Raw genomic sequence first — 54,797 nt, forward strand, 5'->3', positions numbered from 1 at the left:
GAGTTGGTCTTTCAGCCAGCGGGTGCGGGCAGGGTAGACGCATTGAGCGTGTGTTTCACCGGCACTGGCCGGGGCGTACAAGGCTTGTACAGTCGCCGCCAGTTCATGGTCTGGATGCTCATTGCCGTCAGCGGCGAGGAAGAACTTGCGGTCACTGACATAGCTGCGCCAGCCGCCGAGCTTGGCGGTTTCGTAATGGCCCAGGGATATCCAGAAAGGGTCGTTGGCCAGTTGCTGCAAACGTTGTGGTTCGATGTGAGGCGCGGCGGATAGCGGGGCGCAGACACACAGCGCCAGCCAGGCAAGGCGTTTGAGCATAGAAGGCAACTTAAACAGGGAAAAATAAAGACCCAACGAGGTGGATGCCGTTTGCCTGTAGGAGCTGGCTTGCCAGCGATGGTTTCAAAGGCGCTGTGTTTATCCAGTAAACACGCGTGATCGTTAACGACCATCGCTGGCAAGCCAGCTCCTACAGTCAGCGACATTACCCAAAGAGGGGAAGGTCCAAAAAACAAAACCCGCTTCCCGAAAGAAGCGGGGCGGGTCGAGCTTAAGCCTGAGTCGCGTACTTGGCCAGACGCGGGTCGGCTTTGAGCACGGCCAGGGTATTGGTATGCACGTCTTCTGCGGTCACGTCAGCCTTGCTGAAGATCTGCTGGAAGTGCTCGTGAGTGACGGCGGCGAAGTGCGCACGGTCTTCCGGCGCTACGCCCAGTACCACGGCATAGGTGGTCAGCGCTTCGCCCTGACCCTTGGCCATGTCTTCGGACAGCTCGTTCATCATGCCATTCATGGCAAACCAGGATTTGCCGCCATAGGTCAGCGACGCATTGGTTGCGCAACCGTTGGTGCCGGAGGTCATGCCGAAGGTTGCGTTGCCGGAGGTGCCGTTGGTGGTGGATGCCAGGAAGTGAGCTGGAGTACCACGCTGGCCTTCGAACAGCATGTTGCCCCAACCGCAATCCGGACCGCCAGGCGCTTGCGCCATGGCATTGATGGATACAGCGGTGAAGAGAGTACCAAGAAGAATCCGTTTCATAGCTTTGTTCTCTTTGTGTGCGTACCAATAGACAAGGGAGTCTGGCCCCGGCTCTGCATGCAAACTGCCTGCGCGACGATCATGCTGCGTTGAAAGCAGGCTCGGAATGCTCATGTAGGCCCCTACACTCCGCTTCCTCGCCTGCTTTCGCCTTGCCTGATCGCCGCTCGGCGAGTTTTCCTGCAGACCCTTCCGCTGCCAGTGGGCCGGTCATTAGTCCAGCCGCGCAGTTTGGAGTTTAGGCACGATCACAGGGTTCCGTGATTTTTTGCAAAACATTCATGGAAAACGGCCGCGCAAGCCCGGCCCGCCTGGGGTTGGCCGGTTGACGGTGATCAGGCCTGCGGCGCTCCTTGCCAGTCGGGCATGGGCGGCGCCAGAATGCTGCCATCTGCCCCGCCTGATTGTTAAGGAAGCCCGATGCCTGATCCTGTTGCTGCCAGCTTGCGTCTAGCGCCCGAAGCGCTGACCCGTCCGTTTTCCGCTGAACAGTTCAGCTTCTCTACCACCAATGATCTGGAGCCCTTTCGCGGTGTGCTTGGCCAGGAACGTGCGGTCGAAGCCTTGCAGTTCGGTGTGGCCATGCCACGCCCCGGTTACAACGTATTCGTCATGGGCGAGCCCGGTACTGGCCGGTTCTCGTTCGTCAAACGCTACCTCAAGGCCGAAGGCAAGCGCCTGCAGACCCCGGCGGACTGGGTCTACGTCAACAACTTCGATGAACCGCGCGAACCACGTGCCCTGGAGTTGCCGTCGGGCACTGCCGGTAACTTCATTGGTGATATCAATGGTTTGATCGACAACCTGCTGGCGACATTTCCGGCAGTATTCGAGCATCCGTCCTACCAGCAAAAGAAAAGCAGTATTGACCGCGCCTTCAACCAGCGCTACGACAAGGCCCTGGACGTCATCGAGCGTCTGGCGCTGGAAAAGGAAGTTGCGCTGTACCGCGACGCCAGCAACATCGCCTTCACCCCGATGAGCGACGGCAAGGCGTTGGACGAAGCTGAGTTCGCCCAGTTGCCGGAAGCCGAGCGCGAGCGCTTTCACGAGGATATTTCGGCACTGGAGGAGCGCCTGAACGAAGAGCTCGCCAGCCTGCCGCAATGGAAACGCGAGTCGAGCAACCAGCTGCGTCATCTGAACGAAGAAACCATTACCCTGGCCTTGCAGCCATTGTTGTCGCCATTGTCGGAGAAGTACGCCGAGAACGCGGCGGTATGCGGTTATCTGCAGGCGATGCAGGTGTACTTGCTCAAGTCCGTGGTCGAGCAGCTGGTAGACGATAGCAAGACCGACGCTGTCGCCCGCAAGTTGCTGGAAGAACAATACGCGCCGAGCCTGGTGGTCGGTCACTCGGCCAGCGGCGGTGCGCCGGTGGTGTTCGAGCCGCACCCGACCTACGAAAACCTTTTTGGCCGGATCGAATACAGCACCGATCAGGGTGCGCTTTACACCACCTACCGCCAACTGCGGCCGGGTGCCTTGCACCGGGCCAATGGCGGTTTCCTGATCCTTGAAGCGGACAAAATGCTCAGCGAGCCGTTCGTGTGGGATGCACTGAAACGCGCCCTGCAATCACGCAAACTGAAAATGGAATCACCGCTGGGTGAACTGGGCCGCCTGGCCACCGTGACCCTGACTCCGCAACACATTCCGTTGCAGGTCAAAGTCGTCATCATCGGTGCCCGTCAGCTGTATTACACGCTGCAAGACCTCGATCCGGACTTCCAGGAGATGTTCCGCGTCCTGGTGGATTTCGACGAAGACATCCCGATGGTCGACGAGAGCCTGGAGCAGTTCGCCCAGTTGCTCAAAACCCGTACTTCCGAAGAAGGCATGGCACCGCTGACCGCCGATGCGGTGGCGCGTCTGGCGACTTACAGTGCCCGTCTGGCCGAGCACCAGGGGCGCCTGTCGGCGCGAATCGGTGACTTGTTCCAACTGGTCAGCGAGGCGGACTTCATCCGCCATCTGGCCGGCGATGAAAGGACCGACTCCGGGCACATCGAACGCGCGCTCAAGGCCAAGGCTACCCGCACCGGTCGTGTGTCAGCGCGGATTCTCGATGACATGCTGGCCGGGATCATCCTGATCGACACCGCGGGCGCGGCGGTCGGCAAGTGCAATGGCTTGACGGTGCTGGAGGTCGGCGACTCGGCCTTTGGTATACCGGCGCGGATTTCCGCCACGGTGTACCCGGGCGGCAGCGGCATCGTCGACATCGAGCGCGAGGTCAACCTCGGGCAGCCGATCCACTCCAAAGGCGTGATGATCCTTACCGGCTATCTGGGCAGCCGTTACGCCCAGGAGTTTCCGCTGGCGATTTCCGCGAGCATCGCCCTGGAGCAATCCTACGGTTATGTCGATGGCGACAGCGCTTCTTTGGGTGAGGCTTGCACCCTGATCTCGGCCTTGTCGAAAACCCCGCTCAAGCAGTGCTTTGCCATCACCGGTTCGATCAACCAGTTCGGCGAAGTGCAGGCGGTCGGCGGAGTCAACGAGAAGATCGAGGGCTTCTTCCGTTTGTGCGAAGCCCGCGGGTTGACCGGCGAGCAGGGGGCAATCATTCCTCACGCCAACGTCGCCACCCTGATGCTCGATGAGAAGGTGCTGGCGGCGGTGCGTGCGGGTCAGTTCCATGTCTACGCGGTCCGTCAGGCCGATGAAGCCTTGAGTTTGCTGGTCGGCGAGCCGGCCGGCGAGCCGGACGAGAATGGCGAATTCCCTGAAGGCAGCGTGAACGCGCGGGTCGTGGAGCGCCTGCGGGTTATCGCGGAAATGATCAGCGAAGATGATCTCAAGGAAGCCGAGAAGGAGTTGGCGCAAGAGGCTTTGGCGGAAACCAAGCCGGCCTGATGCAGTAACCCATGTGGGAGCGAGCAAGCCCGCTCCCACATTTGTTTGTGTGAACCCTGGAAAAGCGTCGTCGAACTGACGTCAATATTCACACTATGACCATTCGGCGCCTTTCGGTCTTGCCTCGGCCTGCAAGGCAGACTTTTCTTCTATTCTCTGCTCAAGGATATCGACGTAATCACAGGATCGAAACAGCCTTCCCATGGGGGCTGAATACCGGATCTACCGAGGGTCGCCGCCATGTCGCGCAACCTCTGCCTCACCCGTCAATGCCTGGGCCTTGTGACCCGTATCGAATGTGCCATCCGTCCATTGGCGGGAGATACGGGCATGTGGACTTTGCTGTTCGCCGCCGGAATGGCCGGTGAACAACCTTCGGCCATCAAGGCCCAAGGCCCGTTTCACGGTCCGTTCGTCGCTGAATCAATCCTCGACACCATCGTTGAAAGCCTGACCCTGCACGGCTACGAGTTGGCCGACGATCCGCAAATCTGGTGCCTGCACCTGCAAGCCCAACTGCGGGAAATCAACGGTGGTCGCTGCCGGAACATGGGCGGCTTCGAGTTTCACCCCGAGCACTGAGTGGCACTATTGATCAAGGCGCGTCATGTCGGCCTTGTCGAGTTTGACTTCGAAACCATATTGCACGGTGGTGAGGTCAGTGCGCTGATAGGTTTCCAGGCGCGTAGGCTGCCCGTAGAAGTAATGCACGGCAAACTGCGCCGGCCCCTGTGCGCTCGCGCCATGACTGACCGATAGAATCTCCTTCAAGTAACTACCGCTGTCGTCCTTGGCGAAAAAGCGCCAGTCCTGGGCGGGAAATACCTTCAGGTCCACTACCAGTGCATTGTCTTTGAGCGCGAGGCCCTTGGGCAGTTGACGGGCTTCGACGGTTTGCTTGTCGACCGTGGCCAGGAACATCGGCATCGAGCCCACCGCATAGGCCGGGGTTTGTGGAAACAGATTCAGATCGTAAGTGATGGTGCCGCGCAGGGGATCGATCTGGTACGCCTCTGACGGCAGTTCGATCGGCTCGTCGCGATTGCCACGAGTGTCTTCGGTAAAGAAGCTCACCGGACTTTCACCGGGGTTGAACGATGTACCGAGCAGCTCATCGTTGAAGGTACGCAGGTGAGTGAATTCGATTCGCGCAGCGCTGGGGTCGTCGACCGACTGACTGATGCTGACGTTCTTTTTCAGTTGTTCCTCACTCAGCGTTGCCCCTTTCAGCCAGCCCGCCGCCTGGTCGTCATAGACCACCACGGACAGGTTCAAGGGCTGGATGGACTTGTCCGTGGTATAGGCATCGAAGCGCCGGATCGGCAGGTCGAGTTCCTTTCGGGTGACCGTGACGGCGGAAAAATCCAGCATGCTGACTTCGAGAGTTTCGATCGTCCCGTTGAAGTACACCTTCGAATAATGTCGAGCCTGCTGTTTCTCAAAGTTGCGTTGTTCTTCATCGAGCTGTTTTTCCAGGGACTCGCTCCAGCTCTTTTGCTGCTGCATCTTGGCCAGTTGCTGTTGATAGAAGGCAATTTGTACTGAGGTTTCGTTGATTGAACCGGCGCGCGCGATGAATTGCCCGGTGCTGTCCCTGGCCTGGACGATCAGCGGGTTGAGCGGTGTTTCACTGACTTCGGAGGCCAGCGGCGTGCTGTTGTTGTATTCGATTTCCGCGTAGTTGTTCGTCAATGTGAGGAGGGTGACGCTCAGGTTGTCATTGGTGCGGGTCTGGCCTACGTCCTTTTTCGTCAGGTCGAAGCTGTAGAGGCGCCGTGGCGCGATGACTTCGACTTTGCCTTGCAGGCTCACCGGTTGCGGTTGCTGCTTTCTGTCGATGTCGAGGCCTTCGATGAAGGGGTAGGCCACGGTCAGGTCATCGGGGTTGGTCAGGTTGGAGCTCGATGGGCTGAGCTGAATGCCGGGGTCGGTTTCCGACCATTCCGGCTGGAATGGAATCACTCGTTTGTTGCTTAGCGTGACCGACTGCCATTCCAGGCCATGGGGAAACAAAAACGCGGCAGGAACGCTGAACGTGAAGGGGAACACTGGCTGCAGATCGGTCAGATAGTCGGAACCGGAGTCCTTTTGCAACACGAACAACCCGTTGATGTAGGTGTCGACCAGGGCCTGCGGGCTCGGGTAGTGCTTGAGCATGACGAGGGCGTCTTCGCCGTATTCGGTTTCCACCGGCTTGCTGTCGAGCTTGAGTTGCGCGCGTTCGAGCAGCAGCAGTGAGCCGCCCAGCTCCGACACGGCATCCTTGAGCTTCGGATCCTGGATGGCGTCCAGCGACTTTTCGAACTGCGCGGTTTTTTCTTCGAGGCTGACCTGGCGTTTTTCTTCGCTGGGTGAGCAGCCGCTCAGCAGCAGCGCCAGGCAAATTCCGGCACTCGTCAAAGGCAATTGCACATCCATTTCCAGTCTTCCTGTCCGACATCACTGAGCAGTCAATGATTTGGACACTAGCAGAAAAACTTTGATACACAGGCGCAGGTGGCGGATTTCTCGACGGTTTCTGGCTGCTTCTGGGTATGGACGGGGGGCTGGTATACTCGCCGCCATTTCCAGTCCAACGTGTGAGATTCAATGGAACGCTTTATCGAAAATACAATGTACGCCTCGCGCTGGCTGCTGGCGCCGATCTATTTCGGCCTGTCCCTCGGACTGCTGGCGCTGGCACTGAAATTCTTCCAGGAAGTCTTCCACGTCATCCCGAACGTGTTTTCGATGGCCGAATCGGACTTGATCCTGGTACTGCTGTCGCTGATCGACATGGCCCTGGTGGGCGGTTTGCTGGTGATGGTGATGATTTCCGGCTACGAAAACTTCGTCTCGCAACTGGACATCGACGACAGCAAGGAAAAACTCAACTGGCTGGGCACCATGGACTCTTCGTCGCTGAAGATGAAGGTGGCCGCATCGATCGTGGCGATCTCGTCCATTCACCTGCTGCGCATCTTCATGGACGCCAAGAACGTCGATCCCGAGCATTTGCAGTGGTATGTGATCATCCACATGACCTTCGTGGTCTCCGCATTTGCCATGGGTTACCTGGATAAAGTCACCAAGCACTGATTTCAACTTCCATTGTGGGAGCGTGGCTTGCCCGCGATGGCATCACTGCGGTTCATCGTTAGACCGAGGTGATGCCATCGCGGGCAAGCCACGCTCCCACAGGGTTGCAAAACAGACGGGTGGCGTCGTTTGTGGCTTGTGCTTTGATGCGCCGAGGCCTATCCCTGTAAGTATGTTGGTTCGCCACTGCGTGAGGTGCGCTCATGACCCTGAATGAGTTGAATGCGTATGCCGTCGCCGGGAAGGTCGATGAGCTGAACCTGATCTCGATGGAGGGGGGCATCTACCTGCTGGAGGCGCGGATGCATGGCGCGGCGTATCCATTGAGCGATACCCACGGACACATGATGAGCCTGCGTTCGGTGGAGCATGCCCGTGATGTGCTGCGCTCCTTTCCCAAGTTGCACTTCAACCTTGTGCACACGGTCGTGCACGACGAAATGTGCGGTCTGGTTGCCGATGTTGAGGAAAACCTGAAGGTGCCGATCGCCTGAGGTCCCTCATCAAAGGCATGACATCTGTGCTAGTCTGCTGGCCCTTTTGGTTCCGGGCGCTCCGGGACGCGCTGTGCACGCATGGCAAGTTCCCGAGCCGTCCGCACAGCGGAGCAGTGTCATGTCCGAAGTAAATCTGTCCACCGACGAAACCCGCGTCAGCTACGGTATTGGCCGTCAGCTGGGCGACCAACTGCGCGACAACCCGCCACCGGGCGTAAGCCTGGACGCGATCCTGGCTGGTCTGACCGACGCATTCGCCGGCAAGCCAAGCCGTGTGGGTCAGGAAGAAATGTCCGCCAGCTTCAAAGTCATCCGCGAAATCATGCAGGCCGAAGCTGCAGCCAAGGCTGAAGCGGCTGCTGGCGAAGGCCTGGCCTTCCTGGCTGAAAACGCCAAGCGTGAAGGCATCACCACTCTGGCTTCCGGCCTGCAGTTCGAAGTCCTGACCGCTGGCGAAGGCGCCAAGCCATCCCGTGAAGACTCCGTGCGTACTCATTACCATGGCACCCTGATCGACGGCACAGTGTTCGACAGCTCCTACGAGCGCGGCCAGCCTGCGGAATTCCCGGTTGGCGGCGTGATCGCTGGCTGGACCGAAGCCCTGCAACTGATGAACGCCGGTAGCAAATGGCGCCTGTACGTGCCGAGCGAGCTGGCATACGGCGCTCAAGGCGTTGGCAGCATTCCGCCGCACAGCGTACTGGTATTCGACGTCGAACTGCTCGACGTTCTGTAAGACCCGCTGATTACCTGTACCTGTAGGAGCGAGCTTGCTCGCGATGGGCGTTAACGATAACGCGGCCATCCTGAATGAACGCGGTGTGTTTGAGTTCTTCGCGAGCAAGCTCGCTCCTACAAAATTTTGCAGCGTTTTTCATATTTCGATCTTGTGGTGCAGTTCACTGTGCGGGCGCAACGCCCGGGCATAGCAGAACAGAAACAGATTGCGCACCAGTTCCTTGAGCACCACCGGCTCGCTGGAACTCAGGCCATTGAGGTCAAGATCACCTTGGTCCTGCAGTTCGCTCAAGGCTTCTTCTTCAAGCACTGCACAGACTTCCCCGGTTTCCCGATGCAGGATCCTGAGGTAAGGGTGTGGGCGGTCCAGCCAGGCATCGATCAGATAAGTCATGGTTCTCATCTCCATTGAAGGTTTGATGAGAATAATTCTTATTCATCAAATAGCAAGAGCCTATTGGCGGTTTGCGCTTTTTTCCGGGTAAAGATTGCGTCAGGTCAAACCGATGGGCGTTTGGCTATTGCGAGGATTTATTGGGTGAAGCGGGGAGGGCATCCCGCGCCAAGCGCGGGATGGATAACAGCAGGCTCAGACTTTTCTGACGAACTCGGACTTGAGTTTCATCGGGCCGATGCCGTCGATCTTGCAGTCGATGTCGTGATCGCCATCGCACAGGCGGATGTTCTTGACCTTGGTGCCAACCTTGACCACCAAAGACGTACCCTTGACCTTGAGGTCCTTGATCACGGTGATGGTGTCGCCGTCTTGCAGGACGTTGCCGACCGAATCCTTTTTCACTGTGTCATCGGACACAGCTTCGGCTTCACCGCTGGCGGACCATTCGTGGGCGCACTCGGGGCAGATCAGCTGGGCGCCGTCTTCATAGGTGTATTCGGAATTGCATTTTGGGCAGGGTGGCAACGTGCTCACTAAGGCTCCTTGGATTCAGGATCGCTAAAAAGCGCACATTATATAGGGTTTTAGACGGGGAGGGGTGCAGCGCAGTAAAACCTGTGGGGAACAAACCTGTGGGAGCGAGCTTGCTCGCGATGGCGTCCTTTCAGTCAACAACAATGTTGAATGTAAGTGCCTAATCGCGAGCAAGCTCGCTCCCACAGGGGGCTTGCAGTGTTGTCAGTGCGTACGCGCGACCGCGAACTCGCTCAGTTCAACCAGTGCATCGCGGTACTCGCTGGCAGGCAGCGCTTCGAGACACTTGATTGCGCGTGCCACATAGTCGCGTGCCAGTTGCGCGGTGTACTCCAGCGAGCCCGAGGCTTCCACGGCTTCGCGGATGCTTTCCAGGTCTTCGATTCCGCCTTTCTGGATCGCCTTGCGCACCAGGGCGGCCTGTTCCGGCGTACCTTCGCGCATGGTGTAGATCAGTGGCAAGGTCGGCTTGCCTTCGGCCAGATCGTCACCGACGTTCTTGCCCAGGGTTTCGGCGTCGCCTTTGTAGTCGAGCAGGTCGTCGACCAGTTGGAAGGCCACGCCCAGGTGATCACCGAATGTACGCAGGGCTTCGGCCTGTTCCGGCGTGGCCTGGCACAGGGCGGCGGCGCTGTGGGTCGAGGCTTCGAAGAGCATCGCGGTCTTGCCGCGGATGACTTCCATGTAGGTTTCTTCGGTGGTGCTGGCGTCCCGCACCTTCGACAGCTGCAATACTTCGCCTTCGGCGATGATGCGCGTGGCTTGCGAAAGGATCTTCATCACCGGCATCGAGCCAAGTTCGACCATCATTTCGAATGAGCGCGAATACAGGAAGTCACCGACCAGTACGCTTGGTGCGTTGCCCCACATGGCGTTGGCGGTCGAGCGGCCACGGCGCATGCCGGACATGTCGACCACATCGTCATGCAGCAGGGTGGCGGTGTGCAGGAACTCGATGGTCGCGGCCAGCAGACGCAGTTCGTCGCCCTCCCGGCCAAGAGCCTTGCCACACAGCAACACCAATAAAGGGCGCAGGCGTTTGCCGCCGGCCGAGGTAATGTAATCGCCGATTTTCGATACCAGCGGCACTCGGGAAGTCAGCTGCTTCTTGATGATGCCGTCGACGGCGCTAAAATCGTCCGCCACCGCGCGGTAGAAAGCTTGGGGTTGCATCAGCGACAGTCGCTCCAGAAGGGTTGCGCGGCATGCTAGGACCCACGCTTGCAGGTGTCAAGGCGCGATGGACGGCCTCTTGCAAGGCTAGCGTGGCTTGCGTACAATCGCGCACCCTGAACTTCCTGGGCAGCACCTGCCTTACGCAATTGCAAGCGGGCCTCCAGCCCCACGCAGCCATGCCAGCCAATACCTCTTCTTATAAAGAGCTGGGTGAGCAGGATTATCGGAGAAATACCATGTCTTATGCAGTAATCGTTACTGGCGGCAAGCAGTACAAAGTCGCCCCAGGTGAATACCTGAAGATCGAAAAACTGGAAATCGCTACCGGCGAATCCGTTACCTTTGATCGCGTTCTGTTGGTTGCCAACGGTGACGACGTGAATATCGGCGCTCCAGTTGTTGCTGGTGCTACCGTTGTGGCTGAAGTGATCTCCCAAGGTCGTCACGATAAAGTCCGCATCATCAAGTTCCGTCGCCGTAAGCACCACATGAAGCGTATGGGCCACCGCCAGTGGTACACCGAGATCAAAATCACCGGTATTCAGGCTTAATTACAGCCTAATTCCTCACTAGGAGAATTGAACTCATGGCACACAAAAAAGCTGGTGGTAGTACCCGTAACGGTCGCGACTCAGAAGCCAAACGCCTTGGCGTGAAGATGTATGGCGGCCAGGCTATCAAAGCAGGCAACATCATCGTGCGTCAGCGCGGCACCCAATTCCACGCTGGCTACGGCGTTGGCATGGGTAAAGATCACACCCTCTTCGCTAAAGTCGAAGGCGTGATCAAGTTCGAAGTAAAAGGCGCCTTCGGTCGTCGTTACGTGAGCGTAGTCGCAGCTTAATTGCGCGATCGCTGGAAAAGCCCTGTCTCGCGACGGGGCTTTTTCGTTTGTGGGGTGAGTCTCTTGCAAAGCTGTTTGTATGGGCTGTCGGCGTACGATGTAGGTATCGTGGTTCAGGGTCGCTGCGCTCATTTTTGCAAGAGTCTTATGTCTTGATTGTTTTTCGGCTCGTCCGTATGGCGAGAGGCGTTTGTTATGAAGTTTGTTGATGAAGTATCGATTCGCGTAAAGGCTGGTGATGGCGGCAATGGCGCCATGAGTTTCCGTCGGGAAAAATTTATCGAGAACGGTGGCCCGAACGGCGGTGATGGCGGCGACGGCGGTTCCATCTACATGATGGCCGACGAAAACCTCAACACCCTGGTGGACTACCGTTACACCCGGCACTTCGATGCCGAGCGTGGCTCCAACGGCGGCAGCACCGACTGCACCGGCAAGAAGGGTGAAGACCTGATCCTGCGCGTTCCGGTCGGCACCACGGTGATCGACTCCGCGACTCAGGAAGTCATCGGTGACCTGACCAAGGCCGGTCAGAAGTTGATGGTGGTGCAGGGCGGCTGGCACGGTCTGGGCAACACCCGTTTCAAATCCAGTACCAACCGTGCGCCGCGCCAGACCACTCCGGGCAAGCCGGGCGAGCAGCGCGACCTGAAGCTGGAAATGAAAGTACTGGCTGACGTAGGTCTGCTGGGTTTGCCGAACGCCGGTAAAAGTACCTTTATCCGTTCGGTTTCGGCTGCCAAGCCGAAAGTTGCCGACTACCCGTTCACCACGCTGGTGCCGAACCTGGGTGTGGTCAGCGTCGATCGCTGGAAGAGCTTCGTCATTGCCGATATTCCGGGTTTGATCGAAGGCGCTTCCGAAGGTGCTGGTCTGGGCATTCGCTTCCTCAAGCACTTGGCGCGTACGCGTCTGCTGCTGCACCTCGTGGACATGGCGCCGCTGGATGATGCCAGCGCACCGGATGCCGCTGAAGTGATCGTCAACGAGCTGATCAAGTTCAGCCCGTCCCTGGCGGAGCGTGATCGCTGGTTGGTCCTGAACAAGTGCGACCAGATCCTTGATGAAGAGCATGATGCTCGCGTCAAGGAAATCGTTGATCGCCTGGAATGGACTGGTCCGGTCTACGTGATCTCGGCCATCTCCAAGCTCGGTACCGAGCGTCTGTGCCACGACATCATGCGTTACATGGAAGATCGTGCCGATCGCCTGGCCAATGACCCGGCCTACAAGGAAGAGCTGGCCGATCTCGATCAGCGCATCGAAGACGAAGCTCGCGCGCAACTGCAGGCGCTGGATGACAAGCGTGCCCTGCGTCGCAGCGGCGTGAAGTCGGTCCATGACATCGGCGACGATGATTGGGACGAAGAAGATGTGGATGACGAAGACGGTCCGGAAATCATTTACGTGCGTGACTGATTCGTTGCGATAAACTTAAGCGCCGCTCAATCGAGCGGCGTTTTGGTATCTGGAAATCGATTGTTGGTCACGAGTAACCACGAATAACGTCACGGGCAGCGCTGGGTCGCGCTGCCCTCAAGCTAAGGTTGAAGATGATGCGGAGCAAGGTGACAGGTGCGCAGCGTTGGGTCGTGAAGATCGGCAGCGCTTTGCTGACGGCGGACGGCAAAGGCCTGGATCGCGCGGCAATGGGTGTCTGGGTTGAGCAGATGGTGGCCTTGCATGAGGCGGGTGTCGAGCTGGTGCTGGTGTCCTCCGGGGCGGTGGCGGCCGGCATGAGCCGTTTGGGCTGGACCTCGCGACCCAGTGCGATGCACGAACTTCAGGCCGCCGCCGCAATCGGCCAGATGGGGTTGGTGCAGGCCTGGGAGTCGAGCTTCGCCAAGCATGGCCGGCATACCGCGCAGATTCTCCTGACTCACGACGACTTGTCCGACCGCAAGCGCTACCTGAACGCCCGCAGCACCTTGCGTGCGCTGGTCGAACTGAAGGTTATCCCGGTGATCAACGAGAATGACACCGTGGTCACCGACGAAATCCGTTTTGGCGACAATGACACCCTGGCGGCGCTGGTGGCGAACCTGGTCGAGGCGGACTTGCTGGTGATCCTGACGGATCGCGACGGCATGTTCGATGCTGATCCGCGCAACAATCCGGATGCCCAGCTGATTTACGAGGCGCGCGCCGATGATCCGGCGCTCGACGCGGTGGCGGGTGGCACCGGTGGTGCGCTGGGGCGTGGTGGTATGCAGACCAAATTGCGTGCTGCGCGTCTGGCGGCCCGTTCCGGTGCTCACACCATCATCGTTGGCGGGCGGCTTGAGCGTGTGCTGGATCGCCTCAAGGCGGGCGAGCGCATCGGCACCCTGCTGTCGCCGGAGCGCGGCATGTTGGCGGCGCGCAAGCAGTGGCTGGCCGGTCATCTGCAAACCCGTGGCACCCTGGTGCTGGATGCGGGTGCGGTGGCTGCGTTGTCTCAGGGCAACAAGAGCTTGCTGCCGGTTGGGGTCAAATTGGTGCAGGGCAGCTTCCGTCGCGGCGAGATGGTGGTTTGCGTGGCGCCGGACGGTCGCGAGATTGCCCGTGGCCTGGCCAACTACAGTGCGCTGGAGGCGCAAAAAATCATCGGTCAGTCGTCTGAGGCGATTGTCGGTCTGTTGGGTTACATGGCGGAACCGGAGTTGGTTCACCGCGATAACCTGATCCTGGTCTGAAGGAATACCTGAATGCGCGTGGCAAAAGGATTGTTGGGATTGCTGTTGGCGATGCCGCTGCTGGCGTCGGCCGAAGAGATCGGTCAGGTGTCGACGGTGTTCAAGTTCGTCGGGCCGAATGACCGGATCGTGGTCGAGGCCTTTGATGATCCCAAGGTCGACGGCGTGACCTGCTATCTGTCGCGCGCCAAGACCGGCGGGGTGAAGGGTGGTCTTGGTTTGGCCGAGGACCGTGCCGAAGCGTCTATCGCTTGCCGGCAGGTCGGACCGATCAGCTTCAAGGGCGAGCTCAAGGATGGCGACGAGGTGTTCAAGGAGCGCACGTCCCTGGTGTTCAAGACCATGCAGGTGGTGCGCTTCCTCGACAAAAAGCGCAATACGCTGGTGTATCTGGTGTACAGCGATCGCCTGATCGAGGGTAGTCCGCAGAATGCGGTGACGGCGATTCCGATTTTGCCGTGGACGAACGCTCAGTAATTTCACGCAAGTCAAACTGTGGGAGCGAGCCTGCTCGCGATGACGGATTAACATTCAGCATCTACATTGGCTGGATATCCGCTATCGCTAGCAGGCCCGCTCCCACATTTTTTTGTGTCGCGTTCATCAAATCGCAGGCAATAAAAAACCGACCCTGAGGTCGGTTTTTTAATGAACGAGTCGCTTAGGCAGCAGCGGCAACGTTCAGGGCCTTCACGTGGCCATTCAGGCGGCTCTTATGACGAGCGGCCTTGTTCTTGTGGATGATGCCTTTATCGGCCATACGGTCGATAACTGGCACAGCCAGAACGTAAGCAGCTTGAGCTTTGGCAGCGTCTTTTGCGTCGATGGCCTTAACTACATTCTTGATGTAGGTACGAACCATGGAACGCAGGCTGGCGTTGTGGCTGCGACGCTTCTCAGCCTGTTTTGCACGTTTTTTGGCGGAAGGTGAGTTGGCCACCGTCGAGCTCCTCGAAAGACTTTTTAGGAAATAGCAAACAAAATAGGCCGCGAATCATGCCGATGAGTTGAGGTCTTGTCAAGGGCGGTTGAGACGTTCCGCTAAGTGGTAGGTGCTACACCTCTGGATATTTCTTTCCAGCGTGCGACCTGTAAACTCGCGAGCTTTGGCTCTGTGCTGTTGCGGCGCGGAGTATCGCATAAGTGGGCGCTTAGTTCGCCTGCTGTTTATCGACAGGCACAAACTCTTTCAATGAATCTGCTCAAATCGTTGGCCACCGTCAGCTCTATCACGATGCTTTCCCGGGTTTTGGGATTTGTTCGTGACACCCTAATTGCACGTGCATTCGGCGCGGGAATGGCGACCGACGCCTTCTTCATCGCCTTCAAACTGCCCAATCTGTTGCGGCGGATTTTCGCCGAAGGGGCGTTTTCCCAGGCATTCGTACCGATTCTTGCCGAATATAAAAGTCAGAAAGGGGATGAGGCGACGCGAACCTTCATTGCCTATGTTTCCGGCCTGCTGACGCTGGTGCTGGCACTCGTCACGGCATTGGGCATGATTGCCGCCCCGTGGGTCATCTGGGTGACCGCGCCGGGTTTCATCGATACGCCCGAGAAGTTCGAGCTGACCACGAGTCTGTTGCGTGTGACCTTTCCTTACATATTGCTGATTTCCCTGTCGTCGCTGGCGGGTGCGATCCTCAACACCTGGAACCGTTTTTCGGTCCCGGCATTCGTGCCGACGCTGCTCAACGTCAGCATGATTATTTTTGCGTTGTTCCTGACACCGTACTTCGATCCTCCCGTAATGGCGCTCGGTTGGGCGGTGCTGGTGGGTGGACTGGCACAGTTGCTCTATCAACTGCCGCACCTGAAAAAGATCGGCATGCTGGTGTTGCCGCGCCTGAACCTGCGCGACAGCGGCGTCTGGCGGGTGATGAAACAGATGTTGCCGGCGATTCTCGGGGTATCGGTGAGCCAGATCTCGCTGATCATCAATACGATTTTCGCTTCGTTCCTGGTCGCAGGTTCCGTGTCCTGGATGTACTACGCCGACCGTTTGATGGAGTTGCCATCCGGCGTGTTGGGCGTGGCGCTGGGGACGATTCTGCTGCCGACTCTGGCCAAGACTTACGCCAGCAAGGATCGCCACGAATACTCGCGCATCCTCGATTGGGGCCTGCGTCTATGCTTCGTGCTGGTATTGCCTTGCGCCTTCGCGCTGGGGATTCTGGCCGAGCCGTTGACGGTTTCGCTGTTCCAGTACGGCCAGTTTGATGCCCATGATGCGGCCATGACTCAGCGCGCGTTGATCGCCTATTCCGTCGGTTTGCTCGGAATTATCGTTATCAAAGTGCTCGCGCCGGGCTTTTATGCGCAACAAAACATTCGCACGCCGGTAAAAATCGCAATTTTCACGTTGGTCGTCACTCAGTTGTTCAACCTGTTGCTGATCGGTCCGCTGGCTCACGCGGGCCTGGCGCTCGCCATCAGCGCCGGCGCCTGCCTCAATGCAGGGCTGCTCTTCTATCAGCTGCGTAAACAGCAGATGTACCAGCCGCAACCGGGCTGGGCAAAGTTCGGCTTCAAGCTGGTGGTTGCGGTAGCGGTGATGTCTGGCGTGTTGCTGGCAGGGATGCATTTCATGCCGGCCTGGGGCGAGGGGCAGATGCTTGAGCGTTTCCTGCGTCTGGGTGCCTTGGTAGTTGCCGGTGTGGTGGCTTATTTCGGCATGTTAGTGTTGATGGGCTTCCGTTTGCGCGACTTCAATCGCAAGGCGCTGGGCTGAGGTTCTGGCCTTGATAAACACGGGCGAGCCGGCGGTTTTGTCGGCTCGATCACTTTGGGTTACGGTGTTGCCTGTCGTCGGCCGCCGGGTGTGGTTATAATCGACCACTTTATGAGCAAGAAGCGCGTTATGCAGCTGGTTCGAGGCCTCCACAATCTGCGCCCCCGGCATCGGGGCTGTGTCGCCACTATTGGCAACTTTGACGGTGTACACCGCGGCCACCAGGCTATCCTGGCGCGCCTGCGTGAGCGTGCGCTCGAGTTGGGCGTGCCCAGTTGCGTGGTGATTTTCGAGCCGCAACCGCGAGAGTTCTTCGCTCCGGACACCGCGCCGGCCCGTCTGGCCCGCCTGCGGGACAAGCTGCAATTGCTGGCTGCCGAAGGCGTCGACCGTGTTCTGTGCCTGGCTTTCAACCAGCGCCTGAGCAAGCTCAGTGCCAGTGAGTTCGTCGATACCATTCTGGTCGATGGTCTTGGCGTCCAGCACCTGGAGGTCGGGGATGACTTCCGTTTCGGCTGTGACCGCGCGGGAGATTTCGATTTCCTGCAGCAGGCCGGCATCGTTCAGGGTTTTACCGTCGAGGCGGCGCAAACCGTTGAGCTGGACGGTATTCGCGTCAGCAGCACTCAGGTCCGCAATGCCCTGGCCGCAGCTGATTTTGCCTTGGCCGAGCGACTGCTGGGTCGGCCGTTCCAGATTACCGGGCGGGTACTCCACGGCCAGAAGCTGGCTCGCCAGTTGGGTACGCCCACGGCCAACATACAACTCAAGCGCCGTCGCGTTCCGCTTTCCGGGGTTTACCTGGTCAACGTCGACATCGACGGCAAGACCTGGCCAGGCGTCGCCAACATCGGCGTGCGGCCAACGGTACAAGGTGATGGCAAGGCCCACCTCGAAATACATCTTTTAGATTTTGCCGGCGATCTGTATGACCGGCGTTTAACGGTGGTTTTCCACCACAAGCTGCGTGAAGAGCAGCGTTTCGCCTCTCTGGAGGCGTTGAAAACGGCGATCAACGCGGATGTCGCCGCCGCCCGTGCACTAGCCGCACCTAGCGCCCATCGCTAATGAAGAGCCTTAAATGACCGACTATAAAGCCACGCTAAACCTTCCGGACACCGCCTTCCCAATGAAGGCCGGCCTGCCACAGCGCGAACCGCAGATCCTGCAGCGCTGGGACAGTATTGGCCTGTACGGAAAGTTGCGCGAGATTGGCAAGGATCGTCCGAAGTTCGTATTGCACGACGGCCCTCCGTACGCCAACGGCTCGATTCACATCGGTCATGCGCTGAACAAGATTCTCAAGGACATGATCATCCGCTCGAAGACCCTGTCGGGCTTCGACGCGCCTTATGTTCCGGGCTGGGACTGCCACGGCCTGCCGATCGAGCACAAGGTCGAAGTGACCCACGGCAAGAACCTGGGCGCGGACAAGACCCGCGAACTGTGCCGGGCCTACGCCACCGAACAGATCGAAGGGCAGAAGTCCGAGTTCATCCGCCTGGGTGTGCTGGGTGACTTCGCCAACCCGTACAAGACCATGGACTTCAAGAACGAGGCCGGTGAAATCCGTGCCTTGGCCGAAATCGTCAAGGGCGGTTTCGTGTTCAAGGGCTTGAAGCCTGTGAACTGGTGCTTCGACTGTGGTTCGGCCCTGGCCGAAGCGGAAGTCGAGTACGAAAACAAGAAATCCTCGACCATCGACGTGGCCTTCCCGATTGCCGATGAAGCCAAGCTGGCTGCCGCTTTCGGTCTGCCGTCGCTGGGCAAGCCTGCCTCGATCGTGATCTGGACCACCACCCCGTGGACCATCCCGGCCAACCAGGCGCTGAACGTTCACCCGGAATTCAACTACGCCCTGGTCGACGTCGGCGACAAACTGCTGGTGCTGGCTGAAGAGCTGGTCGAGTCGTGCCTGGCGCGCTACTCGCTGGAAGGCTCGGTCGTTGCGACCACCACCGGTAAAGCGCTGGAACTGATCAACTTCCGTCACCCGTTCTACGACCGTCTGTCGCCGGTATACCTGGCCGACTACGTTGAACTGGGCGCCGGCACCGGTGTGGTTCACTCATCTCCGGCCTACGGCGTGGACGACTTCGTGACCTGCAAGAAGTACGGCATGGTCAACGATGACATCCTCAATCCGGTCCAAAGCAACGGCGTTTACGTTCCGTCGCTGGAATTCTTCGGCGGCCAGTTCATCTGGAAGGCCAACCCGGCCATCGTCGACAAACTGACCGAAGTCGGTGCGTTGCTGCACACCACCGTCATCGAACACAGCTACATGCACTGCTGGCGCCACAAGACCCCGCTGATCTATCGCGCTACCGCGCAGTGGTTCATCGGCATGGACAAGCAGCCGACCACCGGTGACACCCTGCGTCAGCGCTCGCTCAAGGCCATCGAAGAGACCCAGTTCGTCCCGGCCTGGGGCCAGGCGCGCCTGCACTCGATGATCGCCAACCGTCCGGACTGGTGCATTTCCCGTCAGCGCAACTGGGGCGTGCCGATCCCGTTCTTCCTGAACAAGGAAAGCGGCGAGCTGCACCCACGTACCGTCGAGCTGATGGAAGTCGTGGCCAAGCGCGTTGAAGTCGAAGGCATCGAGGCCTGGTTCAAGCTGGACGCCGCCGAACTGCTGGGCGATGAAGCGCCGCAGTACGACAAGATCAGCGACACCCTGGACGTCTGGTTCGACTCGGGTACTACGCACTGGCACGTTCTGCGCGGTTCGCACCCGATGGGCCATGAAACCGGCCCGCGCGCCGACCTGTACCTGGAAGGTTCGGACCAACACCGTGGCTGGTTCCACTCGTCGCTGCTGACCGGTTGCGCCATCGACAACCACGCACCGTATCGCGAACTGCTGACTCACGGCTTCACGGTCGACGAGTCCGGCCGCAAGATGTCCAAGTCCCTGGGCAACGTGATCGCGCCACAGAAAGTCAACGACACCCTGGGCGCCGACATCATGCGTCTGTGGGTCGCTTCGACCGACTATTCGGGTGAAATGGCGGTTTCCGAGCAGATCCTGCAACGCAGTGCGGACGCCTACCGGCGTATCCGTAACACCGCGCGTTTCCTGCTTTCGAACCTGACCGGCTTCAACCCGGCCACCGACCTGCTGCCGGCCGAAGAAATGCTGGCTCTGGACCGTTGGGCCGTGGACCGTACCCTGCTGTTGCAACGCGAACTGCAAGAGCACTACGGCGAATACCGCTTCTGGAACGTGTACTCGAAGATCCACAACTTCTGCGTGCAGGAACTGGGCGGCTTCTACCTCGATATCATCAAGGACCGTCAGTACACCACTGGCGCCGACAGCAAGGCCCGTCGTTCCTGCCAGACTGCGCTATTCCACATCTCCGAGGCGCTGGTGCGCTGGATCGCGCCGATCCTGGCGTTCACCGCCGACGAACTGTGGCAGTACCTGCCGGGCGAGCGTAACGAGTCTGTCATGCTCAACACCTGGTACGAAGGCCTGAGCGAACTGCCGGAAGGCATCGAGCTGGATCGCGCTTACTGGGACCGGATCATGGCGGTCAAGGTCGCGGTCAACAAGGAAATGGAAATTCAGCGTGCAGCCAAGGCTGTCGGTGGCAACCTGCAGGCCGAGGTGACGCTGTTCGCCGAAGACGCGCTTACCGCCGACCTGGCCAAGTTGAGCAACGAACTGCGCTTTGTACTGATCACTTCGACCGCCAGTGTTGCGCCATTGGTGCAAGCACCGGCCGATGCCGTGGTCACTGAGGTCAGCGGCCTGAAGCTGAAAATCGTCAAGTCGGGCCACGCCAAGTGCGCTCGTTGCTGGCACTGCCGTGAAGACGTCGGTGTGAACCCGGAGCATCCGGAAATCTGCGGCCGTTGCGTCGACAACATCAGCGGCGCTGGCGAGGTTCGTCACTATGCCTAATGCCGTTGGCCGTTTCGGACGGCTGAGCTGGCTCTGGTTGAGTTTGCTGGTCCTGGTCATCGACCAGGCCAGCAAGTTCTACTTCGAAGGCAAGCTCCAGATGTACCAGCAGATTGTAATCATCCCCGATTACTTCAGCTGGACCCTGGCCTACAACACGGGTGCGGCGTTCAGCTTCCTGGCTGACAGCTCCGGCTGGCAGCGCTGGCTGTTCGCGTTGATCGCTGTCGTGGTCAGTGCGGTGCTGGTGGTGTGGCTCAAGCGTCTGGGGCGCAACGAGACCTGGCTGGCGGTTGCGCTGGCACTGGTGCTCGGCGGCGCGCTGGGCAATCTGTATGACCGCATTGCCCTGGGCCATGTGATCGATTTCATTCTGGTGCATTGGCAGAATCGCTGGTATTTCCCGGCGTTCAACTTTGCCGACAGCGCAATCACGGTTGGTGCTGTCATGCTGGCACTGGATATGTTCAAAAGTAAAAAGACCGGAGAAACCGTTCATGACTGAACAGGTATTGGCTGAGCAACGCATCGGCCAGAACACGGAAGTCACCTTGCATTTCGCATTGCGCCTGGAGAACGGCGACACGGTGGACAGCACCTTCGATAAAGCCCCGGCGACCTTCAAGGTCGGTGACGGCAACCTGTTGCCAGGTTTCGAAGCGGCGCTGTTCGGTTTCAAGGCCGGTGACAAGCGCACGCTGAGCATCGAGCCGGAAAACGCTTTCGGCCAGCCCAACCCGCAAAACCTGCAGATCATCCCGCGTTCACAGTTCCAGGACATGGAGCTGTCGCCAGGTTTGCTGGTGATCTTCAACGATGCGGCCAATACTGAATTGCCGGGCGTGGTCAAAGAGTTCGATGACGCGCAAGTGACCATCGACTTCAACCACCCGCTGGCGGGCAAGACGTTGACCTTTGACGTAGAGATCATCTCCGTCAAAGCGCTGTAAGGCATTACGGGGCAGCTTCTGTTGCCACCGGACCCTGTGGGAGCGAGCTTGCTCGCGATGAGTACCTGACATTCAATATTGATATTGACTGACACTCCGCCATCGCGAGCAAGCTCGCTCCCACAGTTTGTTTTTCATTGTTTTCGCGCGCAAGACACGAGGCACAGCATGCAAATCAAACTCGCCAACCCCCGTGGCTTCTGCGCCGGTGTGGACCGGGCGATCGAAATCGTCAACCGCGCCCTGGAAGTCTTCGGGCCGCCGATCTATGTACGCCACGAAGTGGTCCACAACAAATTTGTCGTCGAAGACCTGCGCTCCCGTGGTGCGATCTTCGTCGAAGAGCTGGATCAGGTACCGGACGACGTCATCGTGATCTTCAGTGCCCACGGCGTTTCCCAGGCCGTGCGCAGCGAAGCGGCTGGCCGTGGGTTGAAAGTGTTCGACGCCACGTGCCCGCTGGTGACCAAAGTCCACATCGAAGTGGCGCGCTACAGCCGTGACGGCCGAGAGTGCATTCTCATCGGCCACGCCGGTCACCCGGAAGTCGAAGGCACCATGGGCCAGTACGATGCTGGCAATGGCGGCGCGATCTACTTGGTCGAAGACGAGAAGGATGTCGCGGCTTTGCAGGTGAAAAACCCTGAAGCGCTCGCCTTCGTGACCCAGACCACATTGTCGATGGACGATACCAGTCGCGTTATCGACGCTCTGCGTGCGCGCTTCCCGGCCATCGGTGGACCGCGCAAGGACGACATTTGCTACGCCACGCAAAACCGTCAGGACGCGGTCAAGCAACTGGCCGACGAGTGTGATGTGGTGCTGGTGGTCGGCAGTCCGAACAGCTCGAACTCCAATCGCTTGCGCGAATTGGCAGAGCGCATGTCCACTCCGGCCTACCTGATCGACGGTGCCGAAGACCTGCAAAAGAGCTGGTTCGACGGCGTCGAGCGTATCGGCATCACCGCTGGCGCATCCGCCCCGGAAGTCCTGGTGCGCGGCGTGATCCAGCAGTTGCAGGCCTGGGGTGCCACCGGTGCCGATGAATTGGCAGGTCGCGAGGAGAACATCACGTTCTCTATGCCTAAAGAACTGCGCGTTCGTTCGTTGCTCTGAATTGATTCCTTTTTTCGCATAACGGCTGCCCAACCTTGTCGTTGCGCAGGCTGACGCGACCGGTCCGTGCCAACACCACTTGATGTTGGCTTACCGGTTCGCGAACGGCGCAAATGTATAACGTCCCTCCAAACAGTGACTCGCCCTGACCTCTGAATCGTATGGAGCTTTCGACCCGATCGTTCCCCACAATCGACACGCGTGCGCCGCTCTGGCGTTCGGCCAGCAGTGGATTGTCGCTGTCCATCTCCCCGTTGCCGCTGATATCCAGAATCATCCGCCAGCCTTGGCTCCAGTCGCCATTGATGCCGTGAATCACCACGGCCTGGTTGCGGACGATGGCTTCGCTCCGGGCGGTGCGAATACTGCTGAAAAGGGCCTGCGCCGCTTGCTGTCTTTGGTTCGACTCGATCAGCGTTGCGAACGCCGGGCTGACCAAATGCAGAACAATTCCTGTAATTGCCAGTCCCATGAGCAGTTCGATCAGGCTGAAGCCTAGTTGCCGCATGACATCTCCCTCCGTGGTGTGCTGTAGCCCGCGCAATCCCTGCACGAGAAATGGCAACGCAAACGCACCGCATCGCTCGAATGTTGTGCTGCGCAAGAGCAGGTATAGCCGAAGGAAGCAGAAGGCCCCGATGGATCATCCTACAAAAGGTTTCACGCTGATCGAGTTGCTGGTCGCGATCGCGATCCTTCTGATTCTATTGACTCTGGCTGTCCCGGAGTTTACCCGCTCGATGCAAACAACGAGGGCGGATACTGAAATCGCTGACCTGCGACGAGCCCTGAATTTTGCCCGGCTCGAAGCCATCGATCGGGGCAATGCCACACGGGTGCGACCGACGGCCGGTGGGGTTGCCTGGAGTGGGGAACTGACGGTTTACGACGGTACTGGCGCTTTGGCCAATGTATTGCGGGTTGTTCCGGCGATGAGCGGCGGTGCAACTCTGGCGCTAACCTCTGACGTCACTGCCATCGATTTCAACAGCATGGGCGGATTGTCATCACCGTCCTCAGAGGTGGTGATCAGCTATGGGCGGGGAGCACAAAGCAGGACGCTGACGGTGTGTTTGAACGGACGAATTCTATTGGGTGGAAGTTGCGGATGAGGGCAGGGAAGCAAGGCGCGCAGGAGGGCATGACGCTGGTCGAAGTCCTGGTGGCGTTAGTCATTCTGGGAGTGGGCCTGCTGGGGGCGGCGGCGGTTCAGCTCAATGCGCTGAAGTACACGGACAGTGCGCGCATGACCAGTCAGGCCAGTTTTATCGCCTACGACCTGATGGACCGAATTCGCGCCAACGCCGCAGCGGATTACACCATTGCGCCGCCGGCCTCGGGCAATCCGGACGTTACCCGGGATCAGGACCTGTTTGATTTCAACGCCAACATCGTCAGTTCACTCGGAGCCTCCGCGACGGGCAGTGTGACCGTCAACCGGCAGGTGTACACCATCACTATTACCTGGGACGACTCACGGGCCGCGAATACTGCCGATTCGCGACGCAGCTTCATCCTGAGCAGCCGCGCGGCCATTGATCCGATGGTGATCCCGTGAGACGCCGCAGCAAGGGTTTTAGCCTGGTCGAGTTGCTGATCGCCATGGCGTTGAGCCTGATCGTGGTGCTGGGCGTGGTGCAGGTTTTCATCGCGGCCAAGAACACCTATCTCAGCCAGAATGCGGCCGCGAACATGCAGGAGGACGCACGTTTCGTTTTGAGCAAAATGATTCAGGAGATTCGCATGGTCGGGATGTTCGGTTGCCTGGAAAGGATCACTGATTCCAGCAAGAAAGGTGATTTCCATGCCAATCGTGTAACGCCGATCCGTTGGGACAATGGCAGTCGCAGTTTGACGCTGGTTACGGCGGATGTCGGCAGCAACGGCGACAAGCCGGACTGGACCGTGCTTTCCGATTGTAGAACCAATTCGACGGCCTACAGTGAAGGTCGGACACCAGTGGCAGGGCAACTGGCATTTCCGATCCGGCGGCTGATTTACAGCTTCAACAACAACCAACTGCTCATGAAGGGCGGGGCCGCAGCAGGCCAGGTATTGGTGGATAACGTCGGCGCTTTCGACGTGAGCTTCGGCCTGGCCAGCACGGCCACTGATCTGGCTGCTTCGCGCTACAGCAGCAACCCGCCGAACCCCGCGCTGATTCGTAGCGTTCGCCTGAGCCTGACCCTCACCGATCCGAACCACCGCGTGAGCGATCAAACCTTCAACGTGGTTGCCGCTCTGCGCAACCGCTTGCCATGAGAGGGTGCCAATGAATCGGTCTCCCATGACGTGTTACACCCAGCGCGGCATGGCCCTATTGGTCAGCCTGGTGTTCTTGCTCTTGCTGACGTTGATTGGCCTTTCATCGATGCAAAGCGCCACCCTGCAGGAAAAAATGGCCGGTAGTGTCGCCTTGCGCAACCAGTCGTTTCAGCGTGCCGAAGCCGCATTGCGGGTGGGCGAGAGTACAGTGCAACGGGACAGTTATGCGCTACCTGTTTGTAGCGGCACCGTTCAATGTGCGCCACCGTCCGAGTCTTCGACTATTACCGCTGCCGGTTTCAACGCTTCTTCCGGAGTGACCTGGATTACATCGGGCAACGGCTTTTATGGTGTGCAAAATATTGGTGACAGCCAAGATGCGGTGAATGTGCCAATCAATACCCGGGCGATGTTGTATCGGGTAACGGCGGTCGGCATCGCGGGGCATTCGCGCAGTGTGGTGGAGAGCATCTATGCGAAGTACTGAGCGACCTGTCAGGTTATGGCCACAACTGTTTGGTGCCGTCGTCGCGCTTAACCTGTCGGTGTCGGCGCACGCTGCCATATCAGCGGATTCGCCAGCGCTGAACCGGCCCACCTGTCTGGCCAATGGCAACTGGTACGGTTTTTACCATGGCAATCAGGGGTTGAAGGCCGTCTGCCTGAAGCTGCCCGCTGCGATCAGCGTTAAGATGCTCGACAGCAACGCCGATGGAGTGGTCGACAACAGCGACACGTTATCCGATGGCGTGATCTTTATCGGGGAGCATTCGACCCAGGACGCCAGCGACAATGGCGGGGTCGTGAACGATTCCACTGGCGACGGTACTGCGGGGATGGAAAAATCCGGCGGCAGCCGTCGCATCATGTGGCGACAAATACAGTGAGTGAGAATTGAGGCATGCGTAGTTCCAACCGCGGTTTTACCCTGATCGAAATCATGATCGTGATTGCGATCATCGGTATTGTCATGACCATTGCTGCCCCGAGTTTCACCGAATACCTGAACAAGGGCCGTCGCGCAGAAGTAGCCGGTCTGCTCTCGGAGCAGGCGCAGCTCCTGGAGCGCTTCTACTCGCAGAAAAATGCCTACACCGATGCGACGGGCCTCAGTACCGGCAATGATTACTACAGCATCACACCGACCCTGACCGACCAGACTTTTCTGCTGACGGCGGTGCGCAAGGCTGACTCGAGCATGGCCACTGACAAGTGCGGTGATCTGACCATCACCAACACCGGTGTGCTCGGTATGGTCAACGCGAAATCCGGCCTGACCAGCAAAGACTGCTGGGGGCGCTGAGTTTCTATTTCGGGTGCCTTTTGTACCCTCTGTCTATTTAACGATTGGATCAGAACATGACCAGGCAACAGCAAGTGGTGATTGTCGGCGGTGGGGTGATTGGATTGCTGACGGCCTTCAATCTCGCCTCCGAAGTGCAAAGCGTTGTGCTGCTGGATCGCTCGAGCGTCGGCCAGGAATCGTCCTGGGCCGGCGGCGGCATCGTTTCGCCGCTTTACCCGTGGCGATACAGCCCGGCGGTCACCGCGTTGGCTCACTGGTCCCAGGACTTTTATCCACAGCTGGGCGAGCGCTTGTTTGCCGCCACTGGCGTTGATCCTGAAGTGCACACCACCGGTCTGTACTGGCTGGATCTGGATGACGAGGCTGAAGCGCTGGCTTGGGCTGTCCGGGAAAATCGCCCGCTTAGCGCGGTGGATATTTCGGCAGCACACGACGCCGTGCCGGTGCTGGGCAGCGGTTTTTCCCGGGCGATCTACATGGCCGACGTCGCCAACGTGCGTAATCCGCGTCTGGTGAAGTCACTCAAGGCTGCGTTGCTGGCGCTGCCGAACGTGACGATCCATGAGCAGTGCGAAGTCAGCGGGTTTGTTCGTGAGGGCAATAAAGTGGTCGGCGTGCAGACCTCCACAGGTACTGTTCCGGGCGATCAAGTCGTCCTGACGGCGGGGGCCTGGAGCGGTGATTTGCTCAAGCTTCTTGATCTGACGCTGCCGGTCGAGCCGGTGAAAGGGCAGATGATTCTCTACAAGTGTGCGGCGGATTTCCTGCCGAGCATGGTCCTGGCCAAGGGCCGTTATGCGATTCCCCGGCGCGACGGGCACATACTGATCGGCAGTACGCTGGAGCATGAAGGCTTTGACAAGACGCCGACCGGGTCGGCACTGGAAAGCCTGAAGGCGTCCGCGGTGGAATTGATCCCGGCGCTGGCCGATGCCGAAGTGGTGGGGCATTGGGCCGGATTGCGCCCGGGATCACCCGAGGGCATTCCCTACATCGGCCCGGTGCCGGGTTTTGATGGGCTCTGGCTCAACTGCGGGCATTACCGAAACGGGCTGGTGCTGGCGCCAGCGTCATGCCAGCTGTTTGCCGATGTAATGCTGGGCCGTGCGCCGATTATCGATCCGGCGCCTTATGCGCCTGCCGGGCGGCTCTGACTGCTGGATCGCAGTCGTTTATACGGTCGCTATCGCGAGCAAGCTCGCTCCTGCAATGGTTCTGAGGTGTTCGCAGTTGTTGTGTTCACCAATGACCCTGTGGGAGCGGCTTGCTCGCGATAAGGGCCTCAATCCAATCCAAACTTCTTGAGCCTATAGCGCATCGACCTGAATGACAGGTTCAACCGCTGAGCCGCCGCCGTGCGGTTCCAGCGGGTTTCCTCCAGGGCCTGGAGCAGTAGTTGGCGTTCGATGTTTTCCAGGTAGGCTTCCAGATTGTCGATCCGGGTCAGGTCCGGCACGCCACCCTCAGCCCCACAGTTGCCTTCAGCCAGGCGCAGGTCGCCGGCTTCGATCTGTTTGTTCTCACATAAGGTGTGCGCCCGTTCGAGCATGTTTTCCAGTTCCCGCACATTGCCCGGGAAGCGATAGCTCTTCAGCGCATCGAGGGCTAGGGGGTGGAGTCTCGCCGCAGGTTGACCGGTATCGGCGGCCAGGCGCTTGAGAATGTGGCTGGCTAGCATTTCGATGTCATCACGGCGCTCGCGCAAGGGCGGCACCCGGAGTTCGATCACGTTCAAACGGTAGTAAAGATCATGACGAAATCGTCCGGCGGCGACTTCGGTACCAAGGTCCTTGTGCGTGGCGCAGAGAATGCGCACATCCACCGCCACTTCCTGCTGCCCGCCAACGCAGCGTACGGATTTCTCCTGAATCGCGCGCAGCAATTTGACTTGCATGGACAGCGGCAGGTCGGCGACTTCGTCGAGCAGCAGGGTGCCGCCGTGAGCTGTCTGGAACAGGCCGGGCTTGTCTTCGATGGCGCCGCTGAAACTGCCTTTGCGATGGCCGAAAAACTCGCTCTCCAACAGTTCCGAGGGAATTGCCGCGCAGTTGATCGCAATGAACGGCTGATTGGCGCGAGGGCTTTGATCGTGGATCAGTCGCGCGACCAACTCCTTGCCGCTGCCGGACTCGCCGCTGATGTATACCGTCGCATGGCTGCCGGCCAGTTTGGTGATGTGTTTGCGCAGGTTGCGCATGGGCAATGAGTCGCCCAGCAAGCGACGATCGATGCCGACCCCGCGGGCAGGAACCAGCAGGGCGTTGGTGACCAGCTCACGCAGACGCATAAGGTCCACCGGTTTGGTCAGGAAGTCGAATGCCCCGGCCTTGAGCGCATTGATCGCGTTTTCGAGACTGTCATAGGCGGTGATCATCGCCACCTGGACCCGGGGGTGGCGTTGCTGGATGTGCTGCACCAGCTCCAGGCCGGTACCGTCCGGCAACTGCATGTCGGTCAGGCATAGATCGAAGGTTTCGCGTTTCAGCAAGGACTGCGCTTCGCCGACGTTGCGGGCGTTGAACGTCTCCAGCTTCATCCTTCCCAGGGTGATTTCCAGGAGTTCGCGAATGTCCGGTTCGTCATCGACAATCAAGACTTTTTGTCGTGGTCTGGTGTTCAACGTGGGTTCCGTCCGAGAGCAAAGGTCATGCAAAAGCAGCCGCTTTCCTGGCGTGCCTTGAAGTCTAGGCGGGACAGAATGCTTTCGCCCGGCTGGCCGGGCAGATAAAGCCCCAGGCCCTTGATATGGCGGGCTGGGGCTTCATTTTCGAGTATTTCCAGTGATTTCAGCTCGAGCCGTAGCGGCGACATTTGCTCGCGGCGCTGCAGGTGCAGGACGTTTTCGATTACCCGGTTCATTCGCAGAGAGAGGTCTTGAATAATCTGTGTCAGACGTCGATCTGCGCCTTTCAGTTCCTTGGGTGCGCGCGATAGTCCTTAATCGGCCACTAGGTGACGTGTCAGCGGCCGCTGGAATCCTTGTCTTGCTCGAGGTGAGCCTGGCTGCAATACCAACGTTGGTCGAGGCTCAGCGCGCGGTCGCGGGGCAGGTGGACGCCACAATGGGCGCAACGGACCATGGGCGCCGCGTCCCGCTCGGCAGGGGGCCTGGGGGTGGAAGCCTGACCCTTGAACTTGCGCCAGAACCACACTGCAGCGGCAATCAGGGCAATCCAGAACAATAAACGAAGCATGGTGAGCTGCTTTTTGATTGATGAAGCGGCAGTTTAGCCAAGGACCTGACAGGCGCACAGTGTAATAAAGCGCTGAAATAAAAAAGGGAGACTCGAAAGTCTCCCTTTTTGCACAACCCGGGGTGTCAGTCGAACACGCCGAAGGTCATGTAGCTGAACCACGAGCGGTCACTGTTGTTGCCTTCCGCTTCGTGATTTTCTTCTTCGATCGCGTCGCCATTGTCGTCTTTAGGCTTGAGCTCGCTCGGGATGGCGTCCTTGGCGTCCTGGAACTGCCTCTGTACGTCCTGGTTGGCGCGGGTTTCGCCTGGTGGCAGCGGCGGACGGGACTCGATCAGGCCCAAGGTCGCCTTGCTCAGCCACGAACGGTTGTCCGCTTCGGCGACGGTCGGTACGAACTGGCCGTCCACCAGCGTCGGGTGGTTCGGGTAGTTGAGCTTCAGGGTTTCCAGGCTGGTGGCAGCCAGTTCGTCCAGGTGCAGGCGCTGATAGGCCTCGGTCATCACCGCCAGGCCGTCGCCGACCGAAGGGGTTTCCTGGAAGTTTTCCACCACGTAACGACCGCGGTTCGCGGCGGCGACATAGGCCTGACGGGTCAGGTAGTAGTCGGCCACGTGAATTTCGTAGGCCGCCAGCAGGTTGCGCAGATAGATCATGCGCTGCTTGGCATCCGGTGCGTAACGGCTGTTCGGGAAGCGGCTGGTCAGCTGGGCGAACTCGTTATAGGAGTCGCGGGCGGCGCCCGGGTCACGCTTGGTCATGTCCAGCGGCAGGAAACGCGCCAGCAGGCCGACGTCCTGGTCGAAAGAAGTCAGGCCTTTGAGGTAGTAGGCATAATCGACGTTCGGATGCTGTGGGTGCAGACGAATGAAGCGTTCCGCAGCGGACTTGGCCGCTTCTGGCTCGGTGTTCTTGTAGTTGGCGTAGATGAGTTCGAGTTGTGCCTGATCGGCATAGCGACCGAACGGATAACGCGATTCCAGAGCCTTCAGCTTGGCGATGGCACTGGTGTAGCTACTGTTGTCCAGGTCATTTTGAGCCTGTTGGTACAGCTCGACTTCACTGAGGTTTTCGTCTACGACTTCCTTCGATGAGCAAGCAGCGGTCAATGCGAGGATGGCGATCAGCAGCAGGTGTTTCACTTGCATGGCGGCTTGCGTCCCTATGACGGCCGCTGTCTTGGGCGTGGCCGTCCTGTTATGATGAGTGCCCCGTTGAATAGCCTCGGGGCAAAAGACGCCGTATTTAACCACAAGCGCGCAGCCGAAACCAAAGGCTGTGCCGACGCCTAGTCTGAGCATGTCCGATAAAATTGAACTTCGCGCAGAGGTGCCGTCCGAATTGGGCGGCCAACGCCTCGATCAAGTCGCCGCACAATTATTCGCTGAGCACTCGCGCTCGCGCCTTTCCGCCTGGATCAAAGACGGCCGCCTGACTGTGGATGGGGCGGTTATCCGCCCGCGAGACATCGTCCACGGCGGCGCCATCCTTGAGCTGACTGCCGAGCAGGAAGCTCAGGGCGAATGGGTCGCTCAAGACATAGCCCTGGATATCGTCTATGAAGACGACGACATCCTGGTGATCAACAAGCCTGCGGGCCTGGTGGTGCACCCGGCTGCCGGTCATGCCGACGGCACCTTGCTCAATGCCTTGCTGCACCACGTGCCGGACATCATCAATGTGCCCCGCGCCGGTATCGTGCATCGCCTGGACAAGGACACCACCGGTCTGATGGTGGTGGCCAAGACCATTCAAGCGCAGACGCAACTGGTTACACAGTTGCAGAGCCGCAGCGTCAGCCGGATCTACGAGTGCATCGTGATCGGTGTGGTGACCGCCGGTGGCAAGATCAACGCGCCGATCGGTCGTCACGGCCAGCAACGCCAGCGCATGGCCGTGATGGAGGGTGGCAAGCAAGCCGTCAGCCATTACCGCGTGCTCGAACGCTTCCGCTCCCACACCCATGTGCGGGTGAAGCTGGAAACCGGTCGTACGCACCAGATTCGCGTGCACATGGCGCACATCAACTATCCGTTGGTCGGAGATCCTGCCTATGGCGGTCGTTTCCGTATTCCGCCGGCCGCCAACCCAACCATGGTCGAGTCGCTGAAAAACTTCCCGCGTCAGGCGCTGCATGCGCGTTTCCTGGAACTGGATCATCCGACCACCGGTCAGCGCATGAGCTGGGAATCGCCATTGCCGGAAGATTTCGTCTGGTTGCTGACCCTGCTCAAGCAAGACCGTGAGGCGTTCATCGGATGAGTGACTGGCTGATTCCTGACTGGCCCGCGCCGGCCGGGGTCAAAGCCTGTGTGACCACCCGAGCGGGCGGCGTCAGTCTGGCGCCGTTCGACAGCCTCAATCTCGGCGATCACGTCGACGACAGCCCTGAAGCTGTTGCCGAGAATCGCCGTCGTCTGACTGATCATTTCTCCATTCAACCGGCCTGGCTGCAGCAGGTCCACGGGATTGTCGTGGCCCATGCCAATCCAGGCCGGGTGGACACTGCCGATGCCAGTTGGACATCAACGCCGGGCGTCGCCTGCGCGGCGATGACCGCCGATTGCCTGCCTGCGCTGTTTTGCGACCGTGCCGGTACTCGCGTTGCGGCAGCCCATGCCGGCTGGCGCGGGTTGGCGGCGGGTGTGCTGGAAGCGACCCTCGATAATCTGGCCGTACCACCTGCCGAGGTGCTGGTATGGCTCGGTCCGGCCATTGGTCCACAAGCGTTTGAAGTTGGCTCCGAAGTGCGCGAAACCTTCGTGCAGCAATTGCCTCAAGCCGCAGAAGCCTTCGTGCCAAGTCAAAACCCCGGCAAGTTCATGGCTGACATCTATATGCTGGCGCGTTTGCATCTGGCGGCTCGCGGTGTAACGGCTGTCTATGGTGGCGGTTTCTGCACCGTGACCGATCCTCGCTTCTTTTCTTACCGCCGTGTGCCCCGCACTGGCCGATTCGCCTCACTTATCTGGCTCGAACGCTAGACTTTCCTGACCTGCATCAACCTCAGGGCGCTTGAAACTCCCAGAATCGACCACATCTATTGTGGTATCTGGCAGGTTTCTTCATTCAGGATGTTTTATAGGTCCGGCCTGCTCAAAAGGAAGGTGACCCATGCGTATAGACCGTTTAACCAGCAAATTGCAGTTAGCGTTGTCCGATGCCCAATCCCTGGCAGTCGGCCTCGATCATCCGGCCATCGAGCCGGCGCACTTGATGCAAGCCTTGCTCGAACAGCAGGGCGGTTCGATCAAGCCCCTGTTGATGCAGGTGGGCTTCGACGTCAACAGCCTGCGTAAAGAGCTGACCAAAGAGCTCGACCAGCTACCGAAAATCCAGAACCCGACCGGCGACGTGAACATGTCGCAGGATCTGGCGCGCCTGCTCAACCAGGCCGACCGTCTGGCCCAGCAGAAGGGCGACCAGTTCATCTCCAGCGAGCTGGTGTTGCTCGCCGCCATGGACGAGAACAGCAAGCTCGGCAAGCTGTTGCTCGGCCAGGGCGTGAGCAAGAAAGCCCTGGAAAATGCGATCAACAACCTGCGTGGCGGCGAAGCGGTAAACGACGCCAACCACGAAGAATCGCGTCAGGCGCTGGATAAATACACCGTCGACCTGACCAAGCGCGCCGAAGACGGCAAGCTCGATCCGGTGATCGGCCGTGACGATGAAATTCGCCGGACCATCCAGGTGCTGCAACGTCGTACCAAGAACAACCCGGTGCTGATCGGTGAGCCTGGCGTGGGTAAAACCGCCATCGCCGAAGGCCTGGCCCAGCGCATCATCAATGGCGAAGTGCCGGATGGCCTCAAGGGCAAGCGCCTGTTGTCCCTGGACATGGGGGCGCTGATCGCCGGTGCCAAGTATCGCGGTGAGTTCGAAGAACGCCTGAAATCCCTGCTCAATGAGCTGTCGAAGCAGGAAGGGCAGATCATTCTGTTCATCGACGAGCTGCACACCATGGTCGGCGCCGGCAAGGGCGAAGGCTCGATGGATGCGGGCAACATGCTCAAGCCGGCCCTGGCCCGCGGTGAGCTGCACTGTGTGGGCGCCACCACGCTCAACGAGTACCGCCAATACATTGAGAAGGACGCCGCTCTCGAGCGACGTTTCCAGAAAGTGCTGGTGGACGAGCCGAGCGAAGAAGACACCATCGCCATCCTGCGTGGCCTCAAGGAGCGTTATGAGGTTCACCACAAGGTGGCGATTACCGACGGCGCGATCATTGCCGCGGCCAAGCTCAGCCATCGCTACATCACTGACCGGCAGTTGCCGGACAAGGCCATCGACCTGATCGATGAAGCCGCCAGCCGCATCCGCATGGAGATCGACTCCAAGCCGGAAGTGCTGGACCGTCTGGAGCGTCGCCTGATTCAGTTGAAGGTGGAATCCCAGGCGCTGAAGAAAGAAAGCGACGACGCGGCGAAGAAGCGTCTGGAAAAATTGCAGGAAGAAATCGCACGTCTAGAGCGTGAATACTCGGATCTCGAAGAAATCTGGAACTCGGAAAAAGCCGAAGTCCAGGGTTCTGCGCAGATCCAGCAGAAAATCGAGCAGTCCCGTCAGGAGCTGGAAACGGCCCGCCGCAAAGGCGACCTGAACCGCATGGCGGAGTTGCAGTACGGGGTGATCCCGGACCTGGAGCGCAGCCTGCAAATGGTCGACCAGCATGGCAAACCCGAAAACCAGCTGCTGCGCAGCAAGGTGACTGAGGAAGAAATCGCCGAAGTGGTTTCGAAGTGGACCGGTATTCCAGTGTCGAAAATGCTCGAAGGCGAGCGCGAAAAACTGATGAAGATGGAAAGCCTGTTGCACCAGCGTGTGATCGGCCAGGACGAAGCGGTCGTTGCGGTTTCCAATGCGGTGCGGCGTTCCCGCGCCGGGTTGTCCGACCCGAACCGGCCAAGCGGCTCGTTCATGTTCCTCGGCCCGACCGGTGTCGGTAAAACCGAGCTGTGCAAGGCCTTGGCCGAATTCCTCTTTGATACTGAAGAGGCGATGGTGCGGATCGACATGTCCGAGTTCATGGAGAAACATTCCGTGGCTCGCTTGATCGGTGCGCCACCAGGCTATGTGGGCTACGAAGAGGGCGGTTACCTGACCGAGGCCGTTCGTCGCAAGCCGTATTCGGTGATCCTCATGGACGAAGTCGAGAAGGCGCACCCGGATGTGTTCAACATCTTGCTGCAAGTGCTCGAGGATGGTCGTCTGACCGACAGCCATGGCCGCACGGTGGACTTCAAGAATACCGTGATTGTCATGACCTCCAACCTGGGGTCGGTACAGATCCAGGAACTGGTCGGTGACCGTGAGGCGCAGCGCGCGGCGGTGATGGATGCGATTTCCAGCCACTTCCGGCCGGAGTTCATCAACCGGGTCGACGAAGTGGTGATCTTCGAGCCGTTGGCGCGGGATCAGATCGCCGGCATTACCGAGATCCAGCTGGGCCGTCTGCGCAGCCGCCTGACCGAGCGTGAGCTGAAGCTTGAACTCAGCCCTGAAGCCATGGATAAGCTGATCGCGGTTGGTTACGACCCGGTATATGGCGCACGGCCGCTCAAGCGCGCTATCCAGCGCTGGATCGAGAACCCGCTGGCGCAGTTGATACTGTCCGGTCGATTCATGCCGGGCGACACGGCTCATGGTGTGGTGGAAAACGACGAAATCGTCTTCGTCTGATCCAGATCGGCAACAAAATTGAAAAGGCCTCGCATTGTGAGGCCTTTTTTTCGTTAGGCTGTTGAACTCAAAGGAAAAGGCTTGTAAAGTGCGCCCCGCAGTAAGTCACCCGCGAGGGTTTCCGCTCCCCAAGCAGGAATCCAAAATAAGTTGCAAATCATTAACTTGAAAGCAATTTAGGGGGTTGACAGAGGTGCTGAAGATTGTAGAATAGCGCGCCTCAGACACACGAACGCAGCGATGCGAACGGGTTGAAGAGAACGCAGTAAAGCTTCAAAGTTGTAAATTGAAATGTGTAGTTCCGTGATAGCTCAGTCGGTAGAGCAAATGACTGTTAATCATTGGGTCCCAGGTTCGAGTCCTGGTCACGGAGCCAATTTCAAACCGGGGTATAGCGCAGTCCGGTAGCGCGCCTGCTTTGGGAGCAGGATGTCAGGAGTTCGAATCCCCTTACCCCGACCATTTTTGGGTCGTTAGCTCAGTTGGTAGAGCAGTTGGCTTTTAACCAATTGGTCGTAGGTTCGAATCCCACACGACCCACCATTTTTGAAACCAGTTAGCGCTGGAATCGAATCTTAAGATCAGAGGCCAAAAGCGCTGATCGAAGAAGGCGCCTTTCAAAGGTGCCTTTTTTTTACCGGGGTATAGCGCAGTCCGGTAGCGCGCCTGCTTTGGGAGCAGGATGTCAGGAGTTCGAATCCCCTTACCCCGACCATATTAAAAATCCTCGTATCGAAAGATACGGGGATTTTTTTTGTCCGCAGGAAACTCAAGAACGCCGCAAAACCAGTGTGGGAACGAGCTTGCTCGCGATGACGGCCTGACATTCAACACATGTACTGAATGCCAGACCGCTATCGCGAGCCAGACCGCTATCGCGAGCAAGCTCGCTCCCACAGTCGTTGAGGTGTTAGTGCAACTTGAGGCGCGGCTCGGTGCCGCGACCGATCTTGCTGCCCAGCATTAGCATCGCCGTGCGGAACGGCCCGTACAGCGCCATCTGGTGCATGCGGTACAGCGACACGTAGAACATCCGCGCCAGCCAGCCTTCGAGCATCACGCTGCCGGTGAGGTTGCCCATCAAGTTACCCACAGCCGAAAAACGCGACAGCGAGATCAGCGAGCCGTAGTCGGTGTACTTGTACTCCGGCAACGCCTTGCCTTCGATGCGCAGTTTCAACGATTTGGCCAGCAGCGAAGCCTGTTGGTGAGCGGCCTGGGCCCGTGGCGGCACATTGCGGTCGCTACCCGGTTGCGGGCAGGCGGCGCAATCACCGAACGCGAAGATGTTTTCGTCACGGGTGGTTTGCAGGGTCGGCAGCACTTGCAGCTGATTGATGCGGTTGGTTTCCAGGCCATCGATGTCCTTGAGGAAACCCGGTGCGCGAATCCCCGCGGCCCAGACTTTCAGACTGGCCTTGATTTCGTTGCCGTCGGCGGTGATCAGGCTGTCGGCCGTCACTTCGCTGACAGCAGCATTGGTCATGACGTTGACCCCGAGTTTCTCCAGGGTTTTATGCACAGGCCCGCCAATGCGCTCCGGCAGCGCCGGCAGCACCCGTGGACCGGCTTCGATCAGGGTGATGTGCATGTTTTCCGGCTTGATCCGGTCCAGGCCATAGGCTGCCAATTCGTGGGCGGCGTTGTGCAGTTCGGCGGCCAGTTCGACCCCGGTGGCACCGGCGCCGACGATGGCCACGCTGATTTGCTCGATCGTGTCGGTCTGACCGGCGTGCGCGCGCAAATAGTGATTGAGCAGTTGCTGGTGGAAACGCTCGGCCTGTTTGCGGGTGTCGAGGAACAGGCAGTGTTGCGCCGCGCCCTGGGTGCCGAAATCATTGGTGGTGCTGCCGACGGAGATCACCAGCGAGTCGTAAGGCACTTCGCGGGCCGGCACCAGCTCCAGACCGGCTTCGTCGTAGGTGGCGGCCAGCTGGATTTTTTTCTTCGCGCGATCGAGCCCGCTCATACGCCCCAGCTGGAACTCGAAGTGGTTCCATTTGGCCTGGGCGACATAGTTGAGTTCGTCTTCGGAAGAGTTCAGGGAACCGGCCGCCACTTCGTGCAACAAGGGTTTCCAGATGTGGGTCAGGTTCGCGTCGACCAGCATCACGCTGGCCGTACCGCGCTTGCCCAGAGTCTTACCCAGACGGGTAGCCAACTCCAGACCGCCGGCGCCGCCGCCGACAATGACAATACGATGGGACATGGGGATAACTCGCAAGGCTAAAGGAAATCGGTGCAATTACCCGAGCGAGCGCAAGGCAGCTCATAGCGTCAAGTAACTGATAAGTCGGCTCAACAGGCCCAGACCAATGGTCACTGCCAATACCAGTACAAGGAGCATCCACGGCCGGAAAGGCCGGCGCTCGACTTGGTGCTGGGACAACTGCAGGTACTCTTCGACATGCTTTTGGTCGTCGGGGTTCAGGCGGCTGGTCATATCGGGCCTCGTCAGGAGTAGACGTTGCTGAATGTGTAGAAGCTACAGTGTTTTTACCCAGGGTTGAACGCAGCATAGCCGCTGTCCGCAATGGGTTCGACGCTAACGATGTCGTCCAGGCGAATGATGCCACTTTGTAACACCCGGGCAGTGATTCCGCCATGTCCGCGCACGGCCTGAAAGGTGCCGATGCCCAGGTTGCTTTCCAGGCGCGCGCAGGGCTGGCACCAGCCGGTGGTTTCGAACGTTGCCTGGCCGATCCGGAAGCGGCGGCCCTTGAGGCTGAACAGATTGATGCCACTGATAACGAGATTGCGCCGCAGATCTTCAGGCCGGACCGGATGATCCTGTGCTCGCCCCATCAGTGAACTGATCACTGCCAGGTGCTCCCACTGAATCAGCGTTACCTGCCGCGCATTGCGCACGCCGGGGCGGGCGTGGTCGCCGGTCAGGCCGGCCTCCAGGCGCGCTTCCACGGCATCGAGTTCAAGCATCGCCGAACGTGATTGCGGGCGCACGCCGATCCAGAGTACACGACCCTGTTGTGGCACCTCGGCGATCAGCTCCTGCAGCGGGCTCACAGACTGATCCCGACGTCGAACACAATGCTGCGCCCCAGGTTGCTGCGCAAGAAGTCCGGCGCATCCGGGTGAGCGAACAGCACGCGGGCGAATGTCGGCCCAACCAATGACAGCGAGCGCCAGCCCTGGCGCAGGTATTCGGTCGGCGGCGGGAAATGGCTGTTGAGGTCCAGTACTTCGCGTTTGAGGCTGGCGAAGGCAATGATGTCCAGCTCACCCAGATCCATGCCGCGCTCTTTGTAGTTGTGCGCTTTTTTGCGCAAGGTCGGCGCCAATCGCAGCAAGAACTCGTTGGCGGGGATGCGTCGTGGCTTGGCCTCGCGGCGCACCAGTTGGCTCAGGGAAAACGCGCTGCGTCGGCGTTGCAATTCGTCGCGCCATTCATCGTTGAGGCGCCGGCCCTCGTCGAGCACGAAGAACACCTCGAAACTGGCATCGCGAAACAACACATCCGGCGGCTCCCCGGCGGGGGCGAACTCATCGGCGCGATAGGGAATGTTCAAGCCTTGCAGCAGGCGCTGGCAGACCCAACGCTCACGCTCCCACTTGCGGGCATTGGACAGGAACGCGTTGGCTTGCTCGGCCGCGATGGTCAGCAGGCGTAAGTAATCTGAGTCATCCATAGGCCCAAGCTTAGCGTTCAAATGTGATCGCAAAGAAGACAATTTGTCGGAGAGGGTCAATGCCTCCCGCTCCCATGCCCGTTTCAGGGCCCTGCACAAAATGGATAGTGATCTGCGCGCACTGGATATTGCCACGTATCGGGCGGCTCTACCCTCGGCTGTACGGACGTAAGCCGTGTTACCGCCGCTCTAAAAAAACAACAACAAGAGATATATGCCATGCGCAAGATCGACGTACATGAGGTTATCGACAACGCTCGTTTCAACCGCTTTCACTGGATGGTGCTGTTCTGGTGTGCCCTGATCATCATCTTCGACGGTTACGATCTGGTGATCTACGGCGTGGTCTTGCCGATGCTGATGAAAGAGTGGGGGCTCAGTCCTCTGCAAGCCGGTGCACTGGGCAGCTATGCACTGTTCGGCATGATGTTCGGTGCGCTGTTCTTCGGTCCGCTGTCGGACAGGATCGGTCGCAAAAAAGCCATCACGATCTGCGTGATGCTCTTCAGTGGCTTCACCGTGCTCAATGGTTTCGCCCGAAACCCCACCGAGTTCGGCCTCTGTCGCTTCATTGCCGGGCTCGGCATTGGCGGCGTGATGCCTAACGTCGTGGCACTGATGAACGAGTACGCGCCGAAAAAAATCCGCAGCACTCTGGTCGCGATCATGTTCAGCGGTTACTCGGTGGGCGGCATGCTGTCCGCCGGACTGGGCATTGTGCTGATCCCGAGTTTCGGCTGGCAGTCGGTGTTTTACGTGGCGGTCCTGCCGTTGCTGTTGTTGCCGCTGATCATGTATTTCCTGCCCGAATCGGTGGGCTTCATGTTGCGTCAGGGGCGCAATGAAGAGGCGTGCAATATTCTTCAGCGCATCGATCCGGCCTACGTCGCGCAAACCTCTGATCAATTGCACATGGCCGAAGTGAAAGGCACGGGCACCCCAGTGTTGCAGTTGTTCCGTGAAGGCCGTGCGCTGCGCACGCTGATGCTGTGGCTGGCGTTTTTCTGCTGCCTGTTGATGGTGTACGCGCTGAGTTCCTGGCTGCCGAAACTGATGGCCAACGCCGGTTACAGCCTGGGTTCGAGCCTGTCGTTCCTGCTGGTGTTGAACTTCGGGGCGATCTTCGGCGCGGTCGGTGGCGGGGTGCTGGGCGACAAACTCAATCTGCCGAGAGTGCTGGCGGTGTTTTTCGCCATGGCGGTGGTGTCGATCACGCTGTTGGGCTTCAACAGCCCGATGCCGGTGTTGTACTTGCTGATCGCCATTGCGGGTGCCACCACCATTGGCTCGCAGATTCTTTTGTACGCCTGTGCCGCGCAGTTTTACTCCATGACGATTCGGTCTACCGGTCTGGGCTGGGCGTCGGGCATTGGGCGCAACGGGGCCATCGTCGGTCCGCTGCTGGGTGGTGCCTTGCTCGGGATCAGCTTGCCCCTGCAACTGAACTTCATGGCGTTTGCCTTGCCCGGTGCGGTGGCGACCCTGGCCATGACCGTGTTCGCCATCAGCAGCCGACGTAGCGCCGCTGGCGTCAACCCAGCGTTGTCAGCGACCGGTGCCTGAATCATGAAAGCGTTTTTCCAGGACTTCTCGTTGTCAGCCGCCGTGGCTGGATTCATTGCCACGGTGATTTCCTACGCCGGCCCGTTGGTGATCATCTTTCAGGCGGCGGAAGCGGCACATCTTTCGCGGGAAGTGTTGTCGTCCTGGATCTGGGCGATCTCCATCGGCAGCGCCGTGCTCGGCATCGGCTTGAGCCTGCGCTTCCGCGTTCCGGTGATCATCGCCTGGTCGGCGCCGGGCTCGGCGTTGCTGGTGACGCTGTTGCCGGACATCTCCATGGCAGAGGCCGTGGGGGCGTATCTGGTCAGCAGCCTGATCATTTTCGTGGTTGGCATCTCGGGCGCTTTCGACCGGATCATCAGCAAGCTGCCCGCCGCCATCGCGGCGGCGATGCTGGCGGGGATCCTGTTCAGTTTCGGCACTGGCTTGTTCGTGTCGATGCAGCGCAAGCCGTTGCTGGTCCTGGCGATGTTTGCCTGCTACCTGATCTGCAAGCGTGTGATGCCGCGTTATGCGGTGATGATGGTGCTGCTGATGGGCTGTTCGATTGCCGCGTTCACCGGTGATTTACATCGTGAAGCGCTGGTGATCGGCCTGGCCACGCCGGTGTGGATCACGCCCGAGTTCAGTCTGGGCGCGATCCTGAACATTGCCTTGCCGCTGGTGATGGTGGCGCTGACCGGTCAGTTCGTGCCCGGCATGGCGGTGCTGCGCGCCAGTGGCTATCCGACGCCAGCGAGCCCGATCATCGCCAGTAGCGCGCTGGGCACCGCATTGCTGGCGCCGTTTGGTTGCCATGGGCTGAATCTGGCGGCGATCACCGCGGCGATCTGCACCGGTCGCGAAGCTCACGAAGATCCTCGCAAACGCTACGTGGCCGGGGTCGTCGGCGGCCTGTGCTACCTGCTGCTGGGGATCTTCGGCGCCACGCTGGTCTCGCTGTTTTCAGCGTTCCCCAAAGAGTTGATCGCGGCGCTGGCCGGGCTGGCCTTGTTCGCCGCCATTGCCGGCGCGTTGACCGGCGCGTTGACCGGCGCGATGGCGGTGCCGAGCGATCGTGAAGCCGCACTGGTGACCTTTCTGGTCACGGCTTCGGGCATGTCGTTGTTCGGTTTGTCTGCCGCTTTCTGGGGGCTGATTTTCGGCATTGTCACCCATGTGCTGTTGAGCGCCCGTCGTCCCGTTCCCCGTCGCAAATCCACTGCAACTGAAGTCCTTCAATCAGTCGATCAATAACAATAAGAGAAAAACGATGAAACAGATTCTCCCAACAACCGGTTCTGCGTTGTCCCTGGCTGTCGTCTCGGGTTTTTCCACGGGTGCGATGGCAGCTGAAACCGGCTTTATCGAAGACACCAGCGCAACGTTGCAGGCACGCAATTACTACTTCAGCCGCGACTATTCCGACATCGTCGGCGCCAACCGGCAATCGAAGGCTGAAGAGTGGGCCCAGGGGTTCATCCTCAACGTGAAGTCCGGATACACCCAGGGCACCGTCGGGTTTGGGGTGGACGTCATCGGCTTGCTCGGTCTCAAGCTCGACAGTGCTCCGGACCGGACCAATACCGGTTTGTTGCCGGTGCAGGACGACGGCCGCGCGGCAGACAACTACAGCCGTCTGGAAGGCGCGTTGAAGATGCGCTACTCCAAAACCGAGCTGAAAGTCGGTGAGTTGCAACCCAACCTGCCGGTGTTGGCATTCAGCGATATTCGCCTGCTGCCACCCAGTTATCAGGGCGCAAGCATCACCTCCAACGAGATCAATGGCCTGACTGTGCAGGGTGGTCACTTGAGTTCAACCAGCCTGCGCAACGAGGCTGGCGACGAAAAGATGCAGGCAATGCTGGGTCACGTGCCGCAGCGTCAGGTCAGCAGTGACGGTTTCAATTTTGCCGGCGCTGATTATGCCTTCAATGACAAGCGCAGCTCGGTCAGTGCCTGGTACGGGCAACTGGAAGATATCTACAACCAGCGTTTTCTGGGTTTAAAGCACAGTGAGCCGGTGGGCGACTGGATCCTCGGCGCCAACCTCGGTTACTACGATTCGCGCGAGGACGGCAAAAAACTGCTGGGTAACATCGACAACCAGGCGTTCTTCTCGTTGCTGTCGGCCAAGCGTGGCGGTCATACGTTTTACGTCGGCTATCAGGGCATGTTCGGTGACAGTGCATTTCCACGGGTATTTGCCAATATCTCGCCGCTGGGCAACGAAGTGCCGACCTATGAGTTCGCCTTCACCGATGAACGTTCCTGGCAGGTGCGTTACGACTACGACTTCGCGGCGCTCGGCGTACCGGGGTTGACCAGTACCGTGCGCTACATCAGCGGCAACAACGTCGATACCGGAAAGGGTTTCGAAGGCAAGGATCGCGAACGTGACCTGGACATCGGCTATGTGTTGCAGAGCGGCAGTCTCAAAGGTTTGGGCATTCGCGTGCGCAATGCGATGGCGCGTTCCAACTACCGCAGTGATATCGACGAGAACCGCTTGATTCTCAGCTACACGTGGACCTTGCTGTGAGCCAGGTGATCACAGGTTGCTGGTGCAATCACCCATGACGTTGTAGGTCACACGGTGGGTCTGGCCCTGATGATCGACATACACCATGGTCGCCGGTACGACCCCGCACGCAGTCGCGGTGTTCGACACAGAAACCACGCTGGCGATGTCCAGTGGCTGCGCCGGGTTGTACAGGACTGTGAGAGGCTCGTTGTCAGCGGCCATGGCCGAGGTGGCGATGACGGTCAGCAACAGGCTGATCAACGTTTTCATGTTGGCGTGCTCCGTGTCGGTTTTGATGTCTGAATTTTAGTCTTTGCCACCGACGGATAAAGGGGCGAACGGCGGATGCAGCCTTACATAAAACGTAACAGTCATCGCCCGAGGGGGGCTTATGGATGTGCTTAACAACTTGCGCGTATTCATCCGGGTGGTGGACTGCGCCAGTTTCACCGGGGCTGCCGATGCGCTGGATCTGTCGACCGCGCAGGTATCCCGATTGGTGGCGGATCTGGAGGAACATGTACAGGCGCGTCTGCTGCAACGCACCACGCGGCGCTTGAGCCTGACCGACGCCGGCGAGCGCTTCCTGCTGCGCAGCCGGCAAATCGTCGAGGCCATGGATGAGGCGACGGCCGAGGCCCGCGGCGCTCATATCAATCCGGCCGGACGCCTGCGGGTGCACAGCATGAACGGCCTGGGTGTGCTGCTCACGCCGTTGATCGCCCGCTACAGCGAGCTTTATCCCGATGTGGTGTTCGAGCTGACCTTGTCGCAGCGCAATCCTGATCCGCTGGAGGAGGGGCACGATGTGGTGATTTCGATCGCTCCGGAACTTGCCGATTCGCAAATGGTTGCGCAAGCCATCGGGCAGATCTACAGCGTGCCCTGTGCCTCCCCGGCCTATCTGCGACGCCGGGGTGTGCCGCAGCAGCCGCTGGCGCTGAGCGATCATCATTGCCTGCGCATGCTCGACCCGCTGTACGGCGATCAATGGCTTTTCCAGGACCAGGACGGCGAGCACGCCGTCAGCCCGGCCAAGACCTTTCAGTGCAATGTTGCCGAGTCGATGGTCAAGGCTTCGGAGGCGGGCATGGGCATCAGCCTGCTGCCGTTCTACACCGCGACGCGGCCCTTGAGCGACGGTACTTTGCTGCGTGTGTTACCTGCATGGCGCCTGCGCGAGCGCAATGTGTATGCGCTGTATCCTTCGCGACGCTTTCTCGATGCCAAGGTCCGCACCTGGGTGGACTTTCTCAAGTCTGAGCTACCGAAGCTGTTCGCCGAACATGACGCGGTGATGAACGATCCGCGGCATTGGGCTTGAAGTCGAAGGGCATGCGGGCGGCGGTGTAGACTGAGTGCCTGTTGTTCTTCGCCTGGGAGGCGCACGTAGCCATGATCGGTGCAGAGTTGCTGTCATCGCAAACCCTTGCGGTCGGCTGGCTGATCTATGTGCCGGTGTTGATCTGGGCGATCTGTCGCGCACCGTGGGTTGAACTGTTCACCGACAGCCGTCGTCAGCATCTGCTGTTTGGAACGGTGTTTGCGCTGTTTCTGTTGTGGCTGGTGCGGCGCGACTTTGATACCGGCGTGTCTTACCACTTCATCGGCATGACCGCAGTGACGCTACTGCTGGACTGGCCGCTAGCGCTGGTGGGTGGCCTGGTGGCGCAAACGGGGCTGGTGTTGCTCGGGCGACAGGACCTGGCGGCGGTCGGGGTCAATGGCGCGCTGTTGATCGCGTTGCCGGTGCTGGTCACCGAGTGCTGCGCCATTCTGGTGGAGAGGGCGCAGCCACGAAATCCCTTCGTGTATATCTTCGTTTCCGGATTTTTTGCCGCCGCGCTGTCGGCGTTGCTGTGTCTGCTGCTGGCGCTTTGGTTGTTATGGTTCGACGAACGTTTTGCCATGCCGTACTGGCTGGAAGATTTTGTCGGATATCTATGGCTGATCATTTTTCCCGAAGCGTTTATCAACGGCATGATCGTCAGTGCGCTGGTCGTGTTTTGTCCGGAGTGGCTTGAGACGTTCAACCGCACGCGCTACCTCTCGGCTCCCTGGAAGGACGACGATCCCAAGTCCTGATCCGCATCAAAACCTGGAATCGCCCACTCGATGGATCAATGGCGCGGGTCGAAGTCACCGCTGAACATCTCGTCCTCGGCATCGGGAGCCACTGGAATCTTGTGTTCTTCGGACGCCCAGGCACCCAGGTCGATCAGTTTGCAGCGGTCGGAACAGAATGGCCGGAATTTGCTCTCGGCGGTCCATTCCACGGGGGCGCCACAGGTTGGGCATTCGACGGTTGTTGGTTGGCTCATGACTGGCCTCCACGCAAAGAAAGGTAAAAATGATGCAGGCGTTCGACCTCGCTGTGCAGCCAGGCAAGGTCGCGGTCGTTGACCACGACGTCGTCGGCATGGCTCACGCGATCCTGGCGACTGGACTGGGCCTTGAGGATCGCCTGGACCTGCTGCTCGCTGGTCTGGTCACGTTGCAGGGTACGTTCGATCTGCAATTGTTCGGGGGCATCGATCACCAGTACCCGTTGGGTCATGGCGTATTGCCCGGACTCGATCAGCAGCGGCGAAACCAGAATCGCATAAGGCGATTTTGCCAGCGCCAGGTGGTGAGCGATTTCTTCGCCGATCAGCGGATGCAGGAGAGCCTCCAGCCAGCGGCGTTCTTCTGGCACTTCGAAGATCAATTTGCGTAGCGCGGCGCGGTCCAGTTGCCCGTCGGCCTGCAACACGCCGGTGCCGAAGTGTTCGGCGATTTGTGCCAGTGCCGGGCGGCCGGGTTCAACGACCCAGCGAGCGGCGTGATCGGCGTCGACCACATGCACGCCCAGATCGATGAAGTGTTGGGCGGCCGCACTTTTGCCGCTGCCGATGCCGCCGGTCAGGCCGAGAATCCAGGGTTTTTCCACAGGGCTATTCATTTCAAACCGACAAACTGCCAATAGAGGTCGGTTATTTGACCACCCCAGAGCAACGCAATCCAGCCGGCAATGGCCAGATAGGGACCGAAAGGGATCGGCGTCGAGGTTTTAGCATTGCGCCAGCGCAGCAGCATCAGCCCGATAATGGCCCCCACCAGCGAGGACAGCAGGATGGTCAGCGGCAAAATCTGCCAGCCACCCCAGGCGCCCAGCATCGCCAGCAACTTGAAATCACCGTAGCCCATGCCGTCCTTGCCCGTGATCAGCTTGAACAGCCAGAACACCGACCACAGCAGGCTGTAGCCGGCTATCGCCCCCCAAAGCGCCTCGTGCAACGACACGAACAGGCCGAAACTGTTGACGATCAACCCCAGCCATATCAACGGCAGCACCAGCACGTCCGGCAATATCTGATGTTCGGCGTCGATCAGGCTCATCGCCAGCAAACCCCAGCTCAGGACCAGCATCAGGCAGGCGGGCCAACCGAAGCCGAAGTGCCAGGCAACAAACGCCGACAACAGGCCGCAGGCCAGTTCGGTCAACGGATAGCGGGGGCTGATCGCTGCCGCACAGGCTGAGCAGCGGCCGCGCAAAAACACATAACTGAGCAGCGGGATGTTTTCCCAGGCGCGGATTCGGTGACCGCAGTGCGGGCACTGGGAGTGGGGCAGCAACAGGTTGTAGGTCGGCAGCGGCGTTTCGCCTGGCAGCCCGAGAATGTCATGGGCCTGCTCACGCCAGTCGCGTTCGAGCATTTTTGGCAGGCGCCAGATCACGACATTGAGGAAGCTGCCGACCAGCAGGCCGGTGATGCCTGCGAGAAGGACAAAGGCCAGCGCAGATTGAGTCAGGATTTCATTCAAGGGCATGTCAGATCGCTGAGCCAAGTTGGAAGATGGGCAGGTACATGGCAACTACCAGTCCACCGACGATAACACCCAGCACCACCATGATGAACGGCTCCATCAGGCTGGTGAGGTTATCGACCATGTTATCGACGTTGTCTTCGTAGAACCCCGCGACTTTGTCGAGCATAGCGTCCAGGGTGCCGGACTCTTCGCCAATTGCAGTCATTTGTATCGCCATGTTCGGAAAGACGCCGCAGGTGCGCATGGCGAAATGCAATTGCATGCCGGTCGAGATGTCCTGCCGGATGCGCAATACCGCGCGCTTGAACACGCTATTGCCGGTCGCACCGGCCACTGATTCCAGGGCCTCCACCAGCGGCACGCCGGCAGCGAAAGTGGTCGACAAAGTACGGGCGAACCGGGCCACGGCGGACTTGTGCATCAGGGTGCCCACCAGCGGCAGTTTCAGCAGCCAGGTGTCCATCCGGTCACGCAAGGCCGGGGATGTCCTGAGGGTGTGGCGTACGCCGAAGGTCATCGTGATCAGCGTGCCAAGGACCACCCACCACCAGGCCTGCATCAATTGCGACAGGCCAATGACCATCACGGTGAAGGCCGGCAGTTCAGCGCCAAAGCCTTTGAACACCGACTCGAACTGCGGCACGACATTGACCAGCAGAATCCCGGTGACAATCGTCGCGACGAACACCACCACCAGCGGGTAGGTCATGGCTTTCCTGATCCTGGCCTTGAGGCTTTCGCTTTTTTCCTTGTAGGTCGCGACCCGCTCCAAAAGGGTGTCGAGGGCACCGGCCTGCTCGCCGGCATCCACCAGGTTGCAATACAGCTCATCGAAATACCGGGGCTTCTTGCGCAGGGCGGCGGCGAAACTGCTGCCTGCCGCAACTTCCTGTTTCAGTTCGTCCACCAGCTTGCGCATGGCCGGATTGTCGAAGCCCTCGCCGATGATGTCGAAGGACTGCAACAACGGCACGCCGGCCTTCATCATCGTCGCCATTTGCCGGGTGAACAGGGCAATGTCCTGGGCCTTGATACGCTTGCCCATGCTGAAAACCGAATGGTTTTTTTTGCGAACCTTGCCCGGACTGATGCCTTGCTTGCGCAGTTTCGCCTTGATCAGCGCCGGGTTTTGAGCGCTGAGTTCGCCGGTCACTTTTGTGCCTTTGCGGTCGATGCCTTCCCACGCATACACGCTGATTTTCGCTGCCTTGACCGCCATGTTCAGTCCTGGGTATTCCGATTGAATTGCTCTTATAGCCTAGTCAAAGGATGGGGCCAAACCCGCAAGGGTGATGTGACAAAAAACGTCAGATAGTACTGATCCTGGTAGCAAGTAAGGGCTTTGCGGCCACCATGCCCCCTGCCAACAGGGGCTTCTGGCCTTGGCACAGGCTGTGCTGCCATGGGGCAGGTCATGAGCCTTCGACTCATGCATGGAGCTTGTAAATGAACAATCAAAAAGGTTTTACCCTGATCGAGTTGCTCGTCGTGGTGGCGATCATCGGGATCCTGGCAACCCTGGGCCTGCCGATGTATTCCAAGTACCAGGCACGGGCCAAGGTCACGGCGGCGATGGCTGAGCTGACTGCAATGAAGGTGCCGTTCGAGGATGTGATCAGCCAGGGGGAAACCCCAACAATTGCCAACGTGGCGCCCGCTGGCAAGACATCGACCAACCATTGCGCCCTGTCTGTGACGGCTACAGCGCCGGGGGCGGGATCAATCGTTTGTACGTTGCACAATGCCCCGGGGGTGGTCCAGGGCAAAACCGTCACCCTGACACGGGACGAAGCCAAAGGCTGGTCATGCAAGAGCAGCGTTACCGAGGACTACTTGCCTAAAGGGTGTTCCGGTTCTGCGGCATGAATTGCTGAATCAAGTCCCCGCTTTTGCGGGGATTTTCCTGTTTGTCGACCCGTCGTCAAATGTTGCAGATAAAGCTCAGAAATTTCAGCATCTTAGGAACTTTCCATAAACCCGCAACTTGCATGCAGTGTTTCTGCTTCTCGTGCATTTTGCATGATTCCGAAAATTGGCTGATTTCATAACTTTTTGATTTGTAAGGTTTTTATCTTTGTTTCAAAGTTGGCACAGCGTTCGCAATACCCTTGGTAACCCTGCCGACAAGACATCCGGCAGACTTTCCGAAAAACAGGAGTTACTCGTATGAAGAAGTTCGCTATCACTGCCGCTGCTGCTACCGCGCTGACCCTGACCATGGCCAACGCCGCGTTTGCTCAAACCACCCAGGCAACCCATTCGCCAATGGTGCTGGCTGCCGGTGAAATGACCGAAGTGAAAGAAGATACTTCCGATACCTGGATCACCACCAAAGTCAAGGCTGACCTGATGACTGAAAAAGGCATTCCAGGTAGCGACATCAAAGTTGAAACCAAAAAAGGCGTGGTATCGCTGTCGTCGACCACCGCCGTGACCGATTCGCAAAAAGAAGCGGCTGTGGCCATCACCAAGAAAATCAAAGGCGTCAAGGCGGTCTCCGCTGACGGCCTCAAAGCCGAGTAAGGCAAGGCTTCTCGCCTGGACCGGGAGAAGGCGCGACAGACGGGCAGAGTCATACGTCTGTTGCAACCTGAGTGTTCATGCGAAGGGCCATAAGGATGTGGCCGTCACAGGCCCCGCGCATTTATTGCCGGGGCCTGTTCTATATGTAACGCTGAAAACCCAATGTGGGAGCGGGCTTGCTCGCGAAAGCGGTGTGTCATTCAACCAATAAGTTGACTGATCTATCGCCTTCGCGAGCAAGCCCGCTCCCACATTGGATAGTGCTAATCAATTGCCGCGTTTACTGGTGATCTGTTTCAGCCGATTACCTTCGAACCGCAAGTATTGATACATCCCGCCATTCGGTCCGTAGGTCCACTCCTCGACCTGAAACTCCTCGCGTCGATCGGCACTGCGCTTGTACCCCAGCAAGTCGCGGCTGACCGGCTCACCGCATTTCTGCACGACCTCACTCGAGCGATCGCCGACGCTGATCAACTGGCTGCCACAGCGCAGGGTATCGGCCGCCCAGGCCTGACTGACGGAGAGCGCCAGAGCCAAGCCTGCCAGCTGCCGATGCATCACTCGGCATCCAGATGCATCGGAGTCACCACGCGGCCGTCGCTTTGCGCCTCGCCCAGATTGGCATCGATGAAGTACACCCGGTCATCTTCCAACTGGGCCTTGTCGACCAGATAATCCTTGATGCTGCTGGCGCGTTCCTGGCCCAGTTGACGCAACAGTACGTCGCTGGCACTCCAGAACTTGATCACCTCGGCACGCATTTTCGCGGTGCGTTCTTCCTTGCCCAGGTCCTTCCATTCGGCAGGGGGCTGGGTTTTCAGGCGGGTGCGGTAGATACCTTCGAGCAGCGGGCCCTTTTCTCCGTCCGGCACTTCCAGCAACGAAGCCTGGGCCGGGACCTTGTCACCGCGGCGCTGGAGCATTTTGTAGTAGTTGTACTGGTATTCACGCTCCAGGCGTTGTTCGGCGATCAGCGGGCCATCGCTGCTCTGGGCGGCGGTGCCTTCGATTTCCAGGCGCAGGGCCGGGCGTTCCTTGAGCGCCTTGGACAGTTTGTCTAGGGCGCCTTCGGCGTCCTTGCTCAATTCGCTGGAACCGGCTGCGAATGAAACGCTGCCCAGGTCTTCCGAACCACCACCGTTGACCAAGCCGCCAATGAGTTTGAACGGTGCTGCCGCGGCCTTGACGATCAGGTTGCGCAGGGTCTGCCAGATAATCGGCATGACGCTGAACTGAGGGTTGTTCAGGTCGCCAGTGACCGGCAGTTCGATGGAGATCTTGCCGTCGACGTCCTTGAGCAAGGCAATGGCCAGTTTCAGTGGCAGGCTCACGGCATCCGGGCTGTCGACTTTTTCACCCAGTTGCAGTTGTTCGACCACTACTTTGTTTTCAGCTTTGAGCTGACCCTTGGTGATCTGGTAGTGCAGGTCGAGATTGAGCCGGCCCTTGCGGATACGGTAGCCGGCGAACTTGCCGGAGTAGGGCGTCAGCGTGGTCAGTTCCACGCGTTTGAAGCTGGTGGCGATGTCGAGGCTGGCCATCGGGTCGAACGGATTGACCGAGCCCTTGATGGTCACCGGTGCGTAGCGATCGACCTTGCCCTTGACGTCGACACTGGCCGGTTTCGGCCGGCGGCTGTCGATGGTGCCGATCTGCCCGTTGAGTTGCTGGATGGCGGTGGCGAAGTTCGGGGTCAGGCTGAAGTCGGCGAAGTTGGCCGAACCGTCATTGATGAAAATGCCGCCGATGTGGATGCCCAACGGTTTTTCGTTGCTGGCCGGTTTGTTCGCCGCCGGTTTTGCCCCGGAATCCGCTGGCTGTGGAATCAGCAGGTCATCGATGTTGGTGGTGCGATCATCGTTGATCATGAAACGCGCATAGGGCTGGAACAGGTTGATCTTGTCGATCGACAGGCTGTCCCCATGCTGATAGTTCAGGCCTTCGACCACGACCTGCTGCCACTTGAGGAAGTCGCGGGTTTTCAAGGTGTCCAGGGTATGCAACTGATCGACCTGGGCACCGCCGGTGACGCCGAAGGCCAAGGGCTCGGTGCTTTTCAGGTCGACCGCCAGATCGCTGCCGAGCATGCCGCTGCGCAGTTCCAGGCGAATGAACGGCGTGATGTAGGACTGGGCAACCCGCAGGTCGATGTCCTTGGTCTGTACCTTCAGCCTGGCGCTGACCGGGGCCAGGTTGATCTCGCCGTCGGCCATGATCTTGCCTTGCTTGCCTACACCGGTATCGAGCTTGAGGGTAAAGGGGGAACCGTTGAGGCTGTCGAAATTTTGCAGGTCGAGGTTCAGCGGACTCAGTTCCAGGGCGACGACGGGTTGTGCCTTGCGGTCAGCCAGATGCACCTTGTAGTCGCGCAGTTGCACATCCTTGAGCAGCACCTGCCAGGGTTTGTCTGGCGCGGCCGGTTCAGGTTTCGGTGAGTCTGCCGCCGCCGGAGTGCCGGTCGGTTCGGCATCCGCCTTGGCTTTGGCAGCGGGTTTGGCCGGCTGGCTGGCGAACAGTTTCTGCCAGTCGAGTTGGCCGTCCGATTCCAGCGCGGCCCAGGTTTCCAGTTTGTGGCTGCGGATCTTGCCCACCACCACTTGCTGCTTGGCCAGGTCCACGGTGGTTTCGCTGACGTCCAGGCGCTCGAGCTTTACCAGCGGCCGGCCATCCGGAGCCTTGATCGCGAAGGGGGCGATGCTGACCGCTACATTGCTCAGTAGCAGCTCGGTTTCCTTGGCCAGGTTGAGTTTGTAGTCGGTGCTGATGCTCATGACGCCGTTTTCGAGATCCAGTGGCACGGCATCGCGCACATAGGGCCAAAAGGCTTTCATCTTGCCGTCAGTGATTTTCAGCTTACCTTCGGAGGCGATCGGGATCAGGCTGAAGTTGCCGGTCCAGTCGATCTGTCCACCATTGGGGCCGACGGCCACCAGGGTCATGTCGGCGCTGTCATCAGGCAGGGTACTGAGGTTCTTCAGTTCGAAATCGAGTGTGTCGTAGAGAAACTCGATGGGCTCGCTGGGCCGGGCATCTTCAAAATGCACGGAACCGCCCGCCAGTTTGATCCGCTCGATGCGCAGTGGAAACGGCTTGGCATCCGGGTCGGCCGGCGTGGGTTCGCTCTCTGGCAGTTTGAACAGCCCGAGCAGATTGAGTTTGCCGTCCTTGCTGAACAGGATTTCGGTCTTGGGCTTGGTCAGTTCGACATCAGACAGGTGCACCGCCTTGGTCCACAGGCTGTCGAATTGCAGATTGGCGTACAGGTGCTCGAAACCGACCTGCTCCTTGCCGGGTTCGCCGATGTTCAAGCCCCAAAGGGTCAGTTCAAGGCTGAACGGATTGAATTCGATCCGCTGGATGGTCGCGGGTGTAGTGGCGTAGTTGGCCAGTTGCTGGTTGGCAACGCGCAACGCGACACCCGGTAAAATCAGAAAACCCAGCAAGCTGTAGAGGGCCAGAGCAGTCAACAAGGCGCCGATGGCGCGAATCAATCCTTTGTACATGTGAGGCTTCATCTGTCTGAATCGGAGTGCGTTGGAGTATGGCACGCGTTTCCGGTTCCGAAGTGATTGGCCTGTTCATGAATTTTCAGATTTCTCCGACGACGGTCAGAGCTGCAGGATCAGGGTTTTCAGCGGTGGCTGTTGATCCATTGACGGAAAATCGGCACCCGGTTTCATCACTGTCCATTCACGCACCGGCCGCCCGGCCTTCTCTGCACAACGCAAAACCTGTTCGCGCCAGTCGTCCATGCTGACTTTCGCCAGGTTGTTGCAGCAGATCAGCACGCCGTTGTCGGCGGTGGTCAGCAAGGCCGGTTTGAGCAGGCTCTGGTAGTCGCGCAGCAGGTCGACGGTGCCGAATGCACTCTTGGCCCAGGCCGGAGGGTCCAGCAGCACCAGATCGTACTGGCGCTGTTCCAGGCGCTGATAGCTCGGAAGTTTTTGCCCGCGGCGCTGGCTGATCGGCAGGCCGGCCAGTTGGCGAATGGCCGGGAAGTAGTCGGACTGGATAAATTCCATGGTCGGCAACTGCGGGTTGAGCTGCCCGTTCTCCCGACCGACCGCCAGGTTGCCTTCGGCGAAGTCCAGGTTGCACACCTCGCGTGCGCCACCGGCGGCGGCACTGAGGCCGACACCACAGGTGTAGGCAAACAGGTTCAGCACGCTTTTGTTCTTGCTGTGATCCTTGACCCAGCCGCGGGTGTTGCGCAGGTCGAGGAACAGCAGCGGGTCCTGTCCTGCATGGCGACCGCGCACCCGATAGTTCAGGCCCCATTCGTGGCCGACCAGGTCTTGCAGGGCGGCTTCGTCGGCGCGGTAGACGATGTCATCGCGATCGATGCGCGAGTTGCCACGGGAGCGGTCGTTGTAGACCAGCAGGGTTTCAAAACCCAGGTGTTGATTGATCGCTTCGTGCAGTTGCAGCAGCGTCTCGCGCTCCAGCGCCTGGTGGAAACTTTGCACCAACAGCTGTGGGCCGTAGCGGTCGATGGTCAGGCCAGCGGCGCCTTCCTGGCTACCGTGGAACAGGCGATAGCAATCGGTCCCTTGCAGGTGCAGTTCGGCGAGCAGGTCCTGGCGTTGATCGAGGGCGGCGCGCAGCGCCTGATTCAAGGAAGACATGCTGGGCGCCTTGCAGGAGAGAATTGGGCGCGGGAGTTTAACAGTTTTGGCGCGGGACCGAGGCGCTGCCTTCGCGAGCAAGCCCGCTCCCACATTGGATTTTCTGTGAACATAAAACTTGCGATCGACATAGATCCATTGTGGGAGCGGGCTTGCTCGCGAAGCTTTTGACTTTGTTCTTTCTAAGTAATCCCCATCCGCCGTTTAGCCCGCTGCACCGAACCGTTACGCACCGCCCAGCGCAGCATCGGCGCACTGCGATTGACGCTGGCGCGGATCAGCTTGCGTTGCAGCGGGTTCTGGCTGACGCCGAGCATGGAGCTGGCCCAGTCCGGCAGCAGGTCGATCCCGGCCTGCATCATCAGACCGCCGAAAGGCTTGGCCAGGCGGCTGGGGGAAGGGGCATTTAGCAACAGGCGCAGGACTTCCCGACTGCGTTCGTCGCACAGCAACTGAGGGCGCATGCGCTCAAGATAGTCGGCAATTTCCTGGCGCGAGCGGGGCACATCCCTGGCCCCGAGCCGCTCGGCGACCAGGGCGATTTCCGCGTAATAGCGATCCTGGTCGGCAGGTGAAAGATGCGGGTTGCGATAGCGCAAATGCGCGGCGAGGAAGTTGCTGACTTCCGCCACATGCACCCACGTCAGCAGTTCGGGATCGCTGGCGGCGTAGGCACGTCCGTCCGGCGCTGTACCGGTGATCTGCAAATGGATGGTGCGGACTTTTTCGATCAGCCAGTCGGCATCCTGTCGAGAGCCGAAGGTGGTGCCGGAGATGAACTGCCCGGTGCGGCGCAGGCGGCCGAGCATGTCTTCACGAAAGTTCGAATGGTCCCAGACCCCGGCCAATGCCAGCGGGTGCAGGGCCTGCAGCATCAGGGCACTGATGCCACCGATCAGCATGCTGCTGAAATCGCCATGGACTTGCCAGCTCACCGAGTCCGGTCCGAACAGGCCCGGGTCGCCCTTGGGGTTTTCCAGGTCGAGTTTGCCCAAAGACAAACCGGTCAGGCTCATGATCTGGGTTTCGATGCGGGTGCGGATGAATTCCATGGCCACTCTGTAATTTTCTGTAGGAGCGAGCCTGCTCGCGATGGACGTTAACGGTAACGCGTTTCTCCTGAATGTACGCG

At 59.3% G+C, this 54,797-nt stretch carries 57 protein-coding genes, 4 tRNA genes and 1 pseudogene (1 of these 62 only partly in view); 37 read left to right on the plus strand and 25 right to left on the minus strand.

Translation table 11 applies throughout. From position 1 onward, the window contains the following. Both KW840_RS23750 and KW840_RS23755 read right to left on the minus strand, forming a co-directional pair. Positions 1–318, minus strand: partial view of a DUF4105 domain-containing protein gene (locus tag KW840_RS23750; protein WP_154947284.1) — the start only. It extends 1,536 nt beyond the left edge of the window; 318 of the gene's 1,854 nt are visible here — the first part of the coding sequence; the start codon lies at positions 316–318; the stop codon falls past the left edge of the window. Between the two features lie 232 nt (positions 319–550). Continuing rightward, entirely contained in the window at positions 551–1,039 is a 489-nt protein-coding gene (locus tag KW840_RS23755) for a DUF3015 domain-containing protein (protein WP_007970900.1), read from the minus strand. A 420-nt stretch (positions 1,040–1,459) separates the two neighbouring features. Between KW840_RS23755 and KW840_RS23760 the strand changes: the two genes are divergently transcribed. Together KW840_RS23760 and KW840_RS23765 are read left to right on the plus strand one after the other, a co-directional pair. Further along, positions 1,460–3,898: a Lon protease family protein gene (locus tag KW840_RS23760; protein ID WP_057713231.1), complete on the plus strand. Its 2,439-nt coding sequence runs from the start codon at positions 1,460–1,462 to the stop codon at positions 3,896–3,898. 240 nt (positions 3,899–4,138) lie between these two features. Next, the gene (locus KW840_RS23765) at positions 4,139–4,480 is read left to right on the plus strand and encodes a hypothetical protein (RefSeq protein WP_008052055.1); all 342 of its coding nucleotides are present in this window, start codon (positions 4,139–4,141) and stop codon (positions 4,478–4,480) included. A gap of 6 nt (positions 4,481–4,486) precedes the next feature. Here the strand turns inward: KW840_RS23765 and KW840_RS23770 are convergent, their stop codons facing one another. Further along, on the minus strand, positions 4,487–6,316 hold the full coding sequence (locus KW840_RS23770; RefSeq protein ID WP_218497993.1) for a hypothetical protein: 1,830 nt from the start codon (positions 6,314–6,316) through the stop codon (positions 4,487–4,489). 171 nt (positions 6,317–6,487) lie between these two features. Here KW840_RS23770 and KW840_RS23775 point away from each other — a divergent pair, with 171 nt between their 5' ends. The 3 genes from KW840_RS23775 (at position 6,488) to KW840_RS23785 (ending at position 8,209) form a co-directional block, all read left to right on the plus strand. Then, complete coding sequence (locus KW840_RS23775) at positions 6,488–6,976, plus strand: TIGR00645 family protein (protein WP_007990463.1); 489 nt, start codon at positions 6,488–6,490, stop codon at positions 6,974–6,976. A 203-nt stretch (positions 6,977–7,179) separates the two neighbouring features. Beyond that, complete coding sequence (locus tag KW840_RS23780; protein WP_218497994.1) at positions 7,180–7,470, plus strand: DUF6482 family protein; 291 nt, start codon at positions 7,180–7,182, stop codon at positions 7,468–7,470. Between the two features lie 121 nt (positions 7,471–7,591). Further along, positions 7,592–8,209 carry an FKBP-type peptidyl-prolyl cis-trans isomerase gene (locus tag KW840_RS23785; RefSeq protein WP_008022510.1) on the plus strand — a complete coding sequence of 206 codons (618 nt, stop codon included), beginning with the start codon at positions 7,592–7,594 and terminating at the stop codon, positions 8,207–8,209. 138 nt (positions 8,210–8,347) lie between these two features. On the opposite strand, the gene KW840_RS23790 is transcribed toward KW840_RS23785, so the two are convergent. From KW840_RS23790 to KW840_RS23800, 3 genes are all read right to left on the minus strand, one after another. Beyond that, positions 8,348–8,605 carry a hypothetical protein gene (locus KW840_RS23790; RefSeq protein WP_008052059.1) on the minus strand — a complete coding sequence of 86 codons (258 nt, stop codon included), beginning with the start codon at positions 8,603–8,605 and terminating at the stop codon, positions 8,348–8,350. Positions 8,606–8,800: 195 nt separating this feature from the next. Next, the gene (locus KW840_RS23795; RefSeq protein WP_008154270.1) at positions 8,801–9,142 is read right to left on the minus strand and encodes a zinc ribbon domain-containing protein YjdM; all 342 of its coding nucleotides are present in this window, start codon (positions 9,140–9,142) and stop codon (positions 8,801–8,803) included. Between the two features lie 204 nt (positions 9,143–9,346). Beyond that, positions 9,347–10,315 (minus strand): polyprenyl synthetase family protein, encoded by a 969-nt coding sequence (locus tag KW840_RS23800; RefSeq protein ID WP_090451493.1) that lies wholly within the window; start codon positions 10,313–10,315, stop codon positions 9,347–9,349. 239 nt (positions 10,316–10,554) lie between these two features. On the opposite strand from KW840_RS23800, the gene rplU reads away from it, so the two are divergent. The 5 genes from rplU to KW840_RS23825 all read left to right on the plus strand — a co-directional run bounded on the left by rplU (position 10,555) and on the right by KW840_RS23825 (position 14,314). Continuing rightward, entirely contained in the window at positions 10,555–10,869 is a 315-nt protein-coding gene (gene rplU / locus KW840_RS23805; protein WP_003176051.1) for a 50S ribosomal protein L21, read from the plus strand. Positions 10,870–10,904: 35 nt separating this feature from the next. Next, entirely contained in the window at positions 10,905–11,162 is a 258-nt protein-coding gene (gene rpmA, locus KW840_RS23810; RefSeq protein WP_003281574.1) for a 50S ribosomal protein L27, read from the plus strand. A 195-nt stretch (positions 11,163–11,357) separates the two neighbouring features. Then, positions 11,358–12,581 (plus strand): Obg family GTPase CgtA, encoded by a 1,224-nt coding sequence (gene cgtA, locus KW840_RS23815; protein ID WP_008052064.1) that lies wholly within the window; start codon positions 11,358–11,360, stop codon positions 12,579–12,581. A 137-nt stretch (positions 12,582–12,718) separates the two neighbouring features. Continuing rightward, positions 12,719–13,837: a glutamate 5-kinase gene (gene proB, locus KW840_RS23820; protein WP_102672629.1), complete on the plus strand. Its 1,119-nt coding sequence runs from the start codon at positions 12,719–12,721 to the stop codon at positions 13,835–13,837. 12 nt (positions 13,838–13,849) lie between these two features. Continuing rightward, a complete protein-coding gene (locus tag KW840_RS23825) occupies positions 13,850–14,314 on the plus strand; it encodes a CreA family protein (protein ID WP_218497995.1) in 465 nt (154 codons plus the stop codon). A gap of 184 nt (positions 14,315–14,498) precedes the next feature. On the opposite strand, the gene rpsT is transcribed toward KW840_RS23825, so the two are convergent. Further along, complete coding sequence (gene rpsT / locus KW840_RS23830; RefSeq protein WP_007970922.1) at positions 14,499–14,777, minus strand: 30S ribosomal protein S20; 279 nt, start codon at positions 14,775–14,777, stop codon at positions 14,499–14,501. A 252-nt stretch (positions 14,778–15,029) separates the two neighbouring features. Between rpsT and murJ the strand changes: the two genes are divergently transcribed. The 6 genes from murJ to ispH all read left to right on the plus strand — a co-directional run bounded on the left by murJ (position 15,030) and on the right by ispH (position 22,547). Continuing rightward, entirely contained in the window at positions 15,030–16,568 is a 1,539-nt protein-coding gene (murJ, locus tag KW840_RS23835) for a murein biosynthesis integral membrane protein MurJ (RefSeq protein WP_218497996.1), read from the plus strand. A gap of 129 nt (positions 16,569–16,697) precedes the next feature. Then, the gene (gene ribF, locus KW840_RS23840) at positions 16,698–17,636 is read left to right on the plus strand and encodes a bifunctional riboflavin kinase/FAD synthetase (protein WP_173677972.1); all 939 of its coding nucleotides are present in this window, start codon (positions 16,698–16,700) and stop codon (positions 17,634–17,636) included. Between the two features lie 13 nt (positions 17,637–17,649). Beyond that, a complete protein-coding gene (gene ileS / locus KW840_RS23845; RefSeq protein ID WP_218497997.1) occupies positions 17,650–20,481 on the plus strand; it encodes an isoleucine--tRNA ligase in 2,832 nt (943 codons plus the stop codon). Beyond that, positions 20,474–20,986: a signal peptidase II gene (gene lspA, locus KW840_RS23850; RefSeq protein WP_007970932.1), complete on the plus strand. Its 513-nt coding sequence runs from the start codon at positions 20,474–20,476 to the stop codon at positions 20,984–20,986. Before ileS ends, lspA begins: the two co-directional genes overlap by 8 nt. A 7-nt stretch (positions 20,987–20,993) precedes the next feature. Continuing rightward, the gene (fkpB, locus tag KW840_RS23855; protein WP_191622266.1) at positions 20,994–21,431 is read left to right on the plus strand and encodes an FKBP-type peptidyl-prolyl cis-trans isomerase; all 438 of its coding nucleotides are present in this window, start codon (positions 20,994–20,996) and stop codon (positions 21,429–21,431) included. A 168-nt stretch (positions 21,432–21,599) separates the two neighbouring features. Then, positions 21,600–22,547: a 4-hydroxy-3-methylbut-2-enyl diphosphate reductase gene (gene ispH, locus KW840_RS23860; protein WP_090451485.1), complete on the plus strand. Its 948-nt coding sequence runs from the start codon at positions 21,600–21,602 to the stop codon at positions 22,545–22,547. Here the strand turns inward: ispH and KW840_RS23865 are convergent. Continuing rightward, complete coding sequence (locus tag KW840_RS23865) at positions 22,516–23,055, minus strand: GspH/FimT family pseudopilin (protein WP_218497998.1); 540 nt, start codon at positions 23,053–23,055, stop codon at positions 22,516–22,518. The genes ispH and KW840_RS23865 overlap by 32 nt on opposite strands. 130 nt (positions 23,056–23,185) lie before the next feature. Here KW840_RS23865 and KW840_RS23870 point away from each other — a divergent pair, with 130 nt between their 5' ends. Genes KW840_RS23870 through thiO form a run of 7 tightly spaced genes read left to right on the plus strand, consistent with a single transcriptional unit; the run spans position 23,186 to position 27,272 of the window. After that, entirely contained in the window at positions 23,186–23,659 is a 474-nt protein-coding gene (locus KW840_RS23870) for a GspH/FimT family protein (protein WP_218497999.1), read from the plus strand. After that, positions 23,656–24,105 (plus strand): type IV pilus modification protein PilV, encoded by a 450-nt coding sequence (gene pilV / locus KW840_RS23875; RefSeq protein WP_218498000.1) that lies wholly within the window; start codon positions 23,656–23,658, stop codon positions 24,103–24,105. Before KW840_RS23870 ends, pilV begins: the two co-directional genes overlap by 4 nt. Beyond that, positions 24,102–24,809: a prepilin-type N-terminal cleavage/methylation domain-containing protein gene (locus tag KW840_RS23880; protein ID WP_218498001.1), complete on the plus strand. Its 708-nt coding sequence runs from the start codon at positions 24,102–24,104 to the stop codon at positions 24,807–24,809. Before pilV ends, KW840_RS23880 begins: the two co-directional genes overlap by 4 nt. Positions 24,810–24,819: 10 nt before the next feature. Further along, entirely contained in the window at positions 24,820–25,299 is a 480-nt protein-coding gene (locus tag KW840_RS23885) for a PilX N-terminal domain-containing pilus assembly protein (RefSeq protein ID WP_218498002.1), read from the plus strand. Further along, positions 25,286–25,699: a hypothetical protein gene (locus KW840_RS23890; RefSeq protein ID WP_218498003.1), complete on the plus strand. Its 414-nt coding sequence runs from the start codon at positions 25,286–25,288 to the stop codon at positions 25,697–25,699. Before KW840_RS23885 ends, KW840_RS23890 begins: the two co-directional genes overlap by 14 nt. A gap of 14 nt (positions 25,700–25,713) precedes the next feature. Beyond that, a complete protein-coding gene (locus KW840_RS23895; protein ID WP_218498004.1) occupies positions 25,714–26,115 on the plus strand; it encodes a type IV pilin protein in 402 nt (133 codons plus the stop codon). A 56-nt stretch (positions 26,116–26,171) separates the two neighbouring features. Then, positions 26,172–27,272, plus strand: coding sequence for a glycine oxidase ThiO (gene thiO, locus KW840_RS23900; RefSeq protein WP_090451471.1), 1,101 nt, complete (start codon positions 26,172–26,174; stop codon positions 27,270–27,272). Between the two features lie 128 nt (positions 27,273–27,400). Here thiO and KW840_RS23905 read toward each other — a convergent pair whose 3' ends face one another. From KW840_RS23905 to KW840_RS23920, 4 genes and pseudogenes are all read right to left on the minus strand, one after another. Continuing rightward, positions 27,401–28,738 carry a sigma-54 dependent transcriptional regulator gene (locus KW840_RS23905; RefSeq protein ID WP_218498005.1) on the minus strand — a complete coding sequence of 446 codons (1,338 nt, stop codon included), beginning with the start codon at positions 28,736–28,738 and terminating at the stop codon, positions 27,401–27,403. Then, positions 28,735–29,052: pseudogene (locus KW840_RS28835) on the minus strand (hypothetical protein); the annotation flags it as partial. The gene KW840_RS23905 and the pseudogene KW840_RS28835, both read right to left, overlap by 4 nt. 26 nt (positions 29,053–29,078) lie before the next feature. After that, positions 29,079–29,312, minus strand: coding sequence for a PP0621 family protein (locus KW840_RS23915; protein ID WP_057713250.1), 234 nt, complete (start codon positions 29,310–29,312; stop codon positions 29,079–29,081). 125 nt (positions 29,313–29,437) lie between these two features. After that, complete coding sequence (locus KW840_RS23920; RefSeq protein ID WP_057713251.1) at positions 29,438–30,460, minus strand: outer membrane protein assembly factor BamD; 1,023 nt, start codon at positions 30,458–30,460, stop codon at positions 29,438–29,440. 151 nt (positions 30,461–30,611) lie between these two features. Between KW840_RS23920 and rluD the strand changes: the two genes are divergently transcribed. The 7 genes from rluD to KW840_RS23955 all read left to right on the plus strand — a co-directional run bounded on the left by rluD (position 30,612) and on the right by KW840_RS23955 (position 35,706). Beyond that, complete coding sequence (gene rluD / locus KW840_RS23925; RefSeq protein ID WP_008052092.1) at positions 30,612–31,574, plus strand: 23S rRNA pseudouridine(1911/1915/1917) synthase RluD; 963 nt, start codon at positions 30,612–30,614, stop codon at positions 31,572–31,574. Continuing rightward, positions 31,571–32,296 carry a peptidoglycan editing factor PgeF gene (gene pgeF / locus KW840_RS23930; protein ID WP_218498007.1) on the plus strand — a complete coding sequence of 242 codons (726 nt, stop codon included), beginning with the start codon at positions 31,571–31,573 and terminating at the stop codon, positions 32,294–32,296. Before rluD ends, pgeF begins: the two co-directional genes overlap by 4 nt. A 130-nt stretch (positions 32,297–32,426) precedes the next feature. Then, positions 32,427–34,991 (plus strand): ATP-dependent chaperone ClpB, encoded by a 2,565-nt coding sequence (clpB, locus tag KW840_RS23935; RefSeq protein ID WP_057713253.1) that lies wholly within the window; start codon positions 32,427–32,429, stop codon positions 34,989–34,991. 300 nt (positions 34,992–35,291) lie between these two features. Beyond that, positions 35,292–35,367, plus strand: a tRNA-Asn gene (locus tag KW840_RS23940). A 9-nt stretch (positions 35,368–35,376) separates the two neighbouring features. After that, a tRNA-Pro gene (locus tag KW840_RS23945) sits at positions 35,377–35,453 on the plus strand. Between the two features lie 5 nt (positions 35,454–35,458). Next, a tRNA-Lys gene (locus KW840_RS23950) sits at positions 35,459–35,534 on the plus strand. 95 nt (positions 35,535–35,629) lie between these two features. After that, positions 35,630–35,706 (plus strand) — tRNA-Pro (locus tag KW840_RS23955). A 195-nt stretch (positions 35,707–35,901) separates the two neighbouring features. Here KW840_RS23955 and KW840_RS23960 read toward each other — a convergent pair. The 4 genes from KW840_RS23960 to KW840_RS23975 are packed head-to-tail and all read right to left on the minus strand — an operon-like array spanning position 35,902 to position 38,638. Continuing rightward, positions 35,902–37,200, minus strand: coding sequence for an NAD(P)/FAD-dependent oxidoreductase (locus KW840_RS23960; RefSeq protein ID WP_090451465.1), 1,299 nt, complete (start codon positions 37,198–37,200; stop codon positions 35,902–35,904). A 60-nt stretch (positions 37,201–37,260) separates the two neighbouring features. Continuing rightward, positions 37,261–37,434: a DUF3094 domain-containing protein gene (locus KW840_RS23965; RefSeq protein ID WP_007970531.1), complete on the minus strand. Its 174-nt coding sequence runs from the start codon at positions 37,432–37,434 to the stop codon at positions 37,261–37,263. A gap of 53 nt (positions 37,435–37,487) precedes the next feature. Further along, complete coding sequence (locus KW840_RS23970; RefSeq protein WP_218498008.1) at positions 37,488–38,015, minus strand: MOSC domain-containing protein; 528 nt, start codon at positions 38,013–38,015, stop codon at positions 37,488–37,490. Continuing rightward, positions 38,012–38,638: a DUF1780 domain-containing protein gene (locus KW840_RS23975; protein ID WP_007970534.1), complete on the minus strand. Its 627-nt coding sequence runs from the start codon at positions 38,636–38,638 to the stop codon at positions 38,012–38,014. Before KW840_RS23975 ends, KW840_RS23970 begins: the two co-directional genes overlap by 4 nt. A 219-nt stretch (positions 38,639–38,857) precedes the next feature. Between KW840_RS23975 and KW840_RS23980 the strand changes: the two genes are divergently transcribed. The 3 genes from KW840_RS23980 to KW840_RS23990 are packed head-to-tail and all read left to right on the plus strand — an operon-like array spanning position 38,858 to position 42,722. Beyond that, positions 38,858–40,201 carry an aromatic acid/H+ symport family MFS transporter gene (locus tag KW840_RS23980; protein WP_218498009.1) on the plus strand — a complete coding sequence of 448 codons (1,344 nt, stop codon included), beginning with the start codon at positions 38,858–38,860 and terminating at the stop codon, positions 40,199–40,201. Between the two features lie 3 nt (positions 40,202–40,204). After that, the gene (locus tag KW840_RS23985) at positions 40,205–41,437 is read left to right on the plus strand and encodes a benzoate/H(+) symporter BenE family transporter (protein WP_218498010.1); all 1,233 of its coding nucleotides are present in this window, start codon (positions 40,205–40,207) and stop codon (positions 41,435–41,437) included. Positions 41,438–41,453: 16 nt separating this feature from the next. Next, positions 41,454–42,722: an OprD family porin gene (locus KW840_RS23990; protein ID WP_218498011.1), complete on the plus strand. Its 1,269-nt coding sequence runs from the start codon at positions 41,454–41,456 to the stop codon at positions 42,720–42,722. Between the two features lie 9 nt (positions 42,723–42,731). Here KW840_RS23990 and KW840_RS23995 read toward each other — a convergent pair whose 3' ends face one another. Then, complete coding sequence (locus KW840_RS23995) at positions 42,732–42,974, minus strand: DUF2790 domain-containing protein (RefSeq protein WP_150813471.1); 243 nt, start codon at positions 42,972–42,974, stop codon at positions 42,732–42,734. A gap of 121 nt (positions 42,975–43,095) precedes the next feature. Here KW840_RS23995 and KW840_RS24000 point away from each other — a divergent pair, with 121 nt between their 5' ends. Then, complete coding sequence (locus KW840_RS24000; RefSeq protein ID WP_218498012.1) at positions 43,096–44,028, plus strand: LysR family transcriptional regulator; 933 nt, start codon at positions 43,096–43,098, stop codon at positions 44,026–44,028. Between the two features lie 71 nt (positions 44,029–44,099). Beyond that, the gene (locus KW840_RS24005) at positions 44,100–44,789 is read left to right on the plus strand and encodes an energy-coupling factor ABC transporter permease (protein ID WP_007990394.1); all 690 of its coding nucleotides are present in this window, start codon (positions 44,100–44,102) and stop codon (positions 44,787–44,789) included. A gap of 35 nt (positions 44,790–44,824) precedes the next feature. Here the strand turns inward: KW840_RS24005 and yacG are convergent, their stop codons facing one another. Genes yacG through KW840_RS24025 form a run of 4 tightly spaced genes read right to left on the minus strand, consistent with a single transcriptional unit; the run spans position 44,825 to position 47,733 of the window. Continuing rightward, the gene (gene yacG, locus KW840_RS24010; protein WP_007970539.1) at positions 44,825–45,025 is read right to left on the minus strand and encodes a DNA gyrase inhibitor YacG; all 201 of its coding nucleotides are present in this window, start codon (positions 45,023–45,025) and stop codon (positions 44,825–44,827) included. Further along, on the minus strand, positions 45,022–45,645 hold the full coding sequence (coaE, locus tag KW840_RS24015; RefSeq protein ID WP_218498013.1) for a dephospho-CoA kinase: 624 nt from the start codon (positions 45,643–45,645) through the stop codon (positions 45,022–45,024). The genes yacG and coaE overlap by 4 nt, the downstream gene beginning before the upstream one ends. Beyond that, positions 45,642–46,514, minus strand: a complete 873-nt coding sequence (locus KW840_RS24020) for an A24 family peptidase (protein ID WP_102672244.1) — start codon at positions 46,512–46,514, stop codon at positions 45,642–45,644. The genes coaE and KW840_RS24020 overlap by 4 nt, the downstream gene beginning before the upstream one ends. A gap of 1 nt (position 46,515) precedes the next feature. Further along, positions 46,516–47,733: a type II secretion system F family protein gene (locus tag KW840_RS24025; protein ID WP_218498014.1), complete on the minus strand. Its 1,218-nt coding sequence runs from the start codon at positions 47,731–47,733 to the stop codon at positions 46,516–46,518. Between the two features lie 227 nt (positions 47,734–47,960). Here KW840_RS24025 and KW840_RS24030 point away from each other — a divergent pair, with 227 nt between their 5' ends. Beyond that, positions 47,961–48,380: a pilin gene (locus KW840_RS24030; protein ID WP_218498015.1), complete on the plus strand. Its 420-nt coding sequence runs from the start codon at positions 47,961–47,963 to the stop codon at positions 48,378–48,380. A 300-nt stretch (positions 48,381–48,680) separates the two neighbouring features. Beyond that, positions 48,681–49,037 carry a BON domain-containing protein gene (locus KW840_RS24035; RefSeq protein ID WP_218498016.1) on the plus strand — a complete coding sequence of 119 codons (357 nt, stop codon included), beginning with the start codon at positions 48,681–48,683 and terminating at the stop codon, positions 49,035–49,037. Positions 49,038–49,304: 267 nt separating this feature from the next. Here KW840_RS24035 and KW840_RS24040 read toward each other — a convergent pair whose 3' ends face one another. From KW840_RS24040 to KW840_RS24055, 4 genes are all read right to left on the minus strand, one after another. Further along, entirely contained in the window at positions 49,305–49,598 is a 294-nt protein-coding gene (locus KW840_RS24040; protein ID WP_173677975.1) for a DUF2845 domain-containing protein, read from the minus strand. Beyond that, positions 49,598–52,555, minus strand: coding sequence for a DUF748 domain-containing protein (locus KW840_RS24045; RefSeq protein ID WP_218498017.1), 2,958 nt, complete (start codon positions 52,553–52,555; stop codon positions 49,598–49,600). Before KW840_RS24045 ends, KW840_RS24040 begins: the two co-directional genes overlap by 1 nt. A 93-nt stretch (positions 52,556–52,648) precedes the next feature. Then, complete coding sequence (locus tag KW840_RS24050; RefSeq protein ID WP_057713268.1) at positions 52,649–53,665, minus strand: class I SAM-dependent rRNA methyltransferase; 1,017 nt, start codon at positions 53,663–53,665, stop codon at positions 52,649–52,651. A 182-nt stretch (positions 53,666–53,847) separates the two neighbouring features. After that, entirely contained in the window at positions 53,848–54,717 is an 870-nt protein-coding gene (locus tag KW840_RS24055) for an oxygenase MpaB family protein (RefSeq protein ID WP_218498018.1), read from the minus strand. Between the last annotated feature and the right edge of the window lie 80 nt (positions 54,718–54,797).

Source organism: Pseudomonas sp. PDM30 (genome assembly GCF_019218985.1).
Taxonomy (GTDB): Bacteria; Pseudomonadota; Gammaproteobacteria; order Pseudomonadales; family Pseudomonadaceae; genus Aquipseudomonas; species Aquipseudomonas jessenii.

Coding starts and splice junctions, on each gene's coding strand:
- KW840_RS23920 (WP_057713251.1), bottom strand. CDS start 30,460: ATGCAAGTGAAACACCTGCTGCTGATCGCCATCCTCGCATTGACCGCT.
- KW840_RS23775 (WP_007990463.1), top strand. CDS start 6,488: ATGGAACGCTTTATCGAAAATACAATGTACGCCTCGCGCTGGCTGCTG.
- ispH (WP_090451485.1), top strand. CDS start 21,600: ATGCAAATCAAACTCGCCAACCCCCGTGGCTTCTGCGCCGGTGTGGAC.
- KW840_RS23760 (WP_057713231.1), top strand. CDS start 1,460: ATGCCTGATCCTGTTGCTGCCAGCTTGCGTCTAGCGCCCGAAGCGCTG.
- KW840_RS24020 (WP_102672244.1), bottom strand. CDS start 46,514: ATGCCCTTGAATGAAATCCTGACTCAATCTGCGCTGGCCTTTGTCCTT.
- KW840_RS23965 (WP_007970531.1), bottom strand. CDS start 37,434: ATGACCAGCCGCCTGAACCCCGACGACCAAAAGCATGTCGAAGAGTAC.
- KW840_RS24045 (WP_218498017.1), bottom strand. CDS start 52,555: ATGAAGCCTCACATGTACAAAGGATTGATTCGCGCCATCGGCGCCTTG.
- clpB (WP_057713253.1), top strand. CDS start 32,427: ATGCGTATAGACCGTTTAACCAGCAAATTGCAGTTAGCGTTGTCCGAT.
- KW840_RS23800 (WP_090451493.1), bottom strand. CDS start 10,315: ATGCAACCCCAAGCTTTCTACCGCGCGGTGGCGGACGATTTTAGCGCC.
- KW840_RS23890 (WP_218498003.1), top strand. CDS start 25,286: ATGCGAAGTACTGAGCGACCTGTCAGGTTATGGCCACAACTGTTTGGT.
- ribF (WP_173677972.1), top strand. CDS start 16,698: ATGCAGCTGGTTCGAGGCCTCCACAATCTGCGCCCCCGGCATCGGGGC.
- thiO (WP_090451471.1), top strand. CDS start 26,172: ATGACCAGGCAACAGCAAGTGGTGATTGTCGGCGGTGGGGTGATTGGA.
- ileS (WP_218497997.1), top strand. CDS start 17,650: ATGACCGACTATAAAGCCACGCTAAACCTTCCGGACACCGCCTTCCCA.
- KW840_RS24055 (WP_218498018.1), bottom strand. CDS start 54,717: ATGGAATTCATCCGCACCCGCATCGAAACCCAGATCATGAGCCTGACC.
- yacG (WP_007970539.1), bottom strand. CDS start 45,025: ATGAGCCAACCAACAACCGTCGAATGCCCAACCTGTGGCGCCCCCGTG.
- KW840_RS23765 (WP_008052055.1), top strand. CDS start 4,139: ATGTCGCGCAACCTCTGCCTCACCCGTCAATGCCTGGGCCTTGTGACC.
- KW840_RS23995 (WP_150813471.1), bottom strand. CDS start 42,974: ATGAAAACGTTGATCAGCCTGTTGCTGACCGTCATCGCCACCTCGGCC.
- cgtA (WP_008052064.1), top strand. CDS start 11,358: ATGAAGTTTGTTGATGAAGTATCGATTCGCGTAAAGGCTGGTGATGGC.
- KW840_RS24050 (WP_057713268.1), bottom strand. CDS start 53,665: ATGTCTTCCTTGAATCAGGCGCTGCGCGCCGCCCTCGATCAACGCCAG.
- KW840_RS23825 (WP_218497995.1), top strand. CDS start 13,850: ATGCGCGTGGCAAAAGGATTGTTGGGATTGCTGTTGGCGATGCCGCTG.
- KW840_RS23975 (WP_007970534.1), bottom strand. CDS start 38,638: ATGGATGACTCAGATTACTTACGCCTGCTGACCATCGCGGCCGAGCAA.
- KW840_RS23990 (WP_218498011.1), top strand. CDS start 41,454: ATGAAACAGATTCTCCCAACAACCGGTTCTGCGTTGTCCCTGGCTGTC.
- pilV (WP_218498000.1), top strand. CDS start 23,656: ATGAGGGCAGGGAAGCAAGGCGCGCAGGAGGGCATGACGCTGGTCGAA.
- KW840_RS24000 (WP_218498012.1), top strand. CDS start 43,096: ATGGATGTGCTTAACAACTTGCGCGTATTCATCCGGGTGGTGGACTGC.
- KW840_RS23895 (WP_218498004.1), top strand. CDS start 25,714: ATGCGTAGTTCCAACCGCGGTTTTACCCTGATCGAAATCATGATCGTG.
- KW840_RS24040 (WP_173677975.1), bottom strand. CDS start 49,598: ATGCATCGGCAGCTGGCAGGCTTGGCTCTGGCGCTCTCCGTCAGTCAG.
- rluD (WP_008052092.1), top strand. CDS start 30,612: ATGTCCGATAAAATTGAACTTCGCGCAGAGGTGCCGTCCGAATTGGGC.
- KW840_RS23960 (WP_090451465.1), bottom strand. CDS start 37,200: ATGTCCCATCGTATTGTCATTGTCGGCGGCGGCGCCGGCGGTCTGGAG.
- KW840_RS23780 (WP_218497994.1), top strand. CDS start 7,180: ATGACCCTGAATGAGTTGAATGCGTATGCCGTCGCCGGGAAGGTCGAT.
- rplU (WP_003176051.1), top strand. CDS start 10,555: ATGTCTTATGCAGTAATCGTTACTGGCGGCAAGCAGTACAAAGTCGCC.
- rpmA (WP_003281574.1), top strand. CDS start 10,905: ATGGCACACAAAAAAGCTGGTGGTAGTACCCGTAACGGTCGCGACTCA.
- KW840_RS23865 (WP_218497998.1), bottom strand. CDS start 23,055: ATGCGGCAACTAGGCTTCAGCCTGATCGAACTGCTCATGGGACTGGCA.
- pgeF (WP_218498007.1), top strand. CDS start 31,571: ATGAGTGACTGGCTGATTCCTGACTGGCCCGCGCCGGCCGGGGTCAAA.
- KW840_RS23980 (WP_218498009.1), top strand. CDS start 38,858: ATGCGCAAGATCGACGTACATGAGGTTATCGACAACGCTCGTTTCAAC.
- KW840_RS23870 (WP_218497999.1), top strand. CDS start 23,186: ATGGATCATCCTACAAAAGGTTTCACGCTGATCGAGTTGCTGGTCGCG.
- KW840_RS23785 (WP_008022510.1), top strand. CDS start 7,592: ATGTCCGAAGTAAATCTGTCCACCGACGAAACCCGCGTCAGCTACGGT.
- KW840_RS23915 (WP_057713250.1), bottom strand. CDS start 29,312: ATGCTTCGTTTATTGTTCTGGATTGCCCTGATTGCCGCTGCAGTGTGG.
- proB (WP_102672629.1), top strand. CDS start 12,719: ATGCGGAGCAAGGTGACAGGTGCGCAGCGTTGGGTCGTGAAGATCGGC.
- KW840_RS23755 (WP_007970900.1), bottom strand. CDS start 1,039: ATGAAACGGATTCTTCTTGGTACTCTCTTCACCGCTGTATCCATCAAT.
- KW840_RS24035 (WP_218498016.1), top strand. CDS start 48,681: ATGAAGAAGTTCGCTATCACTGCCGCTGCTGCTACCGCGCTGACCCTG.
- KW840_RS23985 (WP_218498010.1), top strand. CDS start 40,205: ATGAAAGCGTTTTTCCAGGACTTCTCGTTGTCAGCCGCCGTGGCTGGA.
- KW840_RS23885 (WP_218498002.1), top strand. CDS start 24,820: ATGAATCGGTCTCCCATGACGTGTTACACCCAGCGCGGCATGGCCCTA.
- KW840_RS24005 (WP_007990394.1), top strand. CDS start 44,100: ATGATCGGTGCAGAGTTGCTGTCATCGCAAACCCTTGCGGTCGGCTGG.
- KW840_RS23790 (WP_008052059.1), bottom strand. CDS start 8,605: ATGACTTATCTGATCGATGCCTGGCTGGACCGCCCACACCCTTACCTC.
- coaE (WP_218498013.1), bottom strand. CDS start 45,645: ATGAATAGCCCTGTGGAAAAACCCTGGATTCTCGGCCTGACCGGCGGC.
- murJ (WP_218497996.1), top strand. CDS start 15,030: ATGAATCTGCTCAAATCGTTGGCCACCGTCAGCTCTATCACGATGCTT.
- KW840_RS23770 (WP_218497993.1), bottom strand. CDS start 6,316: ATGGATGTGCAATTGCCTTTGACGAGTGCCGGAATTTGCCTGGCGCTG.
- KW840_RS24030 (WP_218498015.1), top strand. CDS start 47,961: ATGAACAATCAAAAAGGTTTTACCCTGATCGAGTTGCTCGTCGTGGTG.
- lspA (WP_007970932.1), top strand. CDS start 20,474: ATGCCTAATGCCGTTGGCCGTTTCGGACGGCTGAGCTGGCTCTGGTTG.
- KW840_RS24025 (WP_218498014.1), bottom strand. CDS start 47,733: ATGGCGGTCAAGGCAGCGAAAATCAGCGTGTATGCGTGGGAAGGCATC.